54 protein-coding genes and 1 pseudogene (1 of these 55 only partly in view) are annotated in these 56,023 nt (G+C 73.1%); 28 read left to right on the top strand and 27 right to left on the bottom strand.

Going from position 1 to position 56,023, the window contains the following annotated elements; genetic code table 11:
- Positions 1–1,147, bottom strand: partial view of a urocanate hydratase gene (hutU, locus tag OG455_RS24560; protein WP_266297114.1) — the 5' portion only. Its footprint begins 524 nt before the window's first position; the window shows 1,147 of its 1,671 coding nt (coding positions 1–1,147); it begins with the start codon at positions 1,145–1,147; its stop codon lies off the left edge, out of view.
- A gap of 180 nt (positions 1,148–1,327) precedes the next feature.
- On the opposite strand from hutU, the gene OG455_RS24555 reads away from it, so the two are divergent.
- A complete protein-coding gene (locus OG455_RS24555; RefSeq protein ID WP_266297112.1) occupies positions 1,328–1,897 on the top strand; it encodes a Uma2 family endonuclease in 570 nt (189 codons plus the stop codon).
- Positions 1,898–1,904: 7 nt separating this feature from the next.
- Here the strand turns inward: OG455_RS24555 and OG455_RS24550 are convergent, their stop codons facing one another.
- Together OG455_RS24550 and OG455_RS24545 are read right to left on the bottom strand one after the other, a co-directional pair.
- Positions 1,905–2,243 (bottom strand): hypothetical protein, encoded by a 339-nt coding sequence (locus OG455_RS24550; protein ID WP_266297110.1) that lies wholly within the window; start codon positions 2,241–2,243, stop codon positions 1,905–1,907.
- 142 nt (positions 2,244–2,385) lie between these two features.
- A complete protein-coding gene (locus tag OG455_RS24545) occupies positions 2,386–3,294 on the bottom strand; it encodes a MurR/RpiR family transcriptional regulator (protein ID WP_266297108.1) in 909 nt (302 codons plus the stop codon).
- 170 nt (positions 3,295–3,464) lie between these two features.
- Between OG455_RS24545 and OG455_RS24540 the strand changes: the two genes are divergently transcribed.
- Positions 3,465–3,911, top strand: a complete 447-nt coding sequence (locus tag OG455_RS24540; protein WP_266297106.1) for a hypothetical protein — start codon at positions 3,465–3,467, stop codon at positions 3,909–3,911.
- A gap of 90 nt (positions 3,912–4,001) precedes the next feature.
- Here the strand turns inward: OG455_RS24540 and hutH are convergent, their stop codons facing one another.
- The gene (gene hutH / locus OG455_RS24535) at positions 4,002–5,576 is read right to left on the bottom strand and encodes a histidine ammonia-lyase (protein ID WP_266300938.1); all 1,575 of its coding nucleotides are present in this window, start codon (positions 5,574–5,576) and stop codon (positions 4,002–4,004) included.
- 135 nt (positions 5,577–5,711) lie between these two features.
- On the opposite strand from hutH, the gene fdhD reads away from it, so the two are divergent.
- Entirely contained in the window at positions 5,712–6,536 is an 825-nt protein-coding gene (gene fdhD, locus OG455_RS24530; RefSeq protein ID WP_266297104.1) for a formate dehydrogenase accessory sulfurtransferase FdhD, read from the top strand.
- 845 nt (positions 6,537–7,381) lie between these two features.
- Here fdhD and OG455_RS24525 read toward each other — a convergent pair.
- The 3 genes and pseudogenes from OG455_RS24525 to OG455_RS24515 form a co-directional block, all read right to left on the bottom strand.
- Positions 7,382–8,407 (bottom strand): annotated as a pseudogene (locus tag OG455_RS24525) (diguanylate cyclase); the annotation flags it as partial.
- A gap of 409 nt (positions 8,408–8,816) precedes the next feature.
- The gene (locus OG455_RS24520) at positions 8,817–9,989 is read right to left on the bottom strand and encodes an adenylate/guanylate cyclase domain-containing protein (RefSeq protein WP_266297102.1); all 1,173 of its coding nucleotides are present in this window, start codon (positions 9,987–9,989) and stop codon (positions 8,817–8,819) included.
- 181 nt (positions 9,990–10,170) lie between these two features.
- On the bottom strand, positions 10,171–11,067 hold the full coding sequence (locus tag OG455_RS24515; protein ID WP_266297100.1) for a biotin--[acetyl-CoA-carboxylase] ligase: 897 nt from the start codon (positions 11,065–11,067) through the stop codon (positions 10,171–10,173).
- A gap of 197 nt (positions 11,068–11,264) precedes the next feature.
- Here OG455_RS24515 and OG455_RS24510 point away from each other — a divergent pair, with 197 nt between their 5' ends.
- Both OG455_RS24510 and OG455_RS24505 read left to right on the top strand, forming a co-directional pair.
- Positions 11,265–12,869 carry an acyl-CoA carboxylase subunit beta gene (locus OG455_RS24510; protein ID WP_266297097.1) on the top strand — a complete coding sequence of 535 codons (1,605 nt, stop codon included), beginning with the start codon at positions 11,265–11,267 and terminating at the stop codon, positions 12,867–12,869.
- Positions 12,870–12,906: 37 nt separating this feature from the next.
- Complete coding sequence (locus OG455_RS24505; protein ID WP_266297095.1) at positions 12,907–13,125, top strand: acyl-CoA carboxylase subunit epsilon; 219 nt, start codon at positions 12,907–12,909, stop codon at positions 13,123–13,125.
- 33 nt (positions 13,126–13,158) lie between these two features.
- On the opposite strand, the gene OG455_RS24500 is transcribed toward OG455_RS24505, so the two are convergent.
- Together OG455_RS24500 and OG455_RS24495 are read right to left on the bottom strand one after the other, a co-directional pair.
- On the bottom strand, positions 13,159–13,578 hold the full coding sequence (locus OG455_RS24500; RefSeq protein WP_266297093.1) for a PIN domain-containing protein: 420 nt from the start codon (positions 13,576–13,578) through the stop codon (positions 13,159–13,161).
- The gene (locus OG455_RS24495; RefSeq protein ID WP_266297090.1) at positions 13,575–13,796 is read right to left on the bottom strand and encodes a type II toxin-antitoxin system VapB family antitoxin; all 222 of its coding nucleotides are present in this window, start codon (positions 13,794–13,796) and stop codon (positions 13,575–13,577) included. The genes OG455_RS24500 and OG455_RS24495 overlap by 4 nt, the downstream gene beginning before the upstream one ends.
- A 111-nt stretch (positions 13,797–13,907) precedes the next feature.
- On the opposite strand from OG455_RS24495, the gene OG455_RS24490 reads away from it, so the two are divergent.
- From OG455_RS24490 to OG455_RS24480, 3 genes are all read left to right on the top strand, one after another.
- The gene (locus tag OG455_RS24490; protein WP_266297088.1) at positions 13,908–14,507 is read left to right on the top strand and encodes a nucleoside triphosphate pyrophosphatase; all 600 of its coding nucleotides are present in this window, start codon (positions 13,908–13,910) and stop codon (positions 14,505–14,507) included.
- A gap of 65 nt (positions 14,508–14,572) precedes the next feature.
- Positions 14,573–15,358 (top strand): hypothetical protein, encoded by a 786-nt coding sequence (locus OG455_RS24485; protein WP_266297086.1) that lies wholly within the window; start codon positions 14,573–14,575, stop codon positions 15,356–15,358.
- Positions 15,359–15,584: 226 nt separating this feature from the next.
- Positions 15,585–17,360 carry a biotin carboxylase N-terminal domain-containing protein gene (locus OG455_RS24480; protein ID WP_266297084.1) on the top strand — a complete coding sequence of 592 codons (1,776 nt, stop codon included), beginning with the start codon at positions 15,585–15,587 and terminating at the stop codon, positions 17,358–17,360.
- 77 nt (positions 17,361–17,437) lie between these two features.
- Here OG455_RS24480 and OG455_RS24475 read toward each other — a convergent pair whose 3' ends face one another.
- Entirely contained in the window at positions 17,438–18,400 is a 963-nt protein-coding gene (locus tag OG455_RS24475) for a DeoR/GlpR family DNA-binding transcription regulator (protein ID WP_266297082.1), read from the bottom strand.
- 162 nt (positions 18,401–18,562) lie between these two features.
- Entirely contained in the window at positions 18,563–20,017 is a 1,455-nt protein-coding gene (locus tag OG455_RS24470; protein WP_266297080.1) for an NAD(P)H-quinone dehydrogenase, read from the bottom strand.
- A 125-nt stretch (positions 20,018–20,142) separates the two neighbouring features.
- On the opposite strand from OG455_RS24470, the gene OG455_RS24465 reads away from it, so the two are divergent.
- From OG455_RS24465 to OG455_RS24455, 3 genes are all read left to right on the top strand, one after another.
- Positions 20,143–20,580, top strand: coding sequence for a gamma-glutamylcyclotransferase (locus OG455_RS24465; RefSeq protein ID WP_266297078.1), 438 nt, complete (start codon positions 20,143–20,145; stop codon positions 20,578–20,580).
- A 207-nt stretch (positions 20,581–20,787) separates the two neighbouring features.
- Entirely contained in the window at positions 20,788–21,621 is an 834-nt protein-coding gene (locus tag OG455_RS24460) for a purine-nucleoside phosphorylase (protein ID WP_266297076.1), read from the top strand.
- Between the two features lie 256 nt (positions 21,622–21,877).
- Positions 21,878–23,590: a phospho-sugar mutase gene (locus OG455_RS24455; protein ID WP_266297074.1), complete on the top strand. Its 1,713-nt coding sequence runs from the start codon at positions 21,878–21,880 to the stop codon at positions 23,588–23,590.
- Positions 23,591–23,734: 144 nt separating this feature from the next.
- Here the strand turns inward: OG455_RS24455 and OG455_RS24450 are convergent, their stop codons facing one another.
- Positions 23,735–24,415, bottom strand: a complete 681-nt coding sequence (locus OG455_RS24450) for a PH domain-containing protein (RefSeq protein ID WP_266297071.1) — start codon at positions 24,413–24,415, stop codon at positions 23,735–23,737.
- Between the two features lie 396 nt (positions 24,416–24,811).
- On the opposite strand from OG455_RS24450, the gene OG455_RS24445 reads away from it, so the two are divergent.
- Together OG455_RS24445 and OG455_RS24440 are read left to right on the top strand one after the other, a co-directional pair.
- Positions 24,812–26,611: a carbohydrate-binding module family 20 domain-containing protein gene (locus OG455_RS24445; RefSeq protein WP_266297068.1), complete on the top strand. Its 1,800-nt coding sequence runs from the start codon at positions 24,812–24,814 to the stop codon at positions 26,609–26,611.
- A 250-nt stretch (positions 26,612–26,861) separates the two neighbouring features.
- Positions 26,862–28,166 (top strand): beta-ketoacyl-[acyl-carrier-protein] synthase family protein, encoded by a 1,305-nt coding sequence (locus tag OG455_RS24440; RefSeq protein ID WP_323185566.1) that lies wholly within the window; start codon positions 26,862–26,864, stop codon positions 28,164–28,166.
- Between the two features lie 36 nt (positions 28,167–28,202).
- Here the strand turns inward: OG455_RS24440 and OG455_RS24435 are convergent, their stop codons facing one another.
- Positions 28,203–28,511, bottom strand: coding sequence for a hypothetical protein (locus OG455_RS24435; RefSeq protein ID WP_266297066.1), 309 nt, complete (start codon positions 28,509–28,511; stop codon positions 28,203–28,205).
- 272 nt (positions 28,512–28,783) lie between these two features.
- Here OG455_RS24435 and deoC point away from each other — a divergent pair, with 272 nt between their 5' ends.
- From deoC to OG455_RS24415, 4 genes are all read left to right on the top strand, one after another.
- Entirely contained in the window at positions 28,784–29,770 is a 987-nt protein-coding gene (deoC, locus tag OG455_RS24430) for a deoxyribose-phosphate aldolase (protein WP_266300937.1), read from the top strand.
- A gap of 5 nt (positions 29,771–29,775) precedes the next feature.
- Positions 29,776–31,314: an aldehyde dehydrogenase family protein gene (locus OG455_RS24425; RefSeq protein WP_266297064.1), complete on the top strand. Its 1,539-nt coding sequence runs from the start codon at positions 29,776–29,778 to the stop codon at positions 31,312–31,314.
- Complete coding sequence (locus tag OG455_RS24420; RefSeq protein ID WP_266297062.1) at positions 31,307–32,206, top strand: aldehyde dehydrogenase family protein; 900 nt, start codon at positions 31,307–31,309, stop codon at positions 32,204–32,206. The genes OG455_RS24425 and OG455_RS24420 overlap by 8 nt, the downstream gene beginning before the upstream one ends.
- A 200-nt stretch (positions 32,207–32,406) precedes the next feature.
- Complete coding sequence (locus OG455_RS24415; protein WP_266297060.1) at positions 32,407–33,054, top strand: ATP-binding protein; 648 nt, start codon at positions 32,407–32,409, stop codon at positions 33,052–33,054.
- A gap of 206 nt (positions 33,055–33,260) precedes the next feature.
- Here the strand turns inward: OG455_RS24415 and OG455_RS24410 are convergent, their stop codons facing one another.
- The gene (locus OG455_RS24410) at positions 33,261–34,268 is read right to left on the bottom strand and encodes a zinc-dependent alcohol dehydrogenase family protein (RefSeq protein WP_266297057.1); all 1,008 of its coding nucleotides are present in this window, start codon (positions 34,266–34,268) and stop codon (positions 33,261–33,263) included.
- A 134-nt stretch (positions 34,269–34,402) separates the two neighbouring features.
- Between OG455_RS24410 and OG455_RS24405 the strand changes: the two genes are divergently transcribed.
- Both OG455_RS24405 and OG455_RS24400 read left to right on the top strand, forming a co-directional pair.
- The gene (locus OG455_RS24405; protein ID WP_266297055.1) at positions 34,403–35,371 is read left to right on the top strand and encodes an AraC family transcriptional regulator; all 969 of its coding nucleotides are present in this window, start codon (positions 34,403–34,405) and stop codon (positions 35,369–35,371) included.
- A 112-nt stretch (positions 35,372–35,483) separates the two neighbouring features.
- On the top strand, positions 35,484–35,999 hold the full coding sequence (locus OG455_RS24400; protein WP_266297053.1) for a Uma2 family endonuclease: 516 nt from the start codon (positions 35,484–35,486) through the stop codon (positions 35,997–35,999).
- Between the two features lie 30 nt (positions 36,000–36,029).
- On the opposite strand, the gene OG455_RS24395 is transcribed toward OG455_RS24400, so the two are convergent.
- From OG455_RS24395 to OG455_RS24385, 3 genes are all read right to left on the bottom strand, one after another.
- Positions 36,030–36,251: a DUF397 domain-containing protein gene (locus OG455_RS24395; RefSeq protein ID WP_266300936.1), complete on the bottom strand. Its 222-nt coding sequence runs from the start codon at positions 36,249–36,251 to the stop codon at positions 36,030–36,032.
- Positions 36,217–37,062, bottom strand: coding sequence for a helix-turn-helix transcriptional regulator (locus OG455_RS24390; protein WP_266297051.1), 846 nt, complete (start codon positions 37,060–37,062; stop codon positions 36,217–36,219). Before OG455_RS24390 ends, OG455_RS24395 begins: the two co-directional genes overlap by 35 nt.
- Positions 37,063–37,435: 373 nt before the next feature.
- Entirely contained in the window at positions 37,436–38,296 is an 861-nt protein-coding gene (locus OG455_RS24385) for a SigE family RNA polymerase sigma factor (protein WP_266297049.1), read from the bottom strand.
- Between the two features lie 243 nt (positions 38,297–38,539).
- On the opposite strand from OG455_RS24385, the gene OG455_RS24380 reads away from it, so the two are divergent.
- From OG455_RS24380 to OG455_RS24360, 5 genes are all read left to right on the top strand, one after another.
- Positions 38,540–39,217 (top strand): response regulator transcription factor, encoded by a 678-nt coding sequence (locus OG455_RS24380; protein WP_266297047.1) that lies wholly within the window; start codon positions 38,540–38,542, stop codon positions 39,215–39,217.
- A 93-nt stretch (positions 39,218–39,310) separates the two neighbouring features.
- Positions 39,311–40,921: a cell wall metabolism sensor histidine kinase WalK gene (locus OG455_RS24375; RefSeq protein ID WP_266297045.1), complete on the top strand. Its 1,611-nt coding sequence runs from the start codon at positions 39,311–39,313 to the stop codon at positions 40,919–40,921.
- 5 nt (positions 40,922–40,926) lie between these two features.
- Positions 40,927–41,265, top strand: coding sequence for a hypothetical protein (locus OG455_RS24370; RefSeq protein ID WP_266297043.1), 339 nt, complete (start codon positions 40,927–40,929; stop codon positions 41,263–41,265).
- A gap of 230 nt (positions 41,266–41,495) precedes the next feature.
- Entirely contained in the window at positions 41,496–42,206 is a 711-nt protein-coding gene (locus OG455_RS24365; protein ID WP_266297041.1) for a VanZ family protein, read from the top strand.
- A gap of 307 nt (positions 42,207–42,513) precedes the next feature.
- Positions 42,514–42,696: a PspC domain-containing protein gene (locus OG455_RS24360; RefSeq protein WP_266297039.1), complete on the top strand. Its 183-nt coding sequence runs from the start codon at positions 42,514–42,516 to the stop codon at positions 42,694–42,696.
- Between the two features lie 187 nt (positions 42,697–42,883).
- Here the strand turns inward: OG455_RS24360 and OG455_RS24355 are convergent, their stop codons facing one another.
- From OG455_RS24355 to OG455_RS24345, 3 genes are all read right to left on the bottom strand, one after another.
- Complete coding sequence (locus tag OG455_RS24355) at positions 42,884–43,273, bottom strand: hypothetical protein (RefSeq protein WP_266297037.1); 390 nt, start codon at positions 43,271–43,273, stop codon at positions 42,884–42,886.
- A gap of 225 nt (positions 43,274–43,498) precedes the next feature.
- A complete protein-coding gene (locus OG455_RS24350) occupies positions 43,499–44,647 on the bottom strand; it encodes an adenosine deaminase (RefSeq protein ID WP_266297035.1) in 1,149 nt (382 codons plus the stop codon).
- Between the two features lie 62 nt (positions 44,648–44,709).
- Complete coding sequence (locus OG455_RS24345; protein WP_266297033.1) at positions 44,710–45,669, bottom strand: LysR family transcriptional regulator; 960 nt, start codon at positions 45,667–45,669, stop codon at positions 44,710–44,712.
- A gap of 202 nt (positions 45,670–45,871) precedes the next feature.
- Here OG455_RS24345 and OG455_RS24340 point away from each other — a divergent pair, with 202 nt between their 5' ends.
- The 4 genes from OG455_RS24340 to OG455_RS24325 all read left to right on the top strand — a co-directional run bounded on the left by OG455_RS24340 (position 45,872) and on the right by OG455_RS24325 (position 49,228).
- Positions 45,872–47,107: an MFS transporter gene (locus OG455_RS24340; RefSeq protein WP_266300935.1), complete on the top strand. Its 1,236-nt coding sequence runs from the start codon at positions 45,872–45,874 to the stop codon at positions 47,105–47,107.
- 185 nt (positions 47,108–47,292) lie between these two features.
- Entirely contained in the window at positions 47,293–47,649 is a 357-nt protein-coding gene (locus tag OG455_RS24335) for a hypothetical protein (RefSeq protein WP_266297031.1), read from the top strand.
- Positions 47,650–47,714: 65 nt separating this feature from the next.
- Positions 47,715–48,509 (top strand): phytanoyl-CoA dioxygenase family protein, encoded by a 795-nt coding sequence (locus OG455_RS24330; RefSeq protein WP_266297029.1) that lies wholly within the window; start codon positions 47,715–47,717, stop codon positions 48,507–48,509.
- A gap of 68 nt (positions 48,510–48,577) precedes the next feature.
- Positions 48,578–49,228 carry a beta-glucanase gene (locus OG455_RS24325; RefSeq protein WP_266297027.1) on the top strand — a complete coding sequence of 217 codons (651 nt, stop codon included), beginning with the start codon at positions 48,578–48,580 and terminating at the stop codon, positions 49,226–49,228.
- A 13-nt stretch (positions 49,229–49,241) separates the two neighbouring features.
- On the opposite strand, the gene OG455_RS24320 is transcribed toward OG455_RS24325, so the two are convergent.
- The 7 genes from OG455_RS24320 to OG455_RS24290 form a co-directional block, all read right to left on the bottom strand.
- Entirely contained in the window at positions 49,242–49,520 is a 279-nt protein-coding gene (locus OG455_RS24320; RefSeq protein ID WP_266297025.1) for a type II toxin-antitoxin system RelE/ParE family toxin, read from the bottom strand.
- A gap of 5 nt (positions 49,521–49,525) precedes the next feature.
- Positions 49,526–49,807: a type II toxin-antitoxin system Phd/YefM family antitoxin gene (locus OG455_RS24315; RefSeq protein ID WP_266297023.1), complete on the bottom strand. Its 282-nt coding sequence runs from the start codon at positions 49,805–49,807 to the stop codon at positions 49,526–49,528.
- A gap of 101 nt (positions 49,808–49,908) precedes the next feature.
- On the bottom strand, positions 49,909–51,186 hold the full coding sequence (locus OG455_RS24310; protein ID WP_266297021.1) for a thymidine phosphorylase: 1,278 nt from the start codon (positions 51,184–51,186) through the stop codon (positions 49,909–49,911).
- 137 nt (positions 51,187–51,323) lie between these two features.
- On the bottom strand, positions 51,324–51,728 hold the full coding sequence (locus tag OG455_RS24305) for a cytidine deaminase (RefSeq protein ID WP_266297019.1): 405 nt from the start codon (positions 51,726–51,728) through the stop codon (positions 51,324–51,326).
- On the bottom strand, positions 51,725–52,993 hold the full coding sequence (locus OG455_RS24300; protein ID WP_266297017.1) for an ABC transporter permease: 1,269 nt from the start codon (positions 52,991–52,993) through the stop codon (positions 51,725–51,727). The genes OG455_RS24305 and OG455_RS24300 overlap by 4 nt, the downstream gene beginning before the upstream one ends.
- A complete protein-coding gene (locus OG455_RS24295) occupies positions 52,990–54,147 on the bottom strand; it encodes an ABC transporter permease (protein WP_266297016.1) in 1,158 nt (385 codons plus the stop codon). Before OG455_RS24295 ends, OG455_RS24300 begins: the two co-directional genes overlap by 4 nt.
- 5 nt (positions 54,148–54,152) lie before the next feature.
- Entirely contained in the window at positions 54,153–55,892 is a 1,740-nt protein-coding gene (locus OG455_RS24290; protein WP_266297015.1) for an ABC transporter ATP-binding protein, read from the bottom strand.
- Positions 55,893–56,023 lie beyond the last annotated feature (131 nt).

The raw sequence follows: 56,023 nt of genomic DNA, 5'->3' as shown, positions 1-56,023 counted from the left end.
AGAGGTCGAGCACGGCCTTGTCGGTCTTCGCGATGTCCTGCGCGTCACCGGAGAGCGCGGCCCAGCGGAACGGGCCCTTGCCCTCGCAGAAGAGCGGGCGGATGTAGGCGGGCACGAAGCCGGGGAAGGCGAACGCCCGGTCGTAGCCGGCCAGCTGGGCCTCGCCGCGGATCGAGTTGCCGTAGTCGAAGACCTCGGCGCCGGCGTCCTGGAAGCCGACCATTGCCTCCACGTGCTTGGCCATCGACTCGCGCGAGCGGATGGTGAAGTCGGCCGGCTTCTCGGCGGCGTAGGTCGCCATGTCCTCGAAGGAGACGCCGATCGGCAGGTAGCTCAGCGGGTCGTGCGCGCTGGTCTGGTCGGTGACGATGTCGATCGGCGCGTCCATCGCGAGCAGCTGCGGGAACACCTCGGCGGCGTTGCCCAGCAGGCCGATGGAGAGCGGCTGCTTCTTGTCACGGGCGGCGGTGGCCAGCTCCAGGGCGTGGGCCAGGTTCTTGGCCTCCACGTCCAGGTAGCGGTGCTCGATCCGGCGGGCGATCCGGGAAGGGTCGCAGTCGACGCAGATCGCCACGCCGCCGTTCATGGTGACGGCCAGCGGCTGGGCGCCGCCCATGCCGCCGAGACCGGCGGTCAGCGTGATGGTGCCCGCCAGGGTCCCGTCGAACTTCTTGTTCGCCACCGCGGCGAAGGTCTCGTAGGTGCCCTGCAGGATGCCCTGGGTGCCGATGTAGATCCACGACCCGGCGGTCATCTGCCCGTACATGGTGAGCCCCAGGCTCTCCAGCCGGCGGAACTCCTCCCAGTTGGCCCAGTCGCCGACCAGGTTGGAGTTGGCGATCAGCACCCGCGGCGCCCACTCGTGCGTCTGCATCACACCGACCGGCCGGCCGGACTGGACCAGCATGGTCTCGTCCTGCTTCAGCGTCTGCAGCGTGCGCACCATCGCGTCGTACGAGCGCCAGTCGCGCGCCGCCTTGCCGGTGCCGCCGTAGACGACCAGCTTGGAGGGGTGCTCGGCCACCTCGGGGTCGAGGTTGTTCATCAGCATCCGCAGGGCGGCCTCCTGCTGCCACCCCTGGGTGCTGAGCTTCGTACCCCGCGCCGCGCGCACCTCGCGCGGACCGCTCGTCTGCTGCTCCGCCATGCTGCCGGTCTCCTTGCGGATGGATTCATTCAGGATTTGTAAGTCTGAATATATCCAAACACCTGACCATCGGCTAGCCCTACACCTCTGAATCGGCCCCCGGATTCACAACTGCCGGGCGCTAGTCTGAAGCTGGCGAACACCAGCTCTTGGCGCATCCCGTCGACAGTGGAGGACACCGTGACAGCAGCAATCACCGTGCGGCCCGGCCGACTGCGGGAGGCAGCCGAGGAGATCGAGCGAAGCACCGGCCTGCGCGTGCAGATCATCGGAGGATCTCTGGTCATGTCCCCGACTCCACGCGGTAAGCACGCCGGGGCGATCTGGCTGCTGCGGCAGCAACTCGAGTCCCTCCTGCCGCCAGACCTCCGCACGTACGAGGTGTCCTCGGTCGCCATGCCCAACGACGAGGACGACTACGCGACACCGGACCTGATCGTCCTACCAGCCGCCTGGGCCGATGCCGATGACTGGCTCGCCGATCCGCGCGATGCGGCACTGGCGGTCGAGGTCATCTCGAACTCCGAGCGCGCCCGGGGCATCGCAGACAAGACCGACTGGTATGCCACCGCCGGAATGGCCGTACTGCTCGCCGTCGACCCCCGCAACGGCACCTGGACGCTCTACACCCACCCGCGCGACGGGAGCTACCAGGGCGTCCTGCACGGCACCTACGGCGAGTCCGTCCCGCTGCCTGCGCCGCTGCCGGGCGAGCTGGCCACCGCCGAACTCCCCCGCTACGGGAGCTGACGCCCGCTCAGGCCGCCTCGTCGCCACCCCAGTCGATGCCGATCTCGGCCAGCCACTGGCGGTCGCGCTCGGCGGTCCCGGCCGGCTCGGCGGGGAGCATGGGCAGCGAGGGCGGGCGGGGGATCTCCTGCACCGGGCCCAGGCCGTAGCGCTCGGCGGCGGTGCCGGGGGGCGGGGCGGGGTCGACCAGGCCGATGTGGACGGCACTCTCGTCACCCGGTTCGAGGATGGTCAGACCCGGCCCGGGCGGGCCCAGGGCCACCCGACGGCCGCAGGCGGGGCAGGCCCACTCCTCCGCGCCGGAGGAGAGGCGGCCGACCGGTCTCATTTCGTGGATCACGCGCATGGCGGACACCCCCGTTACGTCCCAAGGAGGGGATGCCCGGTCCGCGCGGTACTACTCCCGCGCGGCGCCAATCGATCGGCCGGTTGCGGGCTGCGTCCAGTCCCGCTCAAGGCGCCCCGGGCGGGCGCGGCCCGGCCGGCGGCTACTCCAGGAAGAGGCCGCGGGACGCCGCCGACTGCTCGATCGACTCCAACCGGGCCTCGGCGCCCGGAAGTTCGTCGCACATGGTCTGCAGCAGCACCCGGCCGAGCACCATCGGGGCGCAGGCGGTGTCGAAGACCAGGCCGGTGCCGACCTCGGCCGGCAGCAGCAGGTCCGAGCGGGCCGCCACCGGGGCGAAGGCGCTGTCGGCGACGGTGAGCACGGTCAGGCCGCAGTCGCGGGCCACCGTGAGCGCGTCCATCAGCTCGCGCGGGTAGCGGGGCAGCGCGAAGCAGAGCAGCGCGGAGGCGCCGGCCGCGGCGGCCTGCTCGATCCGGTCGGCCAGCATCGAGCCGCCCTCGTCGAGCAGCCGGATGTCCGGGTGCACCTTGGCCGCGAAGTAGGCGAAGCCGCGGGCCTGCGCGGAGGCGGCCCGCAGGCCGAGCACCGGGAGCGGGCGGGAGGCGGCCAACAGCCGGGCGGCGCGGACGATCGGCTCCGGGTCGGCCAGCAGCTCGGCCAGCCGGCGCAGGTGGGCGATCTCGGCGAGGACGGCCTGCTGGTGCTCGTTGCGCACCACCTCGGAGGGCGACTCGGGCGGCGCGGCCGGCTCCCCCACGCCCAGGTCGCGCAGCCGCTTGCGCAGCGCGGGGTAGCCGTCGTAGCCCAGCGCGACGGCGAACCGGGTCACCGAGGGCTGGCTGACCCCGGCCAGTTCGGCCACCTCGACGCTGGACAGGAACGGCGCCTCGGGCGCGTGCCGGACCAGGGCGTGCGCGATCCGGCGCTGGGTGGGGGTGAGCCGGTGGCCGTCGAAGAGTTCGAGGAGCCTGGCGGAGGGGGCGGCGGCCGCGGGGGCGGCGACCGGGGCCGGGCCCGGCGCGGGGGACGACTGGGCGCTGGTGCTCATGGTGCGTCCCTTTCAACAGGCTTCGACGTACTGTGCAGCAGGCGGTACGCCAGGGCAATGGGTGTCTCGTACGCCGGGATGCCCGCTGCCCTCAGGGTCACCCTGATTTCCCCCTGAGAGGCGCGGTTGCGGCTTTACCGGGCCCGCTCCCGGGCCGCAGTCTTGTCGCCATGGATCCTCGCCGTGACAGCCAGACCTCGGAGCTCCGGGCCGACCTGGACGCAGCCCTGCAGACCCGCAAGGAGCTGGGGGCCGAGTACGAGTCGGCCCTGGTCGACTCCTTCCTCTCCCGGGTCGACTCCCGGTTGGACGCCCGGGTCGAGCAACGGGTCGCCGAGCGGCTCGCGGACCTGGGACCGGCGGAGCGCTTCCGGGACGGGGAGCGCCGGCCGGACCGGGAGCGCCGGCGCGGTTGGGGCGGCGGCAACAAGCTGCCGTTCTTCTCGCTCGCCCTGGCCATCCCGCTGACCGGGATCGGGTCCGCTTCGGGCCTGACCGGGATGCTCGTCACCTGGGCCGGCATCGTCGGCGTCAACGTCGCCGCCGCGCTGGGCAACCGGTGGGAGCAGGAGCGCGAGGAGCGGCGCCGGGTCGCCGCCCGGAGCGAGTGGGCCTGAGACCCACCCGCTCCGGCGACGCGGCCCGCTCTCCCCGCCGGCGGATCGGGCCGGCGGATCGGGCTGAGGGATCAGGATCGGGCCGGCGGATCAGGCCAGCGGACCGGTGACCCGCTCCACGGCCGCGAGCAGCGCGCCGGAGGCGACCAGTGCCTCGGCGGCAGCCAGGTCCGGAGCCAGGAAGCGGTCCCGGCCGGGCCCGCCGACGCCGGCCTCGCGAGCGGTGGCGACCGCGGCCGCGGTGGCGGGCGCCAGGTGGGTGGTGCCGTCGGCGGTGCGGATCTCCAGCGCGCGGGCCGCGGCGGTCAGCTCGACCGCCAGGATCCGGCCCAGGTTGTCCACGGCCTGGCGCAGCTTGCGGGCGGCGGACCAGCCCATCGAGACGTGGTCCTCCTGCATGGCCGAGGAGGGGATCGAGTCCACCGAGGCCGGGACGGCCAGCCGCTTGTTCTCGCTCACCAGGGCCGCCTGGGTGTACTGAGCGATCATCAGACCGGAGTCCACGCCCGGGTCGTCGGCCAGGAAGGCCGGCAGGCCGTGCGAGCGGCTCTTGTCCAGCAGCCGGTCGGTGCGGCGCTCGGCGATCGAGCCGAGGTCGGCGGCGGCGATGGCCAGGAAGTCGAGCACGTAGGCGACCGGGGCACCGTGGAAGTTGCCGTTGGACTCCACCCGGCCGTCCGGCAGCACCACCGGGTTGTCGACCGAGGCGGCCAGCTCGCGCTCGGCGACGGTGCGGGCGTGCGCCAGGGTGTCGCGGCCGGCGCCGGCCACCTGCGGGGCGCAGCGGATCGAGTAGGCGTCCTGGACCCGCGGCGCGTCGTCCTGGTGGTGGCCGGTCAGGCCCGAGCCCTGGAGCACCGCCAGCATGTTGGCCGCGCTCAGCGCCTGGCCCGGGTGCGGGCGGATCGGGCCGTGCAGCTCGGGGGCCAGCACCTTCTCGGTGCCGAGCAGCGCCTCCAGCGACATCGCGGCGGTGATGTCGGCGGTGGTGAAGAGCCGGGACAGGTCGGCGATGGCCATCACCAGCATGCCGAGCATGCCGTCGGTGCCGTTGATGAGGGCCAGGCCCTCCTTCTCCAGCAGCTCGACCGGCGCGATGCCGGCGGCGGCGAGCAGCTCGCCGGCCGGGTGCTCGGCCCCGTCCGGGCCGTAGGCGATGCCCTCGCCCATCAGCACCAGCGCGCAGTGCGAGAGCGGGGCCAGGTCGCCGGAGCAGCCGAGCGAGCCGTACTCGCGCACCACCGGGGTGATGCCGGCGTTGAGGATCGCGGCCATCGTCTCGGCGACCAGCGGGCGCACCCCGGTGCGGCCGGAGGCGAGGGTCTTCATCCGCAGGAACATCAGCGCACGGGTGACCTCGCGCTCCACCACCGGGCCCATGCCCGCGGCGTGCGAGCGGACCAGCGAGCGCTGCAGCTGGGCCCGCAGCTCGGGGCTGATGTGGCGCACGGCCAGGGCGCCGAAGCCGGTGGAGATGCCGTAGACCGGGCGCGGCTCGGCGGCCAGCGCGTCGATCCTGGCACGGGAGGTGGCCATCTCGGCCAGCGCGTCGGGGCCGATCTCGACCCGGGCGTTGCCGCGCGCCACGGCGAGCACGTCCTCGGCGGTGACGTCGGCCTTGCCGACCTGAACAAGCGGCGCGTCGGCGGCCGGAGCACTGTGCATATCCATATGCACCATCAGATCAGCTGAATGAAGATATGACAACCGTGGCCACCCAAAAGCCTGGATGCCTCATGCTGGGGGTGCGCCCCGAGCAGCGGGGTGAGCGGGAGCCGGGTCGGGAAGGGCGTGGGCAGCATGACACGGGCGACGGTGCGACGGCGCGTGGTACGGCTGCGCGGGGCGCAGCGGACGCCCCAGCCGGACGCGCTGGCGGCGGAGGAGCCGATGGAGATCCGGATCGGCGGCGAGGCGCTGACCGTCACCATGCGCACCCCGGGGCACGACTTCGACCTGGTGGCCGGCTTCCTGGTCGGCGAGGGGCTGCTGCACCGGCGCGAGCAGCTGGCGGCGCTGCGCTACTGCGCGGGCAGTGACCAGGACGGCCAGAACACCTACAACGTGGTCGACGCCACCCTGCGCGGCGCGGACGCCCTGCCGCTCTCCGCCCACCGCACCCTGCTGACCACCAGCGCCTGCGGACTGTGCGGACGCGACACGGTGGACGCGGTGCGCACCCACGTCCGGTTCAAGCCCGCCGACGACCCGCTCACCGTGCGGCCCGAGGTGCTCTACGCGCTGCCCGACGCGCTGCGCGCCGCCCAGCGCACCTTCGAGTCCACCGGCGGCCTGCACGCGGCCGGCCTCTTCAGCGCGACCGGCGAGCTGCTCTGCGCCCGTGAGGACGTCGGCCGGCACAACGCGGTCGACAAGGTGATCGGCTGGGCGCTGCGCGAGGACCGCCTGCCGCTCACCGGGCACCTGCTGCTGGTCAGCGGCCGCGCCTCGTTCGAGCTGACCCAGAAGGCGGCGCTGGCCGGGCTGCCGCTGCTCGCCGCGGTCTCCGCGCCGTCCTCGCTCGCCGCCGACCTGGCCGAGGAGCTGGGGCTGACCCTGGTGGGGTTCCTGCGCGGCGAGAGCGCGAACGTCTACACCAGGGCGGACCGGGTGATCGGCGACTGATCGCCTGCCCGTCCGCCCATTCCGCCCGTCCGCCCCGCCCGTCCGCCCATTCCGCCCATTCCGCCCGTCCCTCCCGCCCGCCCCGCCTGCCGGCCCGCCGGCCCTCAGCCGGGTGGCGGCGAGGCGGGGCCCGACAGCGCCACCGCGACCAGTGTCCGCAGCGCCGGGGCGACCTGGCCCAGCGGCAGCGTGGCGTCGTCGGCGAAGAGCTCGACCAGCCAGCCCCCCGCCGGGTTGGCACCGCCGGCCGCGACCATGCCGCGGTAGCCGCCGACCACCAGCACCGCCTCCTCCGCCGGGTCGTTGCCCGCCTCCCCGGTGCGCAGCGCGAAGCCGCCGCCGCCGACCGCGCCGCGGGTGAGCGGGTAGTGGTCGAGGTCGAAGACCGCGTCCGGGGCCTCGATCCGGGCCCGCATGCTCTCCGCCCGCCGGGCCGCGCCCGGCGACACGCCGCCGGCCGCCCGCGGGGTGGGCCCGGTGGTCATCCGGTAGACCGCGTGCTGCACGGTGTGCATCAGGTGGGAGCCGGGCGGCACGTAGGAGATCCACCAGGCCACCGCGTCCAGCAGCCGGGCCGCCACCTCGGCGACGGTGGCCAGCCGCCCCAGGCTGTCGGCCGGGTGGTGCGCGCGCGGCCCGGTCTCCTGGTCCAGCGCGTTCAGCACCACGCTGAGCAGTTGCCCCGGATCGGCACTGTGCGCGGCGCCGCGGAACCGGCGGCGGTCGCCGTGCGGACCGCGCCCCGCGCCCGCCCCGCGCCCGCGCGCGTCGGAGCTGCGGTGGTGCGGATCGGCGGCGTCCGCGAGCAGCACGGTCGGATCCGGCGCCAGCCCGGGCCCGTGGCTGCGCCCGGCCACCACCGGGTGGGCCGCCCGCGCCGCCTTGGCCCGGTACTGGGCGGCATCGGCGAGCCGGAAGAGCCGGTCGGAGGTGGAGACCGGGCCGATCGAGTCACCGGTCGAGGCGATCCCGCAGGCCACCCCCTCCCCGTCGGCCAGTTGCAGTGCCTTCGCGCACAGCTCCTCGGCCACCGCGACCACCTCGTCGGCCTTCTGGCCCTCCGCCAGCAGGCAGAACTCGTCGCCGCCCAGGCGGGCGGCCAGCGAGCCGGGCAGCTTGGCACCGGCCATCGAGAGCTGTCCGGCGAAGCGCTCCAGCAGCCGGTCACCCATCTCGTGGCCGTGCAGGTCGTTGATCCGCTTCAGGCCGTTGACGTCGCAGACCACCAGCGTGACCACGGTGCTGTCCCGGTTGTGGTTGGCCAGCGCGCTCTCCAGCCGGGCGTCCACCGCGCGCCGGTTGGCCAGCCCGGTGAGCGGGTCGGTGAAGGCGAGCCGGCGCAGGTCGGCCAGCCGCTCGGTCTGCGCCAGGCCGGCCGAGATCTGCGCGGCCAGCAGGGTCGCGTACTGCGCGTCCGCCTCGGTGAAGACCGGCAGCCCGGTGCCGCGCGCCAGGTAGAGCTCGCCCCAGGCCTGCCCGTGCAGCACGACCGGCGCGACCAGGCAGCAGGACCTCCCGCGCCGGCGCAGCCCGGCGGCGCGCTGCCGGCAGAACGCGCCGGCGCCCGGGTGCGGCCTGGAGGCGTGCGGCACCAGGTCCTCCGCCGTCTGCACCCAGGCCCTGGGCAGCCGGCCGGTGCTCCAGTGCTCGTCCAGATAGGTGACGATCTCGGGGAAGTCGGCCACCGGGTAGGACTCGTCGTCGGGGATCTCCTCCTCGCCGGCCGCCAGCTCACCGTGGTTGACCAGCACCCGCAGCCGCCCCGACTCCCGGTCCCAGACCGAGACGGCCGCCATGGTCGCGCCCAGCGCCGCGGTGGCCCGGGCGGCGGCGGCCCGCACCGCCTCCAGGGCGCTCTGCGCGCCCGCCATGTCCTGGGCCAGCTCCACCACCGCCTGCAGGCGGTGGTCCAGGCCGGTGGCCGTCACCTGGTCCAGCTGCTCGGCGTGGTCGCCGACCCGCTCACCGGCCCGCGCCCCCGAGCCCCCGAGCGCACCGCCGGGGCCATCGGCGCCTCCGAGCTCCGCCATCACCTGCGCACCGCCCACGTTCACCCCTGCCGCTGAGGTCCGGTACTCCGCGTTCGGGACCAGACTAGGAGGGATTGCCGAGGATATGCCCGGTTTACCGGAAATGCCTGAAATCCACGCGATTGAGCCGATACGGTGTCGGCCTCGCGAACCGGCGCACACCGACGGGTCCTCGGCCGGTCCCGCTGCGGCCCCCTCGGGCCGCCCCTCAGTGGCCGCCCCTCAGTGGTCGGCCTTCAGCGGCCGGCCTTCAGCGGATCGGCTTCGCCCGCCGGGTCAGCAGCCAGGGCTCGACCAGCCCGAGCCCGCGCACCGGCCGCCGCCACATCGCCTGCAGCTGGAAGCGCGGCGTCCCCGCCGCGCCCGCCGCGCGGCCCATCGCGCCCAGCGACACCCCGGAGTGCGCCGCCAGCGCGTCCGCCAACTGCGCCTGCGCGGTGCCCGTCCCGTCCGCCGCGCCCTGGCCGGCGGCCCCGGCCTGCTCCAGCGCCGCCGCGAACTGCCCGTCGATCAGCACCGCGTCGCGCTGCGCGATCGAGGTGAGCCGGCTGGCCAGGTTGACCGTGGTGCCGAAGACGTCGCCCATCCGCGAGGTGACGGTGCCGAAGGCCATGCCGACCCGCAGCGCCGGGATCGACTCCTGCTCGGTGAGCGTCTCGACCAGGCTGAGCGCGATCTCGGCCGCGGTGACCGGGTCCTCCGAGACGTAGAGGATCTCGTCACCCAGCGTCTTGATCAGCCGCCCGCCCTGCCCCGCGATCAGATCGGCGCAGGTGGACTCGAAGGTCTCCACCAGCGAGCCGAGCTCCTCCTCCTCCAGCCGCCGGGAGAGCCGGGTGAAGCCGACCAGGTCGGCGAAGCCCACCGCGAGCTTGCCGCTGGTGATCTCGGTGTCCTCGGCCGCCTGCACCACCCGGCCGGTGACGGCGGCCAGCTGGCGGCGCCAGACGTAGATCAGGAACTGCTCCAGCTCCGGCAGCAGCAGCTCGACCAGCGGGTAGGCCACCTCGGCCCGGGTCAGGCCCGGCTCGGCGGCCTGGGTGAGGTTCTCCAGGAAGGTGTCCATCTGCCAGCCGGCCAGCCGGGCGGTGGTCTGGCCGGTGGAGCGGGCCACCTGGATCGCCATCGCCTCGTTGATCAGCCCGGACTCGACCAGACCGGCCAGTCGGCGCAGCGCGATCACGTCACCGTCGTTGAGCGCGCGGGACTGGCCGATGTCGGGGAACCCCATGGCCCGCCAGAAGCGGGTGGCCAGCTCCATCGGCACCTCGGCGGTGCGGGCCGCCTGGTAGGGGGTGTACCGGCGCGGCGCCCCGAGGATCAGCTCCTCCAGGTCGAGCGCGACGGTGTGGTCCGCCTCCTCGGGGGCGCCACCGTCGCGCGCGTTGTCGTCCGGCGCGAGCCCGCCGTCGTCCTCTGCCACCGGTCCGTCCCCGTGCGGTCGCCGCACTTGCCGTTGAGTTCCCGTCCTTCGTGAGGCACTCCGCCGCCCGGGGACGTGGCGCGCCTCACACCGTTGCCAGGTGGAATGGTCGCACGGAATTCCCAGATCCGGGGCATCCGGACCTGACGAACCAGTGCCGGAGCGCTGCCGCGGACAGCGCTCAGCCGGTGCGCGGCTGGGGGCGCAGGTGCACCACGTCGCCAGCGCCGACCGCCTGCCGCGCGCCGTCCGCGCCGCGCACCACCAGGCGCCCGTCGGCGTCCAGCGCGACCGCCTCGCCGCGCAGTTCGCGCTCCCCGGGCAGCTGCACCACCACCTGGCGCCCCAGCGTGCCGCAGCGCGCGGTGTAGGCCGCCAGCAGGCCGCTGGCCTGCGGGTCGCCCGCCGCCGCCTGCCACTCGCCGTACAGCTCGGCGAACTCGCGCAGCAGCGCGCGCAGCAGGGTGGCCCGGTCGGTCACGGCGGCGCCGGCGAGCGCGAGCGAGGTGGCGGTGGGCACCGGGAGTTCCTCCTCGCGCAGCGTGATGTTCAGCCCCAGGCCGGCCACCACCGCCTCGCCGGTCAGCTCGGTGAGGATGCCGCCGACCTTGCGCTCCTCGCCCGCCACCGTCAGCTGCAGGTCGTTGGGCCATTTCAGGCCGACCTCGACCTCGGCCACCCGCGCCAGGGTGGCGGCGGTCGAGACGCCGACCAGGATCGGCAGCCAGCCCAGCCGCTCGCGCGGCACGGTGGGCCGCAGCAGCAGTGACAGGAAGAGCCCGGAGCGGGCTGGGGCGCTCCACCTCCGGTCCAGTCGGCCGCGCCCGGCGTTCTGCCGCTCGGCGACCAGCACCGCGCCCTCGGCCGCGCCGTCCTTGGCCCGCGCGGTCAGGTCGCTGTTGGTGGAGCCGGTCTCCTCGACCACGTCGAGCGCGGTCCACAGGCCGCCGGGCAGCAGCAGGTCCTGGCGCAGCGCGGCGGCTTCCAGCGGTGGGCGGTCCAGGTCGGTCCAGGGGGAAGGACCGTCGTGGCCGAAACCACGCAGTCCGCTGCGACGAGGGCGATCCGGCTCGGTCATGGCCCTAGCGTATGGGGGCACCAGGGGTAGCCCCAGGCCGACCCATCGTCCCGCAGAAACGCTGATTAACACACTGTGTCGCTGGCCATAACGCGAACGGCACCCGGCTGGCTACGCTACCGGACGGTAGTCCGCGGACCGTCCGGCTCGGACTCCCCCACCCTCCACCGCGCCCCTCACGTGAGGAACCCCTCGGGATGACCGACGTGCCCACCGACTCCACGCTGGACCCGCACACCACCGCCGGCAAGCTCGCCGACCTGCGCCGCAGGATCGACGAGGCGGTGCACTCCGGCTCCGCCGCAGCGGTCGAGAAGCAGCACGCCAAAGGCAAGCTGACGGCCCGTGAGCGGGTTCTCGAACTGCTGGACGAGGACTCCTTCGTGGAGTTCGACGAGTTCGCCCGGCACCGATCGACCAATTTCGGCCAGCAGAAGAACCGCCCGTACGGGGACGGCGTGGTCACCGGCTACGGCACCGTGGACGGCCGTCAGATCGCGGTCTTCGCCCAGGACTTCACCGTCTTCGGCGGCTCGCTCGGCGAGGTGTTCGGCGAGAAGATCGTCAAGGTGATGGACTTCGCGCTGAAGACCGGCTGCCCCATGGTCGGCATCAACGACTCCGGCGGCGCCCGGATCCAGGAGGGCGTGGTCTCGCTCGGCCTGTACGGCGAGATCTTCCGCCGCAACGTGCACGCCTCCGGGGTGATCCCGCAGATCTCGCTGATCCTGGGCCCGTGCGCGGGCGGCGCGGTCTACTCCCCCGCGATCACCGACTTCGTCGTGATGGCCGACCAGACCTCGCACATGTTCATCACCGGGCCCGACGTGATCAAGACGGTCACCGGCGAGGACGTCGGCATGGAGGAGCTGGGCGGCGCCCGCTCGCACAACACCAAGTCGGGCAACGCGCACTACCTGGCCGCGGACGAGAAGGAGGCGGTCGAGTACGTCAAGAGCCTGCTCTCGTACCTGCCCTCCAACAACCTGAGCGATCCGCCGGGCTTCCCCGAGGAGGCCGACCTCGCCGTCTCCGAGCAGGACCTCGAACTCGACGCGATCGTGCCGGACTCGGCCAACCAGCCGTACGACATGCACACCGTGATCGAGCACGTGCTGGACGACGGCGAGTTCCTGGAGACCCAGCCGCTGTACGCCCGCAACATCATCACCGGCTTCGGCCGGGTCGAGGGCCAGCCGGTCGGCGTGGTCGGCAACCAGCCGCTGGACCTGGCCGGCTGCCTGGACATCGCGGCCAGCGAGAAGGCCGCGCGCTTCGTGCGGACCTGCGACAGCTTCAACATCCCGGTGCTCACCTTCGTGGACGTGCCCGGCTTCCTGCCCGGCACCGGCCAGGAGTGGGACGGCATCATCCGCCGCGGCGCCAAGCTCATCTACGCCTACGCCGAGGCCACCGTGCCGCTGATCACCGTGATCACCCGCAAGGCCTTCGGCGGCGCCTACGACGTGATGGGCTCCAAGCACCTGGGCGCCGACCTCAACCTCGCCTGGCCCACCGCGCAGATCGCGGTGATGGGCGCGCAGGGCGCGGCCAACATCGTCTACCGGCGCGAGCTGGCCGACGCCGCGGCCGCCGGGGCGGACGTGGACGCGCGCCGCGCCGAGCTGGTCGCCGAGTACGAGGACACCCTGCTCAACCCCTACCTGGCGGCCGAGCGCGGCTACGTGGACGCCGTGATCGCGCCCTCCGACACCCGCAAGCACATCGTGCGCGGGCTGCGGGCGCTGCGCGGCAAGCGCGAGGTGCTGCCGCCCAAGAAGCACGGCAACATCCCCCTGTAGGGCCCGGCCCACCTCCCGCTCGGAAAGGATCCCGACGATGCCCCCCATCCAGGTGCTGCACGGGCAGCCGACCCCCGAGGAGCTGGCCACCGTCCTGGCGGTGGTCCAAGCCCGGGCCGCCGCCGAGGCCGCCGCCGAGGCGGCCCGCCGGGCGGCGAGCGGCCCGGCCTCCCCGTGGACCGACCCGGCCCGCCGGATCCGCCCCGCCGTGCGTCCGGGCGCCAACGCCTGGCGCACCTCCGGCTGGGCCCGCTGAACCAGCGCCCCCTTGACTCAGGTTCTCAGGCTCTCAGGTGCCGGGAAGCCGGTTGAGATTGCGCTCGGCCAGATCCGGCAGGGCCCGGGCCGCGGTCGCAAAGTCCTGGTCGTCGTGCAGGACGACCAGGCCCGCGTGGGCCGCCGTGGCGCAGATCAGCAGATCGACCACGCCCAGCGCCTGATGTTCCCCGCGCTGGGCGAGGTCGTGCTGGGCGGCCTCGACCCAGCGCCAGGCCGCCTTCGGCACCGGCACGTCCGGATAGAGGTCGTCGAACATGCGGCTCATGACCTCGTACTCGCGTCCGCTGCGGGCCGACACCCGGAACTCGGTCCGCTGCGGGTGGCAGGACCCCACCACTCCCTCGGAGACCACCCCGGCCCATGCCGCCCGCAGCCGCGGATCGCGCTGGAGGCGCCAGAGGGCCGAGGAGTCGATGAGGTACCGGATCACTCGGGGCGACCCTTCTCGGCCCGGCGGCGGCGCTCCCACCCCTCGTAGTCCCAGTCCTTGGCCAGCTCGGCGTACAGCTCCAGCGCCGCTATCCGGCGGTGCCGCGCGGCGTACTCGCGCAGGGCCGTGTTGACGGTGTCCTTCTTGGTCTTGACGCCGGACAGCTTCATCGCCTCGGCGAGTGCGTCGTCATCAAGATCCAGCGTGGTCAGGCTCATCGCGCACACTCCCGATGTCGATGGCTGATGTTGATGGCCAACAGCTGTCATAAACAATACTCACAGTCCGGTCGCCCGGTACCCCGTCCGCCGGCCCGTAGGCTGGCCCGCATGACCGATCGTCGCCCCCTCGTGCTCGCCTCCGCCTCCCCCGCCCGGCTGGGCCTGCTGCGCCAAGCCGGGCTCGAACCCCGCGTGATCGTCAGCGGGGTGGACGAGGACGCGCTGAGCGCCGCCACCCCCGCCGAGCTGGCCCTGGTGCTCGCCGAGGCCAAGGCCGCCGCCGTGGCCGCCGAACTGGCCGACGGCGAGCTGGTGATCGGCTGCGACTCGGTGCTGGAGCTGGACGGGCAGGCGCTGGGCAAGCCCACCGACACCGCCGACGCGCTGGCCCGCTGGCGCTCGATGCGCGGGCGCAGCGGAGTGCTGCGGACCGGGCACTGCGTGATCGACACCGCGAGCGGCCGCCAGGTCTCGGCCACCGCCTCCACCACCGTGCACTTCGCCGAGCCCGACGACGCCGAGATCGAGGCCTACGTGGCCAGCGGCGAACCGCTGCACGTGGCCGGGGCCTTCACCCTGGACGGGCGCTCGGCGCCGTTCGTGGCGGGCATCGAGGGCGACCACGGCAACGTGATCGGCCTGTCGCTGCCGCTGCTGCGCACCCTGCTCGCCGATCTAGGGGTGCGGATCACCGATCTCTGGGCCTGAAGCCTGGGCCCTCGCCCCGCCGCCCCGCTAGGCTGGCGCCGCCGGTCGAGGGGGAAGTGATAGCGGTGACTGACCAGTTGCTGAACGTGTTGATCGGGCTGCTCACCAGCGCGATCGGCGCGGGCCTGGCCTGGCTCGCCCAGTCCGTGCGCCGGCGCCGGCTCACCGAGCGGCGCCGGGCCTTCTTCGGGATGCCGGCCGGCACCGACTGCCTGGTGGTGGTCAACCGGCAGATCAGCGGCCAGACCACCAGCGTGCACCGCGACGACGTGAGCGCGCTGATGGAGCTCGCCATCCTGGTGAACTCCTGCGGCGCCCGACCGGAGATCATGGCGCACGACCTGGTCCGCCAAGGCCTCGGCGACAAGGCCGAGTTCTGCGTCGGCGGCCCGTACAGCAACGACCGGACGGCCGCGCACCTGGGCTGGCGGCTGCCGAGCGTGCGGTTCGGCTACGACCGGTCCTCGACCGACGGACCCGCCATCGTGGTCGGCGACCAGGAGTTCCGACTGGTCCCCGACGGCCGGGACACCCCGGGGTGGAGCTACGCCCTGCTGGCCCGGCTCGACCCCGGCGGTCAGGGTCGACCGGTCTTCCTGATCGCCGGTCAGGTGGCCATCGCCAACCACGCGGCGGTCCGCTACCTGGTCGCGCACGAGCGGCAGTTGACCAGGCGCTACGGGCTGCACGGGACCTTCGCGCTGATGCTGCGGGTGGTCAACCCGACCCGCTACGGCCCGGACGTGGTCGAGCGGGTGGCCGACGTCACCGACGCCGCCGCGGCACCGGCCGCCACGGCCCCCGCGACAGCCCCCGCCACGGCGGCCCCGAGCACCGGGAGCACCGGATGACCCCCTCGCTGTGGCGAACGCCACGGTGCCCCACCTCGGCCGCCGCCGCGATCAAGAGGCGCCCTAGCGGCCCGGCGTACCGTTGCCACCTGCGGCCCTCCCGCTCCGTGCGCGCATGATCACCATGTGCGTCACGCTCCGTGTGGGCAAGCTCACCACCTGGGGCTACTCGCCGGTACCACCCCGTCATCCCTAAACTCCATCGAGGTTCAAGAAGGGAGCCACAGTGCGCAAGGTGCTCATCGCCAACCGCGGGGAAATCGCCGTCCGCGTCGCCAGGGCCTGCTCGGACGCCGGTATCGCCAGCGTCGCCGTCTACGCCGAGCCAGACCGGGACGCGCTGCACGTCCGCGCGGCCGACGAGGCCTACGCTCTCGGCGGCGACACCCCCGCGACCAGCTACCTGGACATCGCCAAGGTCCTCAAGGCGGCCGCGGACTCGGGGGCGGACGCCGTCCACCCGGGTTACGGCTTCCTCTCCGAGAATGCCGAGTTCGCCCAGGCCGTGCTCGACGCCGGCCTGATCTGGATCGGCCCGCCGCCGCAGGCCATCCGTGACCTCGGCGACAAGGTCACCGCCCGGCACGTCGCCCAGCGGGCCGGCGCGCCCCTGGTGGCCGGCACCCCGGACCCGGTCGCCGGGCCGGACGAGGTGGTCGCCTTCGCGACCGAGCACGGCCTGCCGGTCGCCATCAAGGCGGCCTTCGGCGGCGGCGGGCGCGGCCTGAAGGTGGCCCGCACGCTGGAGGAGATCCCGGAGCTCTTCGAGTCCGCGGTGCGCGAGGCGGTCGCCGCCTTCGGGCGCGGCGAGTGCTTCGTCGAGCAGTACCTGGACAACCCGCGGCACGTCGAGACCCAGTGCCTGGCCGACCAGCACGGCAACGTCGTGGTCGTCTCCACCCGCGACTGCTCGCTGCAGCGCCGGCACCAGAAGCTGGTCGAGGAGGCGCCCGCGCCGTTCCTCACCGAGGAGCAGAACGCCGAGCTCTACCGGGCCTCCAAGGCGATCCTGCGCGAGGCGGGCTACGTCGGCGCCGGGACCTGCGAGTTCCTGGTCTCCCAGGACGGGCTGATCTCCTTCCTGGAGGTCAACACCCGCCTGCAGGTCGAGCACCCGGTGACCGAGGAGGTCACCGGCATCGACCTGGTGCGCGAGATGTTCCGGATCGCGGACGGCGAGGAGCTCGGCTACGACGACCCCGCGATCCGCGCCCACTCCTTCGAGTTCCGGATCAACGGCGAGGACCCGGGGCGCAACTTCCTGCCCGCCCCCGGCACGGTGACGCTCTTCGCGCCGCCGTCGGGCCCCGGCGTGCGGCTGGACGCGGGGGTGGAGACCGGCTCGGTCATCGGCCCCGCCTGGGACTCGCTGCTGGCCAAGCTGATCGTCACCGGCCGGGACCGCAAGCAGGCCCTGGAGCGGGCCCGGCGCGCGCTGGCCGAGTTCAAGGTCGAGGGCATGGCCACCGCCATCCCGTTCCACCAGGCCGTGGTGTCCGACCCGGCGTTCGCGCCGGAGACGCACGGCCAGGACGGCCCGTTCAGCATCTACACCCGCTGGATCGAGACCGAGTTCGACAACACCATCCCGCCGTTCGCCGGCGGTGCGGTGGACGGCGAGGAGTCGAACGAGCGCGAGACCGTGGTGGTCGAGGTCGGCGGCAAGCGGATCGAGGTCTCGCTGCCCGCCTCGCTGGGCGTCGGCTCCGCCCCGGCGGCGGCCGCCGGTGGCGCGGGCAAGGCCAAGCGCCGGGTCGGCGCGAAGAAGGCCGGCACCGCGGTCAGCGGTGACACCCTGGCCTCGCCGATGCAGGGCACCATCGTCAAGGTCGCCGTGGCGGAGGGTCAGCAGGTCGCCGAGGGCGAGCTGATCGTCGTCCTGGAGGCGATGAAGATGGAGCAGCCGCTCAACGCCCACAAGGCCGGCACCATCGTGGGCCTGAAGGCGGAGGTCGGCGCGAGCGTCAGCAGTGGCGCGGCGCTCTGCGAGATCAAGGACTGACGCGAGATCCGGGGCCGGCCGCTCGCCGGCCCCCCGTGGCCCGCTGGTTGCTCGTCAACCGGCGGGCCACAGCGCGTTCACGGGCGCCCGGCGGCCAGCGGCCGGAAGGCGTGGGTGCCCGGGCGGCGCTGACCGGGCAGCGGGGCGCCGGCGGCCGGCGCCGCCGTGGGCACGCCCGGCACGGCCCGGCGCGGTGGCCCCGGGGGCTGCTGCGGGTGGCGCTCCGGGGCGGGGTGGCCCGGCGGCTCGGCGGCCAGCCCCAGCGGCGCGATGGCGATCTGCACCCCGCAGTCGGCCAGTGCGTCCAGCTCGCGGGCGGTCGGGTCGTGGCCCGCCGCGTGCTCGTCGGTGACCAGGCGGGTGATCGCGTCGGTGGGCACGGTCTGGAACATGGTGTCGGTGCCCAGCTTGGTGTGGTCGGCCAGCACGATCACCTCCGTGGCCGACTGCACCAGGGCCCGGTCCACGCTCGCCGAGAGCATGTTGGTGGTGGAGAGCCCGCGCTCGGCGGTCAGCCCACTGCCGGAGATGAAGGCCTTGGAGACCCGCAGCCCGTGCAGCGACTGCTCGGCACCGCTGCCGACCAGGGCGTAGTTGGACCCGCGCAGGGTGCCGCCGGTCATCACCACCTCCACCCGGTTGGCGTGCGCGAGCGCCTGGGCGACCAGCAGCGAGTTGGTCACCACCGTCAGGCCCGGGACCCGGGCCAGGCGGCGGGCCAGCTCCTGGGTGGTGGTGCCGGCCCCGATCACCACCGCGTCGCCCTCCTCGACCAGCGTGGCCGCGAGGTCCGCGATCGCGCTCTTCTCGGCGGCGGCGAGGTGGGTCTTCTGCGGGTACCCCGGCTCACGACTGAAGCCTCCGGGGAGCACCGCGCCGCCGTGCCGGCGGTCGAGCAGCCCTTCGGCCTCCAGCGCGCGGACGTCCCGGCGGACGGTCACTTCGGAGGTCTGGACGACGCGGGCCAACTCGCGGAGCGATACCGCTCCGTTGGCCCGCACCATTTCGAGGATCAACTGGCGACGTTCTGCAGCAAACACAGAACCGACGGTAACCCTCCTGACCGTCCGCTTTCAGGCGTTTGCCGCTAGTAACAGGAACTACTCACCTCACGGCGGCGCATGACCGTACAATTCGCGCCGCCGCACCCCCGCGTGCTCTCCGCCGTCAGGACGAAGCGCCCGCGCATTCGGGTGACGCCCTCAGGATTCGCTCTCCGCCCGCTTGCGGATGTGCAGCTGGCGGGCCGCCTCGGCGGTGGACCCGGAGAGCGAGGGGTAGACCGTGAAGGCGCTCGCCACCTGCTCGACCGTCAAGTTGTTGTCCACCGCGAGCGAGATCGAGTGAATGAGTTCGCTCGCGCGCGGCGCGACCACCACGCCGCCCACCACGATGCCGGTGCCCGGGCGGCAGAAGAGCTTGACGAAGCCGTCCCTGATGCCCTGCATCTTGGCCCGCGGGTTGCCGCGCAGCGGCAGCTTGATCTCGACGGCGTCCATCTTCCCGCAGGAGACGTCGGCGGCGGTGTAGCCGACGGTGGCGATCTCCGGGTCGGTGAAGATGTTGGAGGCGATGGTCTTCAGGTTCAGCGGCTGCACCGCGTCGCCCAGCGCGTGGTACATCGCGATCCGGCCCTGCATCGCGGCGACCGAGGCGAGCATGAAGACGCCGGTGCAGTCGCCGGCCGCGTAGACGCCGGGGGCGCTGGTGCGCGAGACCCGGTCCACCACGATCTGGCCCCAGTCGTTGAGCTTGACCCCGGCCTCCTCCAGCCCCATGTCCGCGGTGTTGGGGATCGCGCCGATCGCGATCAGGCAGTGCGTGCCACTGATCACCCGGCCGTCCGAGAGGGTGACCTCCACCCGGTCGCCCACCCGCTTGGCGCTCTCGGCCCGCAGCCGGCTCATCACGTTCATGCCGCGGCGGCGGAAGACGTCCTCCAGCACCTCGGCGGCGTCCGGGTCCTCGCCCGGCAGCACCCGGTCGCGGCTGGAGACCAGGGTGACCTTGGAGCCGAGCGCCTGGTAGGCGCCGGCGAACTCGGCGCCGGTGACACCGGAGCCGACCACGATCAGCTCGCGGGGCAGCTCCTCCAGGTCGTAGACCTGCTTCCAGTTCAGGATCCGCTCGCCGTCCGGGAGCGCGTCCGGCGCCTCGCGCGGGTGCACGCCGCTGGCGATCAGCACCGCGTCGGCGCGCACCGACTGGGTGCTGCCGTCGGCGGCCCGCACGATCACCTCGCGCGAGCCGTCCGCCGCCTGGCCGCCGGCGCCGAGCCGCCCTGTACCGCGCAGCACGGTGACGCCGGCCCGGGTGACGGACTGGGTGATGTCGTGCGACTGGGCGATCGCCAGCCGCTTGACGCGCCGGTTGACCTTGCCGAGGTCGACGCTGATCGCCCGCTCGCCGCCCTCGCCGTTCGGCCGGTCGCAGGCGAGCGTGATGCCGAGCTCCTGGTAGGAGGCGTCGAAGCCGGTCATCACCTCGGCCGTCGCGATCAGCGTCTTGGACGGCACGCAGTCCGTCAGCACCGCCGCCCCGCCCAGTCCGTCGCGGTCGACGACGGTCACCTCCGCGCCGAGCTGGGCCGCCACCAGGGCCGCCTCGTATCCGCCGGGTCCGCCACCGATGATCACGATCCGAGTCACGTGCACCATTGTCCCGCACACCGAGTTCGAAGCGAGCACCGGCCCGTTGATTTGTGCGCATCACCGAAGGGCCGCGGTGGCGGCCCGGCCGCCCCGCCCTTGATCCGTTCGCCAACTCCCGTAGGCTGACGCCCATGTCGCTCTACGCCGCGTACGCCACGAACCTCGACGCCCGGCAGATGAGCCGCCGCGCGCCGCACTCCCCCCTGCGCGGCACCGGCTGGCTGGACGGCTGGCGGCTGACCTTCGGCGGCGAGCAGCTCGGCTGGGAGGGCTCACTGGCCACCGTGGTGGAGGACGAGAAGGACCAGGTCTTCGTCTCGCTCTACGACGTGTCGCCGATGGACGAGGACGGCCTGGACCGCTGGGAGGGCCTGCAGCTGGGCATCTACCGCAAGGTACGGCTGCGCGCGCACACGCTGGACGGGGACGTCCCGGTCTGGACCTACGTGCTGAACGACTACGAGGGCGGGCTGCCGGCCGCGCGCTACCTCGGCCTGATCGCGGACGCCGCGGAGAGCGCCGGCGCGCCCCATGACTACGTGCTGGACCTGCGCCGCCGACCCTGCTGAGGCCGCGCGGCGGCCGTACCGCGGGCGCGCGGCGGGCCCGGCCGAACGCCATGCCGGGGTAAAGCCCGCCGGCCACTGGCGGATCCTCCGAAACGGGGCCCGGCGAACCGGCCGCGGCCAGTGTTTTCAGGTCAACCTGGTAACGATCCGGACAGCGCGCCGGGCTGGTTCTACGCGCGTAGGGATTTGTTGACTATCCTCAGCCGTGTGAACGCTTCTCCTCAGACCGCCGTGTCCGCCGACCCCTACGCCGCCGCTCAGGCCGCCGCTGCCCGCCTGCGCGAGCTGACCGGTGTCGAGCAGCACGACGTCGCCCTGGTGATGGGGTCGGGCTGGGTGCCGGCCGCGGACGCCCTGGGCGATCCCCGTGACGAAGGGAACGCCGAGTTCCCGATCACGGAGCTCCCGGGCTTCCCCGCCCCCGCCGTCGCCGGCCACGCCGGCAAGATCCGCTCGGTGAAGATAGGCGACAAGCGCGCCCTGATCTTCCTGGGCCGCAACCACTACTACGAGGGCCACGGCGTGGCGACCGTGGTGCACGGCGTGCGCACCGCCGCCGCGGCGGGCTGCGGGACCATCGTGCTGACCAACGGCTGCGGCGGCCTGCGGGAGGGCTGGGTGCCCGGCCAGCCGGTGCTGATCAGCGACCACATCAACCTGACCGCGGACTCCCCGATCGTCGGCGCCAACTTCGTCGACCTCACCGACCTCTACTCCAAGCGGCTGCGCGAGCTCTGCCGCGAGGTGGACCCGAGCCTGGACGAGGCCGTCTACGTGCAGTTCCGCGGCCCGCACTACGAGACCCCGGCCGAGGTGCGGATGGCCCGGGTGATCGGCGGCGAGCTGGTGGGCATGTCCACCACGCTGGAGGCGATCGCCGCCCGCGAGGCCGGCAGCGAGGTGCTGGGCATCTCGCTGGTCACCAACCTGGCCGCCGGCATCACCGGCGAGCCGCTGAACCACGCCGAGGTACTGGAGGCCGGCAAGGCCTCCGCCGAGCGGATGGGCACCCTGCTGGCGAAGGTCATGGAGCGGATCTGACGCCGCCCGCCCGCCAGGCCCCGCCCGGTCGACACCACCGGACGGGGCCCTGAGCCCGGCCCGGGCGCTCCCCCGCTGCTAAGAAGGGGCGCCCGGGCCGTTCCCTTTCCCGCGGGAGCCTCCCCCGCGGCCGCTCGGCACAGCTCCCCACAGCTCCCCACAGCTCCCCACAGCTCCCCACCGCCCGAAGATTCCCCCGACGTCCGCCCCCACGGCGTCCCCAACGATCCCCACCGGATACCGGAGTAGGCGACCCATGGCTCAGGAAAGCACCACCGACCTCCTCGCCCGCGCCCGCCAGTGGCTGGCCGAGGACCCCGACGCCGAGACCCGCGAGGAGCTGGCCGCCCTGCTGGCCAGCGCGGAGGCCGGCGCAGCGGTCGGCGCGGAGGCCGGCGCGGAGGCGCCCGCCGGGTTGACCGAGCTGGCCGAGCGGTTCGCCGACCGCCTCCAGTTCGGCACCGCCGGGCTGCGCGGCGAGCTCGGCGCGGGCCCGATGCGGATGAACCGCGCGGTCGTCATCCGGGCCGCCGCGGGCCTGGCCGCCCACGTCCGCGCGGCCGGGGCCGGCGACCTGGTGGTGGTCGGCTACGACGCCCGCCACAAGTCCTTCGACTTCGCCCGCGACACCGCCGCCGTGATGGTCGGCGCAGGCCTGCGCGCCGCGCTGCTGCCCGGCCCGCTGCCCACCCCGGTGCTCGCCTTCGCGATCCGCCACCTGGGCGCGGCGGCCGGCGTGATGGTGACGGCCAGCCACAACCCGCCGCAGGACAACGGCTACAAGGTCTACCTCGGCGACGGCTCGCAGATCGTGCCGCCCGCGGACGCCGAGATCGCCGCCGAGATCGACGCGGTGGCCTCGCTGCACGACGTCCCGCTGGCCACCGACGGCTGGCAGGTGCTGGGCGAGGACGTGCTCGACGCCTACCTGGCCCGCGCCGTCACCGTGGTCGAGCAGGACGGACCCCGGGAGCTGGAGGTGGTCTACACCCCGATGCACGGCGTCGGCCGCGACACCTTGCTGGCGGCCTTCAAGCAGGCCGGCTTCCCGGCCCCGACCGTGGTCGCCGCCCAGGCCGAGCCGGACCCTCAGTTCCCGACCGTCGCGTTCCCCAACCCGGAGGAGCCGGGCGCGATGGACCTGGCCTTCGCCACCGCCGCCGAGCACGCCCCCGACCTGGTGATCGCCAACGACCCGGACGCGGACCGCTGCGCGGTGGCCGTGCCGGACGCCACCGCCGCCGCCGGCTGGCGGATGCTGCGCGGCGACGAGGTCGGCGCGCTGCTGGGCGCGGCGCTGGTCGCCAAGGGCGCCACCGGCACCTTCGCCACCACCATCGTCTCCGCCACCCTGCTCGGCCGGATCGCCGAGGCCGCGGGCCTGGACTACGAGGAGACGCTGACCGGCTTCAAGTGGCTCTCCCGTGCCAAGGGCCTGCGCTACGGCTACGAGGAGGCGCTCGGCTACTGCGTCGACCCGGACGGCGTGCGGGACAAGGACGGCATCACCGCCGCCCTGCTGATCGCCGAGCTGGCCGCCTCGCTCAAGCGCGCCGGGCGGAGCCTGACCGACCTGCTGGACGAGCTGGCGCTCACCCACGGCCTGCACGCCACCGACCAGCTCTCGGCGCGGGTCGAGGACCTGTCGCTGATCACCGCGGCGATGCGCAGGCTGCGCGAGCGGCCGCCGGCCGAGCTGGCCGGGCTGCGCGTCGAGCGGGCGGACGACCTGGCGGCGGGCTCGGCCGAGCTGCCGCCGACCGACGGCCTGCGGTACTACCTGGCCGGGCCCGCGGTGCGCTCGGCGCGGATCGTGGTGCGGCCCTCCGGAACCGAGCCGAAGCTCAAGTGCTACCTGGAGGTCGTGCTGCCGGTGGGCTCGGCCGACGCGCTGGCGGTGACCCGGGTGCGGGCCGCCGAGCTGCTGGCCGCCCTGAAGCGGGACCTGGCGGCGGCCGCCGGGATCTGACCGCTCCAGGGCCGCACCGGGGGCCGCTCCGGGGCCGCACCGGCGGCGGAGCAGGCGAAGGGCCCGCGACCACGGTGGTGGTCGCGGGCCCTTCGCACGGGGGCGGGGCACCGGGCAGGGGCCGGGCCTCGGGCTCTCGGGCTCTCAGGCGGCGACCAGCGCCGCCAGCACCGCCGCCCCGACCAGCGTCGGCACGATCACCCACCAGCACCAGCTGACCGTGATCTCGCCCTTCGCGGTGGGGCGCACCGCGTTGGTCCGCCCCTGCTCGCGCAGCACGTCGACCACCTGGTCCGACCAGGCACGGTTGGAGTCCGGAGCGCCCGGCACCGTGTTGCGGGTGGGCCGGGTGAAGGGGTTGAGCCGCGGCGCCCGCGGGTCCTCGGTGACGGCGCCGCGGGCCGCCATCCGGTTCGCCTTGTTGCGCTGGCGCAGCGAGACCGGCACCGCCCACATCTGGTACGACTTGCCGTCGGCCAGCACCTCGACGGAGTAGCCCGCGCGCAGCTCCTCCACCTCGGCCCACGGCACCACGACGGTGCGCAGCGGGTTGCGCACCACCAGCCTGTCCAGGCCGGCCGAGACCGACGGGCGCAGGGTGTAGGCGATCACCGGGAAGGCGAAGACCGGGGCGCAGGCCAGCGCGATCCAGGGGGTCTTGCCGCTGCTGTTCAGCATGGCGTCGACGATCAGCCAGCCGGCGACGGCGAGCAGCAGGACGCCGGAGACGATGCCGGGGGTCGAGCGGAAGACGTGATCGGCGTACTTCGGCCCGTCGGCGGGAGCGGCAGGACCCGGGTCGGGCGTGCCGGCGGAATCGGTCATGGGGACGATTCTGCCCCATCGGACCGCCTGCCCCCTGGGTCGCACATGTCACTTTTAGGCCGCGACCTGCGCAGCTGCCGTCCCGGCCGTCGGCCGGTCGCCGTCCGCCCGGCGGCCGATCGGCGGCTGGGCGCCGGACGATCGCCGGTCGATCGCCGGTCGGCAACAATTTGCCGAAAGTTTCAGCAATTACTTGCCGGGGCCTTGACGACGCCCTCGCACGGGCGGGATGGTCTAGCGCGCGGTGCCCCGGACGGCCTTGCCAGCCGTCACCGGCCCGCGTCCACACCCCATCCCGGTTCCCCGTCCCGCCGAGCCCCACTCCCGGCGGCGCAGCCCCACAGCCTGCGCCGCCGGTCCTCGGCGGGACGGCCCACCCCTACGGGAGTCCTGCCCATGAGCCTGCTCCGACGAGACCGGACCAGCCGAGCCGCGGCCTTCACCGCGGCCACCCTGATGGCCGGCGCGCTGCTGCCGCTGACCTTGCAGGGCGCCGCGCACGCCGCCACCGCACCCGACGGCGGCGACGTGATCGCCAACCTCTTCGAGTGGAACTGGCCCTCGGTGGCCAACGAGTGCACCACCGTACTGGGCCCCAAGGGCTACGGCGCCGTCCAGGTGGCCCCGCCCGAGGACTCGATCCGCCTAGCGGGCAGTACGCACGCCTGGTGGGACGTCTACCAGCCGGTGGCCTACGACCTGAACAGCCGGATGGGCACCGAGGCCCAGTTCGCCCAGATGGTGACGGCCTGCCACAACGCGGGCGTCAAGGTCTACGCCGACGCCGTGCTGAACCACACCGCCGGCGCCAACCAGACCAGCACCGACTCCTACGGCGGCGCGAGCTTCAACCCGGCGACGTTCAGCTACGGCAGCGCCGGGTACACCAGCTCGGACTTCCACTTCTCGCCGCCGTGCCCCAACGCGGACATGAGCATCTCCGACTGGAACAACGTCACGCAGGTGCAGGACTGCGACCTCTCCTCGCTCTCCGACCTGGCCACCGAGCGGGACGACGTGCGCGCCGAGCTGGCCGGCTACCTCAACAAGCTGGTCGGCTACGGCGTCGACGGGTTCCGGATGGACGCGGCCAAGCACATCGCGCAGGCCGACATGGCCAACATCCTGGGCCGGGTGAACAACACCAGCTGGACCGGCTCGCGGCCCTACGTCTACCAGGAGGTGATACCCGGCAGCAGCGGCCAGTTGGCGCCCGCCGCCTTCGAGGGCAACGGCAGCGTGATCGAGTTCACCTACGCCTACGACCTGAAGAGCCAGTTCGAGGGCAGCATCGCCAACCTCAAGACCTTCGGCCAGAGCTGGGGCATCGAACCGAGCGCCGAGTCCTCGGTGATGGTGGCCAACCACGACACCGAGCGCAGCGGCCAGACGCTGAGCTACAAGGACGGCAGCAAGTACACGCTGGCCACCCTCTTCGAACTCGCCTGGGGCTACGGCACCCCGCAGGTCTACTCCGGCTTCGACTTCAGCACCAGCGACCAGTCCCCGCCGGCCGACCAGAACGGCTACGTGACCGCGACCGACTGCTCCTCGGGCGCCTGGATCTGCACCGACCGCAACCAGGGCATCGCCGCCATGGTGGCCTGGCACAACGCCGCCCAGGGCAAGCCGGTGGCCAACTGGTGGGACAACGGCGGCAACGCGATCGCGTTCAGCCGGGGCAACGCGGCCTGGATCTCGATCAACAACGGCACCAGCGCGGTGACCCAGACCTTCACCACCGGGCTGCCGGCCGGGACGTACTGCGACATCATCCACGGCACCCCCAGCGCCGGCGGCGGCTGCAGCGGGCCCACCGTGGCGGTGAACGCCACCGGTCAGGCCACCGTGACGGTGAACGCCGGTGACGCGGTGGCGCTCTACCCGACCGCGCCGGTCGGCGGCACGGTCGGCGAGACCTTCAACGAGACCAGGACCACCAGCTGGGGCCAGAACGTCTACGTGGTCGGCTCGATCCCGGCGCTCGGCAGCTGGAACCCGAGCGCGGCGATCCCGCTCTCCTCGGCCAACTACCCGGTCTGGGGCGGCACGGTCAGCCTGCCGGCGAACACCGCCTTCCAGTACAAGTACCTGATCAAGGACTCGTCGGGGAACGTCACCTGGGAGAACGGCGGCAACCACAGCGCCGGCAGCGGCACTTCGGGCGGCACGCTGAACGACACCTGGCAGCAGTGACATCAGGCCGGGGCCGCCGCGATCCGGCGGCCTCGGCGATGCCGGCGGCCGCTCGCGCAGCGGCCGGCGTGGATGAGCTCCCGTCCGCACCCGGCGGCCAACTCCGGCCCCTCGCGCGAGCCGAGGAGCGTGCCGGTGACAAGGGTTCACCATTGCTGCTTCGGTGACGATCGATCATATTCGGATGAAAGGTGATCAAGAGCGGGATACATTGTCGCGTCGGTTCCATTCGTCTGCGAAGGATCACGCCGTGGCAAACCCGCCAGTCCTCCCCGCCCACCACGTCAACGGCCCTGCGTCCGCCGGGAAGCGCAGGGTCGTCGTCACCGGGTTGGGGGCGATCTCGCCGCTCGGGGCGGATGCGTCCACGACCTGGCAGGGCCTGCTGGAGGGCAGGTGCGGGGTTCGGCCGCTGGCGGGCGAGGAGTTCGAGGAGATCCCCGTGCGGGTCGTGGCGCCGAGCGCGGTGGAGCCCGCCGAGCGGCTGACGCACGGACAGGCGCGCACCCTCAACCGCTGCTCGCAGTTCGCGGTCCTGGCCGCGCGGGAGGCGTGGGCGGATGCCGGGTTCGATCCCGCGCAGACGCGCGGGGGCATGCTCGACGCGCGGCGGGTCGGGGTGTCGATCGGCACGATCATCGGCGGAGCACCGGTGCTGGTCGCCGCCGACCACACGCTCCAGGCCCGCGGCGCGCGGCACGTGTCCCCGCACACCGCGCCGATGGTGGTGCCCAACGGTGCGGCGGCCCAGGTGGCCATCGACCTCGGGGCCAGAGCCGAGGCCAGGACCGTCGTCGCCGCCTGCGCGTCCGGCACCGAAGCGATCGGACAGGCGATCGACCGGATCCGCGACGGTCACGCGGACGTGATACTCGCCGGCGGCACCGAGGCGGTCATCACACCGACCGTCCTGGCCTCCTTCACCGCCATGCGGGCCCTGTCCCGCGCGGAGAGCCCCGAGAACGCCTCCCGCCCCTTCGACAAGGACCGCGACGGCTTCGTCCTCGGTGAAGGCGCCGGCGTGCTGGTCCTGGAGGCCGAGGAGCACGCGCTGGCCCGCGGCGCCAGGATCTACTGCGAGGCGGCCGGCTGGGGCATATCCGCCGACGCCCACCACATGGTCACGCCGCGGCCGGACGGCGAGGGCATCGTGGACGCGATCACCAAGGCACTGACCGACGCCGGTGCCGCACCGGGCGACGTCGCGCACGTCAACGCCCACGCCACCGCGACCCCGCAGGGGGACGCCGCCGAGGTGCTGGCCCTGACCAAGGTCTTCGGGCCGGCCGTCGGCACCGTGCCCGTCACCGCCCCCAAGGGAGCACTGGGCCACATGCAGGGTGCCGCCGGCGGTGTGGAGGCCGTCGCCACCGTCCTGACCCTTCACCACGGGCTGATCCCCCCGACCGTCGGCCACCGGAGCCCCGACGACGACAACCCCCTCGACATCGTCACCGGCGCACCCCGCGCACTGCCGGACAGGGACGTGGCCTTGAGCAACTCCTTCGGGTTCGGCGGCCACAACGCCGTCCTCGCCTTCCGACGGACCACCTGATCCGTGGTGATCGGCCCGCGGTGACCGACCCGGCGCTCAACCGCGCGGCCGCCGGGCCACCACCGAGCCGCCGTACAGCAGCAGGCCCAACACCGCCGCCCCGGCCACGCCCGCCAGGTCGTCGCCCGCCGTGAGCACCGCACCGCTCGCCCGCAGCAGCCGGGGGGCCTCGTCGGCCACCATGATCAGTCCGGCCAGCCCCGGCAGCCACTCCAGGTGACTGGGGCGCCGCCCCGACCCGGGCCGCCGGTACCGGCGGCCGCGCACCGTGACCGCCAGGCGCACGCTCACCGCGATCAGCAGGAACCCGGTCCAGAGCAGCGGCCAACGCTCCGACTCGAACACCGCGCCACCTCCGCGCTCGCCCCTCCCCGTACCGGGACGCTACCCGCGTAGGACGGCGCTCTACCGGGCCGGACGGAGGTTCCGCCCCGGGATCCGAGCTCCCGCCGGGCACTGCGGGAAGTAGGACCGCCAGCACCGGCATGTCCACCTCGGCGAAGGGTCGCGGGACGCACCCCGGCTGCTGGGCCCGGTCCCGCCGGATCTCGGTCCCGCATCGAAAGTGGGGCCCCCTGGCCTATGCCTACGCGCGTAGATATGCTGATCTGGTGACTATGTCCACTCTTGCAGCCAACGCCCCCGGCGCTGCGGGCGGCGGCCTGAGCGACGTCGCCAGCTCCGAGGCCTCGCTCCGCCGCTTCCTGCACGGCCTGCCCGGCGTCGACGCCGTCGGCCTGGAAGCCCGCGCCGCCTCCCTCGGTACGCGTTCGATCAAGACGACGGCCAAGGCCTTCGCGATCGATCTCGCCATCTCGATGATCGACCTGACCACGCTGGAGGGCGCGGACACGGTCGGCAAGGTGCGCTCCCTGTGCGCCAAGGGGAAGCACCCCGACCCGAGCGACCCCTCCGCTCCGCGGGTCGCCGCGATCTGCGTCTATCCGGACATGGTCGCCACCGCGAAGGCGGCCGTGGCCGGCACCGGGATCCAGGTCGCCTCGGTCGCCACCGCCTTCCCCGCCGGGCGCGCCGCGCTCCCGGTGAAGCTCGCCGACACCGCCGACGCGGTGGCCGCCGGGGCCGACGAGATCGACATGGTGATCGACCGCGGCGCCTTCCTCTCCGGCCGGTACCTGGACGTCTTCGACGAGATCACCGCCGTCAAGCAGGCCTGCGTGCGGCCCGACGGCAGCTCGGCCCACCTCAAGGTGATCTTCGAGACCGGTGAGCTGCAGACCTACGACAACGTCCGCCGTGCCTCCTGGCTGGCCATGCTGGCCGGCGCCGACTTCATCAAGACCTCCACCGGCAAGGTGACGGTCAACGCCACGCCCCCGGTGACCCTGCTGATGCTGGAGGCCGTGCGCGACTTCAAGGCGGCCACCGGGGTCCAGATCGGCGTGAAGCCGGCCGGCGGCATCAAGACCACCAAGGACGCGATGAAGTACCTGGTGATGGTCAACGAGACGCTCGGCGACGACTGGCTGAGCCCGCACTGGTTCCGCTTCGGCGCCTCCAGCCTGCTCAACGACCTGCTGATGCAGCGTCAGAAGCTCAGCACCGGCCGGTACTCCGGTCCCGACTACGTGACGGTGGACTGATCACGATGGCCAAGAACAAGAAGACCGAGCAGGCCGCGGCGAGCCCGGCGGCGGCCCAGGCTGTCCCGGCTGCCCCGGCGGCGGCCCAGGCTGCCCCGGCGCGCGGGTCCGGCCTCTTCGCCTACGCCCCCGCGCCCGAGTCCCCCGCGGCGGCCGGCGACATCGCCACCTCCTACGGCCACTTCATCGGCGGCGAGTTCACCGACTCCAGCGGCAGCGAGGCGCTGAAGACGGTCAACCCGGCCACCGAGCAGGTGCTGGCCGAGTTCGCCCAGGGCACCGCGGAGGACGTCGACCGCGCCGTCGCCGCCGCCCGCAAGGCGTTCGGCGACTGGTCGGCGCTGCCGGGCAGCGAGCGGGCCAAGTACCTGTTCCGGATCGCCCGGATCATCCAGGAGCGCTCGCGCGAGCTGGCCGTGCTGGAGTCGATCGACAACGGCAAGCCGATCAGGGAGACCCGCGACTTCGACCTGCCGATGGTCGCCGCGCACTTCTTCTACTACGCGGGCTGGGCCGACAAGCTCGACTTCGCCGGCTTCGGCGCGAACCCGCGCCCGGTCGGCGTGGCCGCGCAGGTCATCCCGTGGAACTTCCCGCTGATGATGCTGGCCTGGAAGATCGCCCCGGCGCTCGCCACCGGCAACACCGTCGTGCTGAAGCCGGCCGAGACCACCCCGCTGACCGCGCTGCGGTTCGCCGAGATCTGCCGCCAGGCCGGTCTGCCCAAGGGCGTGGTCAACATCGTCACCGGCGACGGCCGCACCGGCGCCGCGCTCACCGCGCACCCGGACGTCAACAAGGTCGCCTTCACCGGCTCGACCAACGTGGGCCGCGCGATCGCCCGCCAGGTGGCCGGCAGCCGCAAGAAGGTGTCGCTGGAGCTGGGCGGCAAGGCGGCCAACATCGTCTTCGACGACGCGCCGATCGACCAGGCCGTCGAGGGCATCGTCAACGGCATCTTCTTCAACCAGGGCCACGTCTGCTGCGCGGGGAGCCGGCTGCTGGTCCAGGAGTCGGTCCAGGACGAGCTGCTGGAGGCGCTCAAGCGCCGGATCGGCACGCTGCGGCTGGGCGACCCGCTGGACAAGAACACCGACATCGGCGCGATCAACTCCGCCGCCCAGCTGGCCCGGATCACCGAGCTGACCGAGGCGGGCGAGGCCGAGGGCGCCGAGCGCTGGTCGCCCGAGTGCGAACTGCCGTCCGCCGGCTACTGGTTCCGGCCGACCCTGTTCACCGGCGTCAGCCAGGCGCACCGGATCGCCCAGGAGGAGGTCTTCGGCCCGGTCCTGTCGGTGCTGACCTTCCGCACTCCGGACGAGGCCGTCGCCAAGGCCAACAACACCCCGTTCGGCCTCTCCGCCGGCGTCTGGACCGAGAAGGGCTCGCGCATCCTGTGGATGGCGGACCGGCTCAAGGCCGGCGTGGTGTGGGCCAACACCTTCAACAAGTTCGACCCGACCTCGCCGTTCGGCGGCTACAAGGAGTCGGGCTACGGCCGCGAGGGTGGCCGGCACGGTCTGGAGGCCTATCTCGATGTCTGATGTCATCCGGCTTGACGTGATGAAGACCTACAAGCTGTTCGTCGGCGGGAAGTTCCCGCGCTCCGAGAGCGGGCGGGTGTACGAGGTGACCGACAGTCAGGGCCAGTGGCTGGCCAACGCGCCGCTCGGGACCCGCAAGGACACCCGCGACGCCGTGCTCGCCGCCCGCGCGGCGGTCAAGGGCTGGGCCGGGACCACGGCGTACAACCGCGGCCAGGTGCTCTACCGGGTGGCCGAGATGCTCCAGGGGCGGCGCGAGCAGTTCGCCGCCGAGGTGGCGGCGGCCGAGGGGCTGAGCGGCAAGAAGGCCGCGGCGCTGGTGGACCAGGCGATCGACCGCTGGGTCTGGTACGCGGGCTGGACCGACAAGGTGGCGCAGATCGCCGGCGCCGCCAACCCGGTGGCCGGGCCGTTCTTCAACCTCTCGGTGCCGGAGCCGACCGGCGTGGTGGGCATCGTGGCCCCGCAGACCGGCTACGGGCACTCCTTCCTCGGCCTGGTCTCGGTGCTCGCCCCGGTGATCGCCACCGGCAACACCGCCGTGGTGGCGGCCGCCGCCGACGCCCCGCTGCCGGCCCTGTCACTGGGCGAGGTGCTCGCCACCTCGGACCTGCCCGGCGGTGTGGTGAACATCATCTCGGGCCGCACCGCCGACCTGGCGCCGACACTGGCCTCGCACCAGGACGTCAACGCGGTGGACCTGACCGGTGCGATCGCTTCCGACGGTCCGGGCGCGGCGGCTGTCCTGGAGGCGGCCGCGGCCGATACATTGAAGCGGGTGCTGCGCCCGGCTCTCGATCCGGCAGCGCAGGACTGGACCATTGCTCCGGGTACCAACCGGCTACTCTCCTTCCTGGAGACCAAGACGGTCTGGCACCCGATGGGCCAGTAGCCCGGCCCCGCCGGACCATCCGCCTCGAACTGGCCGTCCTCAGTGCCCCTCTCCCCCCCAGGGGCCCGGACGCGCCACTGACGGGCCCGCGCCCACCCCCCCTGGCGCGGGCCCGTCCTCCGTTCCCGCCCCTTCTTCTCCGTTTCCCCCCAGGACGGCGGGTTCCGAGCACGGCGCCTGATGCGTCAGACTGGTTTCTCGTGAGTGTCTCGCCGCTGAACCCCGCCCATCCCACCCGTGCCCGCGTGGTGCTGCTCTCCGGGCCCTCGGGGTCGGGGAAGTCCTCGCTGGCCGAGCGCCTGGCCCTGCCGGTGCTGCAGCTCGACGACTTCTACAAGGACGGCGACGACCCCAGCCTGCCACTGCTGCCCGACGGCTCCGGCACCGACTGGGACTCGCCGCTCTCCTGGCACGGCGCCGAGGCGCTGGCCGCGATCCGGCAACTGGTGGCGGGCGGGCGGGCCGAGGTCCCGGTCTACTCGATCCCCGCCAACGGCCGAGCCGGCTCGCGCACCCTGGAGCTGGACGGCGCGCCCGCCTTCATCGCCGAGGGCATCTTCGCCGCCGAACTGGTCGCCGCCTGCGAGGCGGAAGGCCTGCTCGGCGCCGCCCTCTGCCTGCGCAACCGCCCGCTGACCACGGCCTGGCGCCGCTTCCGCCGTGACGTGCGCGAGGGCCGCAAGTCCGTCCCGTACCTGCTGCGGCGCGGCTGGCGGCTGATGCGCGCCGAACGCGGCATCGTGGCGCGGCAGGTGGAGCTGGGCGCGGACGCCTGCGCGGGCGACGAGGCGGCGGCCCGGGTGCGCGCCGTGGTCCGGCAGGGCGGGCGGGTCGCGGTCGGGGCTTGACGCGTTGACCGTGGCGCGATGGCGGCTGACGGCTGACGGCTGACGGCTGACGGCTGACCGAGACTCGCTGACGGTCTGCGATGACGCACTGACGGATGACAGATTTCAGATTCTGTCATCCGTCACCTGCTATCCACCCTCCGTCTCCCACTCGCCGTCCCCCGTCAATGCACGACCGTCACTGCACGACCGTCAGCGCGCCCCTGTCAGTGCGCCACCGTCACCACCACCTTCCCCACCTGCCCGTTCGACTCAAGGTGCCGGTGCGCCTCCACGATCTCGCTCAGGTCGAAGGTCCGGTCCACCGCCGGCGCCAGCGTCCCCGCTCGCAGCCCGGCGTCGATGAAGTGCTGCGCCCGCCGCCGAACCACCGGGTCGCCGACGACCTCCAGGTTGTTGTAACCGAGAATGCGCAGACCCCAGTTGACCGGCAGCGAGGCCGGGCGCGGGTCCAGCCAGCCGTAGACGATCAGCAGCCCGCCGGTGGCCACCGCCTGCGCGACGGTGGCCAGCCCCGGCCCGGCCACCGGGTCGAAGACCAGCTCGGCCCCCCGCCCCGCAGTGATCTCGCCGACCCGCTCCAGCAGGTCCTCCTCGTCCAGCGCGATCACGTGTGCCGCGCCCAGCTTGAGCAGCTGCTCGCGCTTCGCCGCCGTCCGGGTGACCGCCACCGGAATCGCCCCCAGGTGCCCGGCCACCTGGATCGCCGCCACCCCCACGCTGCTGGAGGCCGCCGTGATCAGCACCGTGTCCCCGGGCCGCAGCCCGCCCTGCTCCACCAGCGCGCCGTACGCGGTGCTGTACGAGAGCCAGACGGCCACACCGGTCACCGCGTCGATCCCGCTCCCGCCCGGGCGGTGGATCAGGTTGGCCTCCGGCACCAGCACCCGGTCACCGTAGACGCCGTGCGTGCTCAGGTGCCCCAGCGCGGCGGTGCTGACCAGGTCGCCGACCGCGAAGGCGGTGACCTCCGCGCCGACCGCCTCGACCACGCCGGTGGCCTCGTACCCGAGCCGGGAGGCGGGCAGTTCCGGCTGGTAGAAGTAGCCGCCCGCGCGGAACAGCGCCTCCGCGCGGTTCAGCCCGAGCGCCTCGACCCGCACCAGCACCTCGTCCGGCCCCGGCGCGCCGAGCTCCACCTCCACGATCTTCAGGACCTCGGGCCCACCGGTCTCGTCGAACACCACTGCCTTGGCCATGGCGGAATCCCCCATCAAGTGAACGATCATCAGGTGACTCGTCGTCAGCTCGCTGACGCATCTCCACCGTAGGAGCCATGATCGAGACGTCCCATGCCACAAAGTCTCGTTTTCCTGTCCGATCGTCTCTCCGGCAGTACGCTCCCGCCATGGACGTGCTCAGCGACGCGATCACCGCCATGCGCACCGGACGGCCGCACTCGGGCCACACCCACAAGCTCGCCCCCTGGGGGCTGCGCTTCCCGCCCTCGCCCGGCGCCGGCTTCCACATCGTGCTGCGCGGCTCCTGCTGGCTGCTGCCGCCCGAGGACGCGCCGCCGGTCAGGCTCGGGGTCGGCGACGTGGTGCTGCTGCCGCGCAACCGGGGCTACGGCCTGGCGGACTCGCTGGAGACCGAGCTGATCGACGTGGTCCTCACGGACGGCGGCCTGCTGCCCGCCCAGCGGTCCGAGCTGACCGACGGCCCGCCCGGTGCCGAGACGACCACCATGCTCTGCGGCGCCTACCAGCTCAACCAGGCCCGCCCGCACCCGCTGCTCGCCTCGCTGCCCGACGTGCTCCACCTGCCGGCCCAGGTCGGCCGGCACCCGGGCCTGCGCTCCCTGGTCGAGCTGCTCGGCGCGGAGCTGACCGACCGGCGGCTGGGCACCGACGCCGCCGTGCCCGCACTGCTCGACACCCTGCTGCTCTACATCCTGCGCGCCTGGTTCGAGGAGAGCGCGTGCGTGGCCACCAGTGGCTGGGCCGCCGCCCTGGGCGACCCGGTGGTCACCGCCGCCCTGCGGGAGATCCACCAGAGCCCGGCCCACCCCTGGACCGTCGAGGAGCTCGGCGCCCGCACCGGCCTCTCCCGCGCCGCCTTCGCCCGCCGCTTCACCGCCCTGGTCGGCCGGCCCCCGCTCGCCTACCTCACCTGGTGGCGGATGACCACCGCCGGACGGCTGCTCCGCGAGACCGACGCCCCGCTGCGCAGCGTCGCCCAACAGACCGGCTACCTCAGCGAGTTCGCCTTCGCCAAGGCCTTCAAGCGCGAGTACGACCTCTCCCCGGGCCGCTACCGGGAGCAGGGGCGCGGCGCGGGGCGGCGAAGCGGCTCGGCGATGACAGGCGAGGGATAGGCAGGACTTCCAGAGCCGACGACACCGCAGCACGAGGAGGAAGTCATGACAGCCGAGCCCGTCGACTGGATGCGCCCGCGGCCAGAGGTGGACGTTCGACCAGGTCAAGGACTTGGACCTGCCCTTTGACTTCGACCTGGTGGATGGGGAGATCGTGCCTCGCGGGACGACCAGTCACTGGCACAACACGGTGCGGGACAGGCTGTACCTCAGGCTGGAAACGGCCCGTCGATCCCCCTCAGCGGTGAACTCCGAGCAGTACGTGCTCATCGACCAGTACAACCCACCCAAGCCCGACGTCGTGGTCTTCGACAAGACCGGCCTGGACGTGTTCTCGCTGGAGTGTCTGCCTGTCGCCTCAGTGTCACTCACGGTCGAGGTGGTCTCCCCCGACTCCTGTTCCGACGACCGCTTCCGCAAGCCCGGCCTCTACGCCGAGGCCGGCATCCCCTACTTCTGGCGCGTCGAGCGCGGCGCCGAAGACCTCCCCGAGGTCTTCGAGTTCTGGCTCGACCGCGAGAGCGGCGTCTACGCCCCGGCTCCCAAAGGTGGGCACCACGTCGGGCAACTGAAGACCGAACTGCCGTTCCCCGTCGAGATCGACCTCCGCCGTCTCCTCGACCTCTGAACCGCGCAAGAGCGGTCGGCCCCGGCCGGACTACCGCAGGCGGCCGGCCCTGAGGTCGGCGACGAACGCGGCGAACGCGGCGGCGGGGAAGACGAGCGCCGGGCCGGACGGATCCTTGGAGTCGCGCACGGGGGTGACACCGGGGAATCCGTCCGCGACCTCGATGCAGTTGTCCCCGGTACCGGCGCTGTAACTGGCCCGCCACCAGGGCGCATTGCTAGGCCAAGGGCGGCAGTTCCCACGTGTAGCGATCCTCCATCACGTTCCGGATGAAGGCGACCGACATCTCCGGATCGAGCGCGGCGGCCTGAACCCGATCGTAGATGAGCGCCAAGCGGGTAACCTCCTCCGGCCGTTGGAAGAGCCTCCCGATCCCGATCCCCTCGCTATAGGCCGCTCGCGAGCCGTCCGGCATCGTGAGCAGGCAGAACGACCCGTTCACGGCTGGCAACGGCACGAGGCGCTGCGGCAGTACTTGGAGATCGACGTTCCGCCGCTGGGCCACCTCCAGCAGGTGGGCCAATTGTTCGCGCATCACCTCGGCACCACCGACGGGGAGGTGCAGGGCGGACTCGTGCAGTGTCACCCGGTACCACGGTGGCTGCTCGGCGTTCAGGATCTGCTGTCGCCCGAGACGGATGGCGAGCTTCTCAGCTGTGGTGAGGTCGTCCAGCAGGCCATCGCTCTCGACGAACAGCGCCGTCATGTACGCCTCGGTCTGCAGCAGACCTGGGATGATCAGGGAGCATTCCTGGATGACCTTGGCTTCACCCTGCCGACGCAGGAACATCTTCGCGTAGTGGTCGAACTTCCGGTCGTTGATGTGCTCCCACAGGTCGGTGAGGGCATTGTCCGCCCGCAACGCCACGTCCAGCAGTCTCACCAGATCCCGCCCCGGCGGGTCCGTGGCCAGCTCGATCTGCGCGATCCGGTTGTGCGAGACGAAGACCATCAGCCCGAGCTGCCGCTGCGTCAGTCCCAGCGCCTCGCGCAACCGGCGCACCCGAGAACCCAGATAGGCCTCAAGTGACACTGTGGGATCGAGTTCCTTGGGTCCGGGCACGGCCCCTCCTCGTCTGTGCGAGCCGAATGAGAACCCCCGTCCCGGATGCTAACTGCGCACTGCCACGCCGCACGCACGGATCGTGAGAATTCACTCCCTCCCTGCGCTGAAAGTCAGTTACCCCCGCCCGCCCGCACACACGCACACACGCACACACGCACACAGGCACACACGCAGCAGGGCCCGGCGTCTTCTCCCGAGACACCGGGCCCTGCTGTTCCTGCGTGAACGCGACTTCCCTGCCGCCGCGGCTCCCCCGAGCCCGCGACCGCTCCGCGTTCCGACCCGTCCCCCGACGGGAGTCCTGTGCCGTACGAACCTTGTGCCGCACGAACCCTGCGCCGTGCGAACCCTGCGCCCTACGAACTACGAACTACGCCACCAACTCGCCGAAGGCGTGCGCGGTGTCGCCGTTGCGGTTGAGCTGCTCGTCCTCGCGCAACCGGCGCAGGGCGCGCCAGATGCTGCTCTTGACGGTGCCGACGCTGATGCCCAGGATGTCGGCGATCTCCGGGTCGGTGCGGCCCTCGTAGTAGCGCAGCACCAGCATGGTGCGCTGGTTCTCGGGAAGCTTGGCGAGCGCCTGCCAGAGCACGGCGCGCAGCTCGGTGCCGCCCATGGCGTCGGTGTCGCCGACCGTCTCCGGCAGCTCCTCGGTCGGGTACTCGTTGAGCTTGCGCCGGCGCCAGGCCGAGATGTGCAGGTTGGTCATGGTGCGGCGCAGGTATCCGCCGACCGCCGCCTTGTCGGTGATCCGGCCCCAGGCGCGGTAGGTGCTGAAGAGCGCGCTCTGCAGCAGGTCCTCGGCCTCGAAGCGGTCACCGGTCAGGTGGTAGGCAGTGGCGTACAGGGAGGCGCGGCGCTCGCGCACATACGCGGTGAACTCCGTGAGGTGGTCCACCTCGGTGGTCGAGGGCTCCCCCTGCGCGCCACCCTGCTCGCTCTGCCGGACGGCACCCTCTACCGGCGCGAGCCGGTAGAGGGTGGCGCCCGTGGTCCGGTCCCCCGTCGGCTCCCCCGAGCCGACTGCGGTCCGCCCCGTCCCCGCTGCCCCGTGCGTGCCCCCGTGCGTCCCCCCGAACGCTCCCCCGGGCACGACCCCCGCCCTGCTCCCGCCGCTCACCCGGCGGGCCCCCGAGCAGTGCTCGACCCGGACCCGCGCCGCTGGACGCACGCCGCGGACGGCCGGGTTGTGCGCATCCAGGATGCCCCGGGTCTCAAGCGTTGCGTTCATGTGGCGCCCCCATGGTTCGGTACGAGCGGGTCCTTTCGGTGCCCCGCTCCGCCCCGTTGGTGTCCGGTGCGTCGCGGTGACAGGGAAAATCCTGCCCGCCGCCCGTCATGGCGGTGTCCGGCGACTGTCACAGCGGTGTCACAAGGAACGGGACCTTGGTCCCGCCGCCGCCCTCGACAGTTGCGACGCCCGGCCCGGGGCCCGCGGTTCCCGGCAGCGCACCCGGTGAGCCAGAATGAACGCGTGCCTTTCCTCCTACTGATCGAGGACGACGACGCCATCCGGACCGGCCTCGAACTCGCCCTCACCCGCCAGGGCCACCGCGTGGCCGCCGCAGCGTCCGGAGAGGACGGCCTTCGGCTCTTCAAGGAACAACGTCCGGACCTGATCGTTCTTGACGTGATGCTGCCCGGAATCGACGGCTTCGAGGTCTGCCGCCGGATCCGGCGCAGCGACCAACTGCCGATCATCCTGCTGACCGCCCGCTCGGACGACATCGACGTGGTGGTGGGGCTGGAGTCCGGCGCCGACGACTACGTGGTCAAGCCGGTGCAGCCACGGGTGCTGGACGCCCGGATCCGCGCCGTGCTGCGCCGCGGTGAGCGGGAGAACTCGGACTCCTCGGCCTACGGCTCGGTGGTGATCGACCGCTCGGCGATGACCGTCACCAAGGACGGCGAGGACCTCCAGCTGACCCCCACCGAACTGCGCCTGCTGCTCGAACTGAGCCGCCGGCCCGGCCAGGCGCTCTCCCGCCAGCAACTGCTGCGGCTGGTCTGGGAGCACGACTACCTGGGCGACTCCCGGCTGGTGGACGCCTGCGTGCAGCGGCTGCGGGCCAAGGTCGAGGATGTGCCCTCGGCCCCCACGCTGATCCGCACGGTGCGCGGGGTGGGCTATCGTCTGGACCCGCCCGCCTGAGCAGACCCTGAGCAGACCCCGCTCGCCGCACGCCGACCCACCGCGCGCCGGCCGAGCCGAAGCCTGCCCTGACCCGAATGGCTGACCCGACACGTGACTGACCATCAGAACCGCCGCCTGACCGGCGTCCTGCGGCGGCGGCTGCGGCTGAGTTCGCTGCGGGTCCGGCTGGCCGCGGTGTTCGCCGTGGTCGCGCTGACCGCCGCCGTCTCGGCCTCCGGCATCGCCTACTGGCTGAACCGCGACGCGGTGCTCAAGCGCGCCCAGGACACCGCGCTCACCGCTTTCCGCTCCTCGCTCAGCAGCGACGTCTCCAGCCTGCCGCTCGGCGCCAGTTGCCCGGCGCTCATCCAGCTGGCCAACGACGTGGCGAGCTCGGGCCTGAACTTCAACGTGGTGGTGGTGGACGACAGCCAGCCCGGCTGCACCGCGACCTCCGACCCGCGCTTCACCGTGGCCCAGGTGCCGCACCCACTGCTGACCGCGGTCGCCACGCCGCGCCCGCTGGCCATGGGCAACCAGTACGCCTACCACCTCTACTGGCAGCGGGTGAACATCAACGGCGAGCCGTTCGTGGTCGGCGGCACCAAGGTGGTGCCGAGCGGCCCGACCGCCTACATGTTCAAGTCGCTGGACAACGAGCGGGCCGATCTCGACACGCTGGGCTGGTCCCTGGCGGTGGCCACCGCGCTGGCACTGATCGCGGCCACCCTGCTGGCCCAGGCCGCCTCCGCCACCGTGCTCCGCCCGGTCCGCCGACTCGGCGAGGCCGCGCGGCGGTTGGGCGAGGGCAAGCTGGAGACCCGGCTGGAGGTCAGCGGCGCGGACGAACTGGCCGACCTGGCCAGGACCTTCAACCGCACCGCCGAGGCCTTGGGCGCGCAGGTCGAGGAGTTGAGCGCCCGCGAGGCGCAGAGCCGCCGCTTCGTCGCCGACATGTCGCACGAGCTGCGCACCCCGCTGACCGCGATGACGGCGGTCACCGACATCCTGGAGGACGAGGCCGAGTCGCTCGACCCGATGATCGCACCGGCCGTGCGACTGGTGGTCAGCGAGACCCGCCGGCTCTCCGACCTGGTGGAGAACCTGATGGAGGTGACCCGGTTCGACGCCGGCACCGCCAAGCTGGTCGCCGACGAGATGGACATCGCCGACCTGATCATGTCCTGCATCGACGGCCGGGCCTGGTACGACGCGGTCGAGGTGGACGCCCCGCGCGGGGTGCTGGCCGTGGTCGACCCGCGCCGGCTCGACGTGGTCTTCGCCAACCTGATCGGCAACGCGCTCAAGCACGGCGGCTCGCCGGTGCGGGTCAAGGTCAGCCAGGGCACCGGGCCCACCGGCGCGGGCGAGGTGGTGGTCGAGGTCTGCGACAGCGGCCCCGGCATCCCCCCGGACGTGCTGCCGCACGTCTTCGACCGGTTCTTCAAGGCCGACAAGGGGCGGGCCCGCTCGGAGGGCAGCGGGCTCGGGCTCTCCATCGCGATGGCCAACGCTCAGATCCACGGCGGCACCATCTCCGCCGCCAACTCCCCGGACGGCGGCGGGGCGGTCTTCACCCTGCGGCTGCCGCTGCGCCCGCCCAACCGGGACGGCCTCGCGGACGGCGAGGCGGGCCCGGCCGACGGACTCGGCGGGCCGGGCGGAGCGCACACACGGCCGGGGGGCTCGGGGGAGCACACCGAGCGGAGGTCGGACCAGTGAACAAGGTGACGAGCAGAGCCGGTCGGCCGAGGCGGCTGGCAGCCGCGCTGGGCGCGGCGGCAGCGGTCGTCGCGCTGGTCGGCGGCTGCGGCATCCGGCCGACGGCCGTCCCGGTCGACGCGGGCGCACCCGCCAGCCGCACCGCCTGCCCCAGCCCGGTGCACCCGCCGGCCGCGCCGCTCGCACCGGTCAACACGCCTACCCCCGCGCCGTTCGGCGCGGCCAGGAGCCCGGGGCGGCCCGTCGTCTCCCCCTCGCCGTCGCCCTCGGCGCCCGCCGGCAGCCTGTTCAGCGCGCAGCCCTCGCCGGCCCCGAGCCCGAACGGCACCCTCTCCTGCCAGTGAGGCGGGCCCGCCGGCCCCGTGTGAGTGACGCCACGCCCGAGCTCGTGGCAGCGCGGGGAACCACGCCGAACCGGCCCCGCGTCCTGTGTGACGTGCAGCGAGATGGCACCGGCGTGCGGAATGCGCGCGACAGCGTGCGGATCGAAGACGGACGGACGGCCGACGAGGCCGCGCCGCGAGCCGACGCTCCGACAGCTCCGGACACTCCCGCGGTACCGGACGTTCCGGATGTGCTCGGCACCCCGGCGGTCCGCGCGGCGGGACCGGACGGACTGCCGCTCGCGCTGCGCTCGGTGGGTCTGAGCCTGCTCGCGCTCTACTTCCTGCTGCTGGCCTGGGTGACGCTGCGCCAGGTGCCGACCGCCTGGGCGTACGACGCCAATCTGACGCCCTTCGCCTCCGTGCACCGCGCGCTCGCCACCGGCGGGGCGGCCGGGCTGCGGCAGGTGGCGGGCGAGTTGGCGCTGCTGGCCCCGCTCGGTGTGCTGCTGCCGGTCGCGGGCGGGCGCCCGCGCGCGGCCTGGCTGCCGTCCTTCCTGCAGACCCTCGGCGGCACCGCGCTGATCGCCACCGCGGTCGAGGTGCTGCGCACCGGCGTGGCGGGTCACGTGCTGAACGTGGACGACATACTGCTGGGCGTGATCGGCGCGGCGACGGCCCACCTGCTGGTGGTCCCGGCCGGCCGCGCCTGGCTGCGGACCCGGGAGGCGCGGGAGCCGGCGGCCGTACCCGCGCGCCCCGAACCGGCGGCCGCGGAGGGCGCGGAGGCGGCCCCGCGGTCGAGCGGCGGCACGCCGACGGCGGCCGGTTCCGAGGCCCGGCGCGAGCGAGTCGGCGACATCCTGGGCACCCGGGCCCACCACCCGCGCGTCCACCGCCCGGGCCAGTTCACCGCCGGGCACCACCGCGGCGCCCCCTCGGCCCGCGCCCACCGCCGCTGAGGCCGTCCCACCCCGGCCGTCCCACCCCCGCCGAGCCCATCCGAGCCGCACCCGGGCCGCGCCCGTCCCCTCGCACTCGCCGCGCCCGTCCCCTCGCACTCGCCGTGCCCCGGCCTCGGCCCGCCCCCGCGCCGCCTCAGGGCTGAACCCTGAGCGCGACCCCGAGATCCCGCCGCCCCGGCCCGGTGGGACTCCGGGGTGCCGGATCCGCATCCTGGCTGACGCCCGGTCGGCCCCGCCGGACGCAGCATGGAGTCACAGCCCCGGGACCACCGGAGCGACACCCCGCCACCGCTCGGAGACTCCCATGCGCACCCTCGCCCGCCCCCGCCACCACCGCATGATCGCCGGCGTCTGCGCCGGCGTCGCCGAGCGCTTCGGCCTCTCCGCCGGGACGGTCCGGGTGATCTTCCTGGTCTCCTGCCTGCTGCCCGGCCCGCAGATCCTGATCTACCCGGCCCTGTGGCTGCTGCTCCCCCAGGAACCGTGACGCCCGGTCCTGACCACCGGTCCTGGACCCCGCCCGTGCACGGCACGGCACGGCACGGCACGGCACGGCACGGCACGGCACGGCACGGCACGGCACAGGGCCGCCCCTCCCACACGCGTGGGAGGGGCGGCCCTGTCACTGGTCCGGCCGATCATTGATCAGGCCGATCACTGGTCCGGTCGACCAGCTAGCCCAGCGGCAGCCCGCCGCTGACCGGCGCGGCGCTGCCGAGCAGGCCGCCCACCGGACCCGGCGCCTGCTTGGCGACGCCGCCCAGCGCGCCGACCGGCAGGCCGCGGGTGGCGCCGCTCGGCGCGGCGGCGGGGGCATCGGCCGCGGGGGCCTGCGCGGCCGGGGCCTGCGCCTGGGTGCCGGCGCCCTTGTCCAGCGTGCCCATGGCGGAGGTGACCGGGCCGCCGACGGCCGGGGCCTGGTTCAGCGTCCCGGTCAGGCCACCGGTGTCGGGCAGCGCGGTGAGACCGCCGGCGGCGGCCGCGGAGGCGGTACCGACCGCGGTCGCCGCGATGGCTACGCCGAGCGCCGCGGTTCCAGCGACCTTGAGAGTGGTCTGCTTCATGGGTCCGTCCTCGTGTCCTCGTCGGGGCGGCGCGGGCTCGCGCCCGGGAGGCCGCAGTTGGGCCGGACCGGGCTTGCGCCGCCGCACCGTGTCAGCAGTGACTGGCACACCGTAGACACACCCTCAGGTCAGCACCAAAGACGCCTCACTCACCCGAGTGAACCGTCATACAGTCCCACCGACCTTTGTTCGCAACGGACTTGACGAACCCTCAGACTTCGGACGTCAGACCGAGGCGCCGAACAGCCACTCGGCCTTCAGCTCCGCGTAGCCCGGCTTGATCACCTCGTTGATCATCGCCAGTCGCTCGTCGAACGGCAGGAAGGAGGACTTCATCGCGTTCACGGTGAACCACAGCATGTCGTCGAGGCCGTAGCCGAAGGCCTCGATCAGGTGGGCGAACTCCTGGCTCATGCTGGTACCGCTCATCAACCGGTTGTCGGTGTTCACGGTGACCCGGAACTTCAGCCGGCTGAGCAGCCTGATCGGGTGCTCCGCGTAGGAACTCGCCGCCGCTGTCTGCAGGTTGGAGGTCGGGCACATCTCCAGCGGGACCCGCTTGTCGCGCACGTAGGCGGCCAGCCGGCCGAGCGCGACGGTGCCGTCCTCGCGCACCGTGATGTCGTCGATGATCCGCACGCCGTGGCCCAACCGGTCGGCGCCGCAGCACTGCAGCGCCTCCCAAATCGAGGGCAGGCCGAAGGCCTCGCCGGCGTGGATGGTGAAGTGGTTGTTCTCGCCCTTGAGGTAGTCGAAGGCGCCCTGGTGGCGGGTCGGCGGGTGGCCCGCCTCGGCGCCGGCGATGTCGAAGCCGACCACGCCGGCGTCGCGGTAGCGGTTGGCCAGCTCCGCGATCTCCTGCGAGCGGGCGGCGTGGCGCATCGCGGTGAGCAGGGTGCCGACCTTGATCCGGTGGCCGGCCGCGCGGGCCTTGGCCTCGCCGATCCGGAAGCCCTCGTTGACCGCCTCGACCACCTCGTCCAGGCTCAGCCCGGCCTCCAGGTGCTGCTCAGGGGCGTAGCGCACCTCGGCGTAGACCACGCCGTCGGCGGCCAGGTCCTCGGCGCAGTCGGCGGCGACCCTGATCAGCGCCTCGCGGGTCTGCATCACGGCACAGGTGTGGGCGAAGGTCTCCAGGTAGCGGACCAGCGAGCCTGAGTCGGCGGCCTCGCGGAACCAGACGCCCAGCTTGGCCGGGTCGGTGGTGGGCAGCCCCTGGTAGCCGCAGGCGGCGGCCAGCTCGACGATGGTCTCGGGGCGCAGGCCGCCGTCCAGGTGATCGTGCAGCAGCACCTTGGGGGCCCGGCGGATCTGGTCGGCGGTGGGGACGCGCGGGGCCGTGGTGCCCGCGGGGACGGAGATCTGCGTTTCCATTGCGGGAGTGTAGCCCCTACGCGCGTAGATTCCCACCTGTCACCGCATCGGCGTGGCGCTTGTCACCCGTGGTCCAGCAGCCGCCCGCGCCGCGACAGCACGAACGCCCGGAAGGCCTCGGCCGGCGGCGGCAGCGGCCGGCCGGTCACCCAGGCGAGACCGATCGCCCGCCTGGTCCGCGGCGCCGTCACGGTCAGGTCCACCACCCCGGGGCGGGGCACCGTCCCCGGCGGCAGCAGGGCCACCCCGAGCCCGGCCGCGACCAGCCCGCGCAGCGTCTCCGCCTCCTCCCCCTCGAAGGCGATCCGCGGCGCGAAGCCGGCCTGCGCGCAGAAGCCGTCGGTGATCTGGCGCAGCCCGTAGCCGTGCTCCAGCGCGACGAACGGCTCCTCGGCCACCTCCGCCAGCCGGATCCGCCGCCGCCGGGCGAGCCGGTGGTCGGCCGGCACCGCCAGGTGCAGCACCTGCTCGTCCAGCGGCCGGGCGGTCAGCTCCGGGTCGTCCTCGGCGGGCAGCGGCGAGACCAGGCAGAGGTCCAACTCACCCGCCCGCAGCCGGGCCAGCATCGCCGCCACGTAGTCCTGGACCAGTTGGAAGCGCACCCGCGGATGGTCGGCCCGAAAGCCGCGCAGCAGCGCGGGCACCGCGTCCGTCCCCATGGTGTGCAGGAAGCCGAAGGCCACCCGGCCCGCCGCCGGGTCCACCTCGGCGCGCACCGCCCGTGCCCCACGCTCCAGTTCGCCCAGCGCGCGCTCCACCGAGCCGAGCAGCAGGTGGCCGGCCCTGGTCAGCCGCACCGTGCGGCCCTCGCGGACCAGCAGGTCCACGCCCAGCTCCCGCTCCAGCCGGGCGATCGCGCGCGACAGCGTGGGCTGCGGCATGCCGAGCAGCTCGGCCGCCCGGGTCACGTGCTCCAGCCGGGCCACCGCCGCGAACTGGGCCAGCCGCGGCGCCAACTGGACGGCGGGGGAGAGCGGATCGAGCTCGGTGGGATTGGGGGCAGCGCCCTCCTCATACGTCACAGCATCGATTATCGCCAATTCATGTATTGGACGCATGGAACCTGCCAGGTCTAGCGTCGCTGCCATGCCTCCCGTCGAGACCGCAGCTCCCGAGGCATCCGCCGCCACCGCCCCGGGTGCCGTACCGTCCCGCGCCGCCACGTCCACCGCACCCGTGACACCCACCGTGCCCGCCGCACCCGTCACGCCCACCGTGCCCGCCATGGCCACCGCGCCCGCCACGCCGGACGGCGCCGACCGCCGCCTGCGCCCCGGGCAGCGCGACTTCCGGCGCTCCAACCTCGCGCTGTTCGCCGCCGGCGTCGCCACCTTCGTGCTGCTCTACTCCACCCAGGGCCTGCTGCCGCTGCTCTCGGCCGACCTCCACCTCACTCCCGGGCAGGCGAGTTGGACGGCCTCGGCGGCCACCCTGGGCCTCGCCCTGGGCCTGCTGCCGGCCAGCGCGCTCTCCGACCGGTACGGCCGCACCGCGGTGATGACCGGCTCGGTGCTCGCCGCCTCCGCGCTGGCCATCGCGCTGCCCTTCGCCTCCTCGCTCGGCGTGCTGGTCGCACTGCGCGCGGTCCAGGGCGCGGCGCTGGCCGGGCTGCCCGCGACCGCCATGGCCTACCTCGCGGAGGAGGTGCACCAGAGCGCGCTGCCCTCCGCGATGGGGCTGTACGTCGCGGGCAACAGCATCGGCGGCATGGGCGGGCGGCTGATCGCCGGCTGGACCGGCGCCGCCTGGGGCTGGCGCTGGGGCCTGGCCTCCTCGGCGGTGCTCGCGCTGCTCTCGGTGCTCGCCTTCCGCCTGCTGATCCCGGCCGCCCGGCACTTCCGCCGCACCCCGGTGGACCCGCGCGCCCTGGCCCGCACCGTCGGCGCGCACCTGCGCAACCCGTTGCTGCTGCGGCTGTACGCGCTCGGGATGCTCTTCATGGCGGTCTTCGGCGCGGTCTACAACACGGTGGGCTTCCGGCTGATCGCCGCCCCGTTCCACCTGCCGCAGTCGATCGCGGCCTCGATCTTCGCGGTCTACCTGGTCGGCACCGGCACCTCGGCCGCCGCCGGCCGCCTCACCCAGGCCCTGGGCCGCCGCGGCACGCTCTACGTGGCGATCGCCCTCACCAGCGCCGGGCTGCTGCTCTCGCTCGCCGACTCGCTGCTCTGCGCGCTGCTCGGCCTGGTGCTGATCACCGGCGGCTTCTTCGCGGGCCATGCCACCGCCTCCTCCGCGGTGGGCCGCACCGCGACGCACGGCCGGGCGCAGGCCTCCGCGCTCTACCTGATGGCCTACTACCTGGGCAACAGCCTGGGCGGCACGGTCGGCGCCGACGCCTACCACGCGGTCGGCTGGTCCGGCGCGGCGAGCGTGGGCCTGGCGGCCATGGCCCTGGCGGCGGGCGTGACGCTCTACGCCACCCGCCAGGCCGGCCGGGCGGCCGCACCGCGGGCCTGAGCCGCCCGCACCGGTGGGCGCCCCTCCCACGCGGGTGGAACCCTCCCACAGGTGTGCACCCCTCCCGCACGGGTGAACGCGGCTCACCCGAGGGGCCGCATGCCCGGTGCGCCTGCGCGACGGCCATACCCCCGTTCGAGTGCACTGGGCAGCGGCCGATCCCTCCTGCCTCCAGGAGCCCTCGCATGTCCAAGTCACCGAGCGACGGCGTCCCGCGCCTCGCCGCCCTCCTCCTGCTCACGGCGCTCGCCCTGGCCGCACCACTCGCCGCACCGGGCGCGGCCGCCGCCGCACCACCACCTCGCACGGCCGCCGTCGCGGTGAGCACCATCGACACCACCGCCACCGTGGGCGCCGCCACCGTCACCACCACCACCGGCGGCCGGGCGGCTGATCCGGCGCACGAGACGTCCGCCGCTCCCCGCCCCACGCTGGCCGGCAGCGGCACCTCGCCCCGGCTGCTCTCCGTCGCCGCGCTCTCCCTCACCCTGATCACCCTGGGCACCATCGCGCTGGTCCGCAGCCGCCGGCCGCGCCGCTGACCGAGCGGCGGCGGGCCCGAAAATCCTGTTGCCGCAGTGCCGTTGGCCCGTCAAGAATCGGCGCCATGGGTACCGCTGTGCTGACCGACGAACAGATCGAACGCTTCGTCACCGAGGGCTTCGTCCACCTCCCGGAGGCGTTCCCACGCGCCCTCGCCGACGAGTGCCGCGCCTTCCTGTGGCGCGAGACCGGCCTGGACCCGGACGACCCGGCGACCTGGACCCAGCCGGTCATCCGCCTCGACGGCTACGGGCAGGCGCCGTTCCAGCAGGCCGCCACCACCGCGCGCCTGCACGCGGCCTTCGACCAACTGGTCGGCCCGCGGCGCTGGGTGCCGCGCACCGGCCTGGGCACCTTCCCGATCCGCTTCCCGCACCCCGCCGACCCGGGCGACGCCGGCTGGCACATGGACGCCAGCTTCACGCCGCCCGGCGAGCAGGGCTACTGGCTCAACCTGCGCTCCGAGGGCCGGGCCCTGCTGATGCTCTTCCTCTTCTCGGACACCGACGCCGACAACGCGCCGACCCGGATCAAGGTCGGCTCGCACCTGGACGTGCCGGCCTTCCTCCAGCCCCACGGCGAGCGCGGGGTGGACGGCTTCGCGCTCTGTGGCGAGATGGCCGAGGCCGGCCGCCTCGACGCCCCCGAGCGCCCGGAGGCCCTCGCCACCGGCCTGGCCGGCGACGTCTACCTCTGCCACCCGTTCCTCATCCACTCCGCCCAGCCGCACCACGGCACCGTCCCACGCTTCCTGGCCCAGCCCCCGCTGGTGCCGACCGGCCTGCTCGACCTGGACCGCGCCGACGGCGACCACTCGCCCGTGGAGCGCGCCGTGCGCCTCGGGCTCGGTCGCCACTGACCCGACCAACCAGCGGTTATCGCCGTGCGTGAAGGGCATATCACCCTGAGAAATCAGGGGAGAGAACCATGGCGATCGTCTTCGACGCGGACTTCGGCTCGGCCACCCAGTGGGTGGCCGGCCGCACCAGCGCCTATCCGAACATGGGCCCGACCAACCGGGCCGACCACAAGCTCGACAACCTCAACCACGCCTACTGCCCGGACGGCACCTTCACCGCCACCCGCGGCTGGTTCAGCCGCCAGTGGAGCTGCAACCTGCTCACCACTGAGGGCAGCCCGCAGGCCTTCCAGCTCAAGGCCGGCGACACCCTGCACGCCCAGGTCACGCTGCCCACCGGGATCGGCGCCTGGCCGGCGATCTGGACCTGGCGCGACGGCGGCAACGAGGTCGACGTCTTCGAGTACCACCCCGACCACCCCGACCTGCTGGAGGTCAGCAACCACCTCAGCGGTGACTCCTTCTACTGGCACGGCGCCTCCGCCGGCGTCGCCCCCGGGGCCACCGTCGACCTCAGCACCACCATCGGCGCCGACTCCGTCGACTGGTACGCGGGCGACACCCTCTTCCACTCCGACGGCCAGGGCGTCGGGGCCGACTGGTCCGCCTACCTGATCGTCAACCTCTCGGTCTCCGACGGCACCTACCACCCCGCCCCTTCGTTCTTCGGCCCCCGCCGGCTGAGCTGGCGCTGCCTGAGCCTGCGAGTGGAGCGGTGAGCCGCCGCGACGGCTACCGGTCGCGGTAGACCTCGCGGCGGTTTCCGGCGGCCAGGACCCAGACGATCAACCGGCCCTGCTCGACCGTGTACACCACCCGGTAGTCGCCGACCCTGAGCCGCCACTGGTCGGCGCGCCCTCGCAGGGCCTTGATGTCGAAGGCCGCCGTCTCCCCGCTGTCCAACGCCTGCTGGAACTCGGCGAGGCGGTGCAGGATCCGGATCGCGTCGGCCCGCGGGATCTTCAGCATGTCCCGCTGGGCATGCGGGGTGAACCTCGTGACGTGACCCATGCCGGTCAGGCGTGGTGCGCGCGGACCATGGCGGCCATCTCATCGAGCGAGACGGACCCTTCCCGGCCTTCGGCTTCCGCTTCGTCGGCCAGCACGCCCAGCCAGGCGTCCTCCGCCTGGTCGGCGAGCTGCCGCAGCCGCTGGTACTCCCCTATGTCGAGGACCACGGCCTCCTGCTTGCCGCGACGCGTGATGATCGTCGGGGTCTCGTCACGACGGGCCCGATCGATGACGTCCGCGAGGTGGCTGCGGACCTCTGCCATGGATTCGACCACTGGCTCACTCATGTAGCGAATGTAGCAGATGTACATCTGGAGCGAGGCGGTCCCGAACACGCCGGTGGGCGGCCCGCACCCCGCGAGCCGCCCACCGGAACCTGCCCGCCGCCTCAGCCGATGCGGTCCAGCACCAGCGGCGTGCGGGTGTACTCCGTGCCCAGCGGCGCGACCTCGACGCCGCCGGCCAGCGCCTCGATCGCGTAGTCGAACCGCTCCGGGGTGTCCGTGTGCAGGGTCAGCAGGGGCTGGCCGGCCGTCACCACGTCGCCGGGCTTGGCGTGCATCTCCACGCCCGCGCCCGCCTGCACCGGGTCCTCCTTGCGCGCGCGGCCGGCGCCCAGGCGCCAGGCGCAGACGCCCACCGCGTAGGCGTCCAGCGCGGTGAGCACGCCGCTCGCGGGGGCGGGGATCACGTGCTGCTCCTTGGCGACGGGCAGCGGGGCGTCCACGTCGCCGCCCTGGGCGGAGATCAGCCGGCGCCAGTGGTCCATCGCGGAGCCGTCCCTGAGCGCGTCGGCCGGGTCCTTGCCGTGCACGCCCGCGGCCTTGAGCATCTCGCGGGCCAGCGCCACGGTCAGCTCGACCACGTCGGCCGGGCCGCCGCCGGCCAGCACCTCGACGGACTCGCGCACCTCCAGCGCGTTGCCCGCGGTGAGGCCGAGCGGGGTGGACATGTCGGTCAGCAGCGCGACGGTGTTGACGCCCGCGCCGCGGCCCAGGCCGACCATGGTGCGGGCCAGCTCCTGGGCGTCGGCCAGGTTCTTCATGAAGGCGCCGGAGCCGACCTTCACGTCCAGGACCAGGGAGCCGGTGCCCTCGGCGATCTTCTTGGACATGATCGAGGAGGCGATCAGCGGGATGGCCTCGACCGTGCCGGTGACGTCGCGCAGCGCGTAGAGCTTCTTGTCGGCGGGGGCCAGGCCGTCACCGGCCGCGCAGATCACCGCGCCGGACTCGCGCAGCACGTGCATCATCTCGTCGTTGGAGAGCAGCGCGCGCCAGCCGGGGATGGACTCCAGCTTGTCCAGGGTGCCGCCGGTGTGGCCCAGGCCGCGGCCCGACAGCTGCGGGACGGCCGCGCCGCAGGCGGCGACCAGCGGGGCCAGCGGCAGGGTGATCTTGTCGCCGACGCCCCCGGTGGAGTGCTTGTCGGCGGTCGGGACGCCCAGGGCGGCGAAGTCCATCCGGACGCCCGAGCGGATCATCGCGTCGGTCCAGCGCCCGATCTCGCGCAGGTTCATCCCGTTCAGCAGGATGGCCATGGCCAGCGCCGACATCTGCTCGTCGGCCACCACACCGCGGGTGTAGGCATCGATGACCCAGTCGATCTGATCATCGGTCAGCTCGCGGCGATCGCGCTTGGCAGTGATGACGGAGATGACGTCCATGGCATTTCTCCAACGGGGAACCGGCAGAAGAACGGAAGTGGCGCGGGGGCGACTGCTGCTCAGTCGCCCCCCCGCCACTCTACGCGCGTCACACCGCGTGTGACTACTACCGATCCCTGACCGCTGATCCCTGCCGGCTACAGCCGCTCGGGCCCGAACGCGTCCGGCAGCACCTCGGTCATCGGCTTGATCCCCGAGGGCAGGTCGACCAGCAGGTCGGGGCCGCCGTGCTCGTAGAGCAGCTGGCGGCAGCGCCCGCACGGCATCAGCGCCTGCCCGGCACCGTCCACGCAGGCGAAGGCGACCAGCCGGCCGCCACCGCTCGCGAAGAGCGCCGAGACCAGCCCGCACTCGGCGCACAGGCCCAGGCCGTAGGAGGCGTTCTCCACGTTGCAGCCGGTGACCACCCGCCCGTCGTCGACCAGCGCGGCCGCCCCGACCGGGTACTTGCTGTACGGGGCGTACGCCCGGGTCATCGCGTCCCGGGCGGCCGTGCGCAGCGCCGCCCAGTCCACCTCGACCGACCGCTGGGCGGCCGTCACTTGCCCTGCCCCTTGCGGTAGATCTGCCCGTCGGCCTTCGGCGGCCGCAACCGCTGCGCCGAGAGGGCCAGCACCACCAGGGTGATCACGTACGGCGTCGCCACGATCAGCGGGCGCTGCACGACGTCGGTGGTCGCGTACCAGAGCGCCAGGCCGCCGGCGGCGACCAGGCTGACCACGGCCGGCACCAGCTTGCGCCGGTAGCCCTGCCAGGCCGCGAGCAGCGCCATGATGATCGCCAGCGCGAGCAGCAGCACGTGCACCGAGTCCGGGTCGCGCAGCTGGAGGCTGTCGGTGAAGCCGAACAGGCCCGCGCCGGTGGCCAGGCCGCCCGGCAGCCAGTTGCCGAAGATCATCGAGGCGAGACCGATGTAACCGCGGTTGCCGGTCTGGCCGTCGCGGTAGACGCTGGCGGCGACCATCGAGAGGTAGGCCCCGCCCAGGCCCGCGAAGCCGCCGGAGGCGATCACCGCGATGTACTTGTACTTGTAGACGTTCACGCCCAGCGACTCGGCCGCGGTCGGGTTCTCGCCGCAGGAGCGCAGCCGCAGCCCGAAGGTGGTGCGCCAGAGCACGAAGTAGGTGCCGACCAGCAGCGCGACCGCCAGCACGGTGACCACCGACAGGTCGGTGACCAGGCCGCCGAGCAGACCCGCGACGTCGGAGACGAAGAACCAGTGGTGGCCCTCGATCTTGTCCAGCCAGGTCGAGAGGCCGCCGATGGTGATGGTCGGCAGCCCCGGGGTGGGCGGCGACTGCGAGGCACCGGCACCGGCCGAGACGTAGTCCGGGTAGTAGATCCGGTTGACGTAGAGGCAGATGCCGGGGATCAGCAGGTTGATGCCGACACCGGAGACGATGTGGTCCACCCCGACCCCGACCGTGAGCACCGCGTGCAGCAGGCCGCCCGCGGCGCCGGCCGCGATCGCGGCCAGCAGGCCGACCCAGGGGTTGACCAGGTAGCCGACCCAGGCGCCGGCGAAGGTGCCGGCCACCATCATGCCTTCGAGGCCGATGTTGACCACACCGGCCCGCTCGGCCCACAGACCGCCCAGACCCGCCATGCCGATCGGCACCGCGGCGCCCAGCGCGGCGGTCACCTGGCCGGAGGAGGTCAGCTCGTGGTTGCCGGTGACGGCGCCGACGAAGGCGAACAGCAGGATCGCGCCGGAGACCAGCAGCAGGATGACCGGCAGCGAGAGCCTGGCCCGCTGCCCGGGGGCCTTGACGGACGGCTTGGTACGGGGCTCAGTCGCGGTGCTCATGCCGCCACCTCCTTCTTGGCGGCCGACTCGGCCTGAGCGGCAAGCTGGGCACCGACGCGCTGCTGCTGGCGCTTGAGGCCGTAGCGGCGCACCAGCTCGTAGGCGACGACCACGCAGATGACGATGGTGCCCTGCATGACCTTGATGATCTCCGGCGGGTAGTTGTTCACCGAGAGCTTGTCGGCGGTGACATCCAGGAAGGACCAGAGCAGCGCGGCGAAACCGATGCCGAGCGGGGTGTTGCGGCCCAGCAGCGCGATCGCGATGCCGGTGAAGCCGACGCCCGCCTGGAAGTTCTGGCCGAAGTAGTGCGAGTAGGTCAGCAGGTCGGGCATGCCGATCAGACCGGCCAGCGCGCCGGAGACGCACATGCTGGTCAGGATCATCCGCTTGACGTTGACCCCGCTGGCGGCGGCGGCCGACTCGGAGCGGCCGGTGGCGCGCAGGTCGAAGCCGAACCGGGTGCGGGTCAGCACCAGCTGGAACAGCACCCCGATGACCACCGCCAGGATGGCGAAGCCGTAGACCGAACCGCCCGCGGTGCTCAGCGTGAAGAAGTTGCTGGAGGTGGCCATCATCTTGGTCTGGATGGAGTTGCTGGTCCCGCCGCCGTTGCTCGGCGCGAAGATGCCGGGCACCAGCAGCACACCGATGATCGCGGTGGTGATGGCGTTCAGCATGATGGTCGAGATGACCTCGCTGACCCCGCGGGTGACCCGCAGGATGCCGGCGACCGAGGCCCACAGACCGCCGACCAGCATGGCGACGATCAGCAGCAGCGGGATCTCGATGAACGAGGGCAGGTTCACCACACCGCCGACGTAGGCGGTGAAGAGCGCGGCCAGCTGGTACTGGCCGTCGGCGCCGATGTTGAACAGGTTCATCCGGAAGCCGAAGGCCACCGCGACACCGGCGAGGTAGTAGGTGGTGGCCTTGTTGATGACCGCCACCTGCCCGTCGGAGGCGAACCCGTAGTGGGTCATCAGCTGGAAGGCCTGGAACGGGTTGAAGCCCGCGACGGCCAGCAGGGCCGCGCAGATCACCGCGGCGGCGGCGATGGCCAGCACGGGTGCGGCGATGGCCAGGACCAGGCGCTCGCGGTCGATCCGCTGCAGCAGGCCGCGCTTGTCGGCGGTCTGGGTGGTGGTGCTCATGTGGGTCACTCCCCCGCCTGCTCGTCAGAGGCAGCGGCGTCGGTGGCGGTCGCCTCGTCCGCGGCGTCCTCGGTGGTGGTGGCCTCGGTGGTGGTGGCCTCGGCGGCGGTCTCCTCGGCAGCGGCCTCGGCGGCGGCGTCCTCGAGCGGGACGTCCAGGCGGCCGTGCTCCTCGTCGGTGACCAGCGCGGCCTGGGCCAGCGCGGCCTCGTCCGACTCGATCCGGCCGGAGGCGGCGCCGGTCATCGCGGTGCCCAGGTCCTCCGCGGTGACGGTGGCCGGGTCGGCGTCGGCGACCAGGCGGCCGCGGTAGATCACCTTGATGGTGTCGGAGAGCCCGATCAGCTCGTCCAGGTCGGCGGAGATCAGCAGCACCGCCAGGCCCTCGCGCTGGGCGACCCGGATGTGCTCCCAGATCTGCGCCTGCGCGCCGACGTCGACCCCGCGGGTCGGGTGGGCGGCGATCAGCAGCTTGGGCCGGTGGCTCATCTCGCGGCCGACGATCAGCTTCTGCTGGTTGCCGCCGGAGAGCGAGGCCGCGGTGACCTCGATGCCCGGGGTGCGGACGTCGTACTGCTCGACGATCCGCTTGGTGTCGCGCCGCGCGGCGGCGGGCTCCAGCCGGAAGCCCTTGGAGTTCGGCTCCTCGGTCACGTGGCCCAGGATCCGGTTCTCCCAGAGCGGGGCCTCCAGCAGCAGGCCGTGCCGGTGCCGGTCCTCGGGGATGTAGCCGATGCCGGCCTCGCGGCGGGCCCGGGTCTGCTTCGCCGTCAGGTCCTCGCCGTCCAGCACGACCCGGCCGGCGTCCACCGGGAGCATGCCGACGATGGCCTCGACCAGCTCGGCCTGGCCGTTGCCCTCGACCCCCGCGAGGCCGAGGATCTCGCCCTTGCGGATGGTCAGCGTGACGTCGTCGAGCACCACGCGTTCGATGCCCTCGGCGTCCGCCTTGGCGATCCGCAGCTTCTCGGCCTGGAGCATCACCACGTCGGTCACGGTGGACTCGCGGCTCTGCGGCGAGGGCAGCTCGCTGCCGACCATCAGCTCGGCGAGTTCACGCGCGGTCACCTGCGCGGGGTCGGCGTCGCCGACCGTGGTGCCGCGGCGGATCACGCTGATCGCGTCGGCCACCGAGAGCACCTCGTGCAGCTTGTGCGAGATGAAGATGACGGTGACGCCCTCGGCCTTGAGCTCGCGCAGGTTGGCGAAGAGCGCGTCGACCTCCTGCGGGACCAGCACCGCGGTGGGCTCGTCCAGGATCAGGATCCGGGCGCCGCGGTAGAGCACCTTGAGGATCTCGACCCGCTGGCGGTCGGCCACGCCGAGGTCCTCGACCAGGGCGTCGGGGCGCACGTTCAGGCCGTACTGGTCGGAGATCTCCTGGATCCTCGCCCGGGCCCTGCCACCGATGCCGTGCAGCTTCTCGCCGCCGAGGACGACGTTCTCGATCACGGTGAGGTTGTCGGCCAGCATGAAGTGCTGGTGGACCATGCCGATGCCACGGGCGATCGCGTCCCCCGGGGTGGCGAACTCGCACCGCTCGCCGTTGATCGCGATGGTGCCCTCGTCCGGCCGCTGCATGCCGTAGAGGATCTTCATCAGCGTGGACTTGCCCGCGCCGTTCTCACCCATCAGGGCGTGCACGGTACCGGTGCGCACGGTGAGGTTGATGTCGTGGTTGGCCACGACGCCGGGAAAGCGCTTGGTGATGCCGCGCAGTTCGACGGCCACGGTCGCCGATCCCATGGAGGAGTTACCTCCCTTGCTGAGGGAGGGCTTGGAAGCGGTGATGGCGATCTCCTGATGGTGACAGGCGCGTCGTTGCGCTGGGGAGGGGAGGCCTGCCGTGCTGCTTGACGGCGTGGGGAGGGAACGAG

Origin of the sequence: Kitasatospora sp. NBC_01287 (genome assembly GCF_026340565.1) — a bacterium.
Lineage (GTDB): Bacteria > Actinomycetota > Actinomycetes > Streptomycetales > Streptomycetaceae > Kitasatospora.
This window is presented reverse-complemented; position numbering and strand designations above follow the sequence as displayed.

Excerpts from the sequence above, each read along its gene's own strand:
- OG455_RS24320 (WP_266297025.1), bottom strand. The coding sequence starts at position 49,520 with ATGGGTCACGTCACGAGGTTCACCCCGCATGCCCAGCGGGACATGCTG.
- OG455_RS24545 (WP_266297108.1), bottom strand. The coding sequence starts at position 3,294 with ATGAGCACCAGCGCCCAGTCGTCCCCCGCGCCGGGCCCGGCCCCGGTC.
- deoC (WP_266300937.1), top strand. The coding sequence starts at position 28,784 with ATGTCCACTCTTGCAGCCAACGCCCCCGGCGCTGCGGGCGGCGGCCTG.
- OG455_RS24445 (WP_266297068.1), top strand. The coding sequence starts at position 24,812 with ATGAGCCTGCTCCGACGAGACCGGACCAGCCGAGCCGCGGCCTTCACC.
- OG455_RS24325 (WP_266297027.1), top strand. The coding sequence starts at position 48,578 with ATGGCGATCGTCTTCGACGCGGACTTCGGCTCGGCCACCCAGTGGGTG.
- OG455_RS24335 (WP_266297031.1), top strand. The coding sequence starts at position 47,293 with ATGTCCAAGTCACCGAGCGACGGCGTCCCGCGCCTCGCCGCCCTCCTC.
- OG455_RS24450 (WP_266297071.1), bottom strand. The coding sequence starts at position 24,415 with ATGACCGATTCCGCCGGCACGCCCGACCCGGGTCCTGCCGCTCCCGCC.
- fdhD (WP_266297104.1), top strand. The coding sequence starts at position 5,712 with ATGACACGGGCGACGGTGCGACGGCGCGTGGTACGGCTGCGCGGGGCG.
- OG455_RS24300 (WP_266297017.1), bottom strand. The coding sequence starts at position 52,993 with ATGAGCACCGCGACTGAGCCCCGTACCAAGCCGTCCGTCAAGGCCCCC.
- OG455_RS24510 (WP_266297097.1), top strand. The coding sequence starts at position 11,265 with ATGACCGACGTGCCCACCGACTCCACGCTGGACCCGCACACCACCGCC.
- OG455_RS24495 (WP_266297090.1), bottom strand. The coding sequence starts at position 13,796 with ATGAGCCTGACCACGCTGGATCTTGATGACGACGCACTCGCCGAGGCG.
- OG455_RS24410 (WP_266297057.1), bottom strand. The coding sequence starts at position 34,268 with ATGGGGGATTCCGCCATGGCCAAGGCAGTGGTGTTCGACGAGACCGGT.
- OG455_RS24455 (WP_266297074.1), top strand. The coding sequence starts at position 21,878 with ATGGCTCAGGAAAGCACCACCGACCTCCTCGCCCGCGCCCGCCAGTGG.
- OG455_RS24295 (WP_266297016.1), bottom strand. The coding sequence starts at position 54,147 with ATGAGCACCACCACCCAGACCGCCGACAAGCGCGGCCTGCTGCAGCGG.
- hutH (WP_266300938.1), bottom strand. The coding sequence starts at position 5,576 with ATGCACAGTGCTCCGGCCGCCGACGCGCCGCTTGTTCAGGTCGGCAAG.
- OG455_RS24465 (WP_266297078.1), top strand. The coding sequence starts at position 20,143 with ATGTCGCTCTACGCCGCGTACGCCACGAACCTCGACGCCCGGCAGATG.
- OG455_RS24330 (WP_266297029.1), top strand. The coding sequence starts at position 47,715 with ATGGGTACCGCTGTGCTGACCGACGAACAGATCGAACGCTTCGTCACC.
- OG455_RS24550 (WP_266297110.1), bottom strand. The coding sequence starts at position 2,243 with ATGCGCGTGATCCACGAAATGAGACCGGTCGGCCGCCTCTCCTCCGGC.
- OG455_RS24405 (WP_266297055.1), top strand. The coding sequence starts at position 34,403 with ATGGACGTGCTCAGCGACGCGATCACCGCCATGCGCACCGGACGGCCG.
- OG455_RS24470 (WP_266297080.1), bottom strand. The coding sequence starts at position 20,017 with ATGGTGCACGTGACTCGGATCGTGATCATCGGTGGCGGACCCGGCGGA.
- OG455_RS24315 (WP_266297023.1), bottom strand. The coding sequence starts at position 49,807 with ATGAGTGAGCCAGTGGTCGAATCCATGGCAGAGGTCCGCAGCCACCTC.
- OG455_RS24350 (WP_266297035.1), bottom strand. The coding sequence starts at position 44,647 with ATGGAAACGCAGATCTCCGTCCCCGCGGGCACCACGGCCCCGCGCGTC.
- OG455_RS24310 (WP_266297021.1), bottom strand. The coding sequence starts at position 51,186 with ATGGACGTCATCTCCGTCATCACTGCCAAGCGCGATCGCCGCGAGCTG.
- OG455_RS24355 (WP_266297037.1), bottom strand. The coding sequence starts at position 43,273 with ATGAAGCAGACCACTCTCAAGGTCGCTGGAACCGCGGCGCTCGGCGTA.
- OG455_RS24490 (WP_266297088.1), top strand. The coding sequence starts at position 13,908 with ATGACCGATCGTCGCCCCCTCGTGCTCGCCTCCGCCTCCCCCGCCCGG.
- OG455_RS24360 (WP_266297039.1), top strand. The coding sequence starts at position 42,514 with ATGCGCACCCTCGCCCGCCCCCGCCACCACCGCATGATCGCCGGCGTC.
- OG455_RS24420 (WP_266297062.1), top strand. The coding sequence starts at position 31,307 with ATGTCTGATGTCATCCGGCTTGACGTGATGAAGACCTACAAGCTGTTC.
- OG455_RS24540 (WP_266297106.1), top strand. The coding sequence starts at position 3,465 with ATGGATCCTCGCCGTGACAGCCAGACCTCGGAGCTCCGGGCCGACCTG.
- OG455_RS24290 (WP_266297015.1), bottom strand. The coding sequence starts at position 55,892 with ATGGGATCGGCGACCGTGGCCGTCGAACTGCGCGGCATCACCAAGCGC.
- OG455_RS24515 (WP_266297100.1), bottom strand. The coding sequence starts at position 11,067 with ATGACCGAGCCGGATCGCCCTCGTCGCAGCGGACTGCGTGGTTTCGGC.
- OG455_RS24425 (WP_266297064.1), top strand. The coding sequence starts at position 29,776 with ATGGCCAAGAACAAGAAGACCGAGCAGGCCGCGGCGAGCCCGGCGGCG.
- OG455_RS24505 (WP_266297095.1), top strand. The coding sequence starts at position 12,907 with ATGCCCCCCATCCAGGTGCTGCACGGGCAGCCGACCCCCGAGGAGCTG.
- OG455_RS24340 (WP_266300935.1), top strand. The coding sequence starts at position 45,872 with ATGGCCACCGCGCCCGCCACGCCGGACGGCGCCGACCGCCGCCTGCGC.
- OG455_RS24385 (WP_266297049.1), bottom strand. The coding sequence starts at position 38,296 with ATGAACGCAACGCTTGAGACCCGGGGCATCCTGGATGCGCACAACCCG.